The sequence below is a fragment of the Faecalibacterium sp. I3-3-33 genome, assembly GCF_023347295.1.
Taxonomy (GTDB): domain Bacteria; phylum Bacillota; class Clostridia; order Oscillospirales; family Ruminococcaceae; genus Faecalibacterium.
This window is the reverse complement of the sequence record NZ_CP094469.1, coordinates 57,672-114,482: the sequence shown is the minus strand read 5'-3', so window position 1 is coordinate 114,482 and position 56,811 is coordinate 57,672. Positions and strand designations below refer to the sequence as shown.

Annotated in this window: 56 protein-coding genes and 3 pseudogenes (2 of these 59 running past the window's edge); 27 read left to right on the top strand and 32 right to left on the bottom strand. The window is 51.8% G+C overall.

The window, feature by feature from the left end; translation table 11 throughout:
* Positions 1-30 carry the 3' end of a transposon-transfer assisting family protein gene (locus tag MTP39_RS00535; RefSeq protein WP_249241044.1) on the top strand. The gene continues 171 nt to the left of window position 1, outside the view, so only the last 30 of its 201 coding nucleotides appear in the window; its start codon lies beyond the left edge, outside the window; its stop codon occupies positions 28-30.
* Between the two features lie 117 nt (positions 31-147).
* Here MTP39_RS00535 and MTP39_RS00530 read toward each other — a convergent pair whose 3' ends face one another.
* The 6 genes from MTP39_RS00530 to MTP39_RS00505 form a co-directional block, all read right to left on the bottom strand.
* Entirely contained in the window at positions 148-363 is a 216-nt protein-coding gene (locus tag MTP39_RS00530) for a hypothetical protein (protein WP_005935981.1), read from the bottom strand.
* A 20-nt stretch (positions 364-383) separates the two neighbouring features.
* Positions 384-1,274, bottom strand: coding sequence for a BRO-N domain-containing protein (locus tag MTP39_RS00525; RefSeq protein WP_249241043.1), 891 nt, complete (start codon positions 1,272-1,274; stop codon positions 384-386).
* A 111-nt stretch (positions 1,275-1,385) separates the two neighbouring features.
* Positions 1,386-2,714, bottom strand: coding sequence for a relaxase/mobilization nuclease domain-containing protein (locus tag MTP39_RS00520; protein ID WP_249241042.1), 1,329 nt, complete (start codon positions 2,712-2,714; stop codon positions 1,386-1,388).
* Entirely contained in the window at positions 2,675-3,004 is a 330-nt protein-coding gene (locus MTP39_RS00515) for a plasmid mobilization protein (RefSeq protein ID WP_117526957.1), read from the bottom strand. Before MTP39_RS00515 ends, MTP39_RS00520 begins: the two co-directional genes overlap by 40 nt.
* A 191-nt stretch (positions 3,005-3,195) precedes the next feature.
* Positions 3,196-3,564 (bottom strand): helix-turn-helix transcriptional regulator, encoded by a 369-nt coding sequence (locus MTP39_RS00510; protein WP_097771861.1) that lies wholly within the window; start codon positions 3,562-3,564, stop codon positions 3,196-3,198.
* Between the two features lie 130 nt (positions 3,565-3,694).
* The gene (locus MTP39_RS00505) at positions 3,695-4,663 is read right to left on the bottom strand and encodes a helix-turn-helix transcriptional regulator (RefSeq protein ID WP_112122075.1); all 969 of its coding nucleotides are present in this window, start codon (positions 4,661-4,663) and stop codon (positions 3,695-3,697) included.
* Positions 4,664-4,851: 188 nt separating this feature from the next.
* Between MTP39_RS00505 and MTP39_RS00500 the strand changes: the two genes are divergently transcribed.
* From MTP39_RS00500 to MTP39_RS00450, 11 genes are all read left to right on the top strand, one after another.
* Positions 4,852-5,463: an MptD family putative ECF transporter S component gene (locus tag MTP39_RS00500; protein WP_117535496.1), complete on the top strand. Its 612-nt coding sequence runs from the start codon at positions 4,852-4,854 to the stop codon at positions 5,461-5,463.
* The gene (locus MTP39_RS00495) at positions 5,460-6,185 is read left to right on the top strand and encodes an energy-coupling factor transporter transmembrane component T (RefSeq protein ID WP_249241041.1); all 726 of its coding nucleotides are present in this window, start codon (positions 5,460-5,462) and stop codon (positions 6,183-6,185) included. The genes MTP39_RS00500 and MTP39_RS00495 overlap by 4 nt, the downstream gene beginning before the upstream one ends.
* Positions 6,182-7,699 carry an ABC transporter ATP-binding protein gene (locus tag MTP39_RS00490; protein WP_249241040.1) on the top strand — a complete coding sequence of 506 codons (1,518 nt, stop codon included), beginning with the start codon at positions 6,182-6,184 and terminating at the stop codon, positions 7,697-7,699. The genes MTP39_RS00495 and MTP39_RS00490 overlap by 4 nt, the downstream gene beginning before the upstream one ends.
* Positions 7,700-7,702: 3 nt before the next feature.
* Positions 7,703-9,466, top strand: coding sequence for an ABC transporter ATP-binding protein (locus MTP39_RS00485; protein ID WP_158403582.1), 1,764 nt, complete (start codon positions 7,703-7,705; stop codon positions 9,464-9,466).
* A complete protein-coding gene (locus MTP39_RS00480; protein ID WP_249241039.1) occupies positions 9,459-11,168 on the top strand; it encodes an ABC transporter ATP-binding protein in 1,710 nt (569 codons plus the stop codon). Before MTP39_RS00485 ends, MTP39_RS00480 begins: the two co-directional genes overlap by 8 nt.
* Positions 11,169-11,745: 577 nt before the next feature.
* Positions 11,746-12,177: a sigma-70 family RNA polymerase sigma factor gene (locus tag MTP39_RS00475; RefSeq protein WP_117477653.1), complete on the top strand. Its 432-nt coding sequence runs from the start codon at positions 11,746-11,748 to the stop codon at positions 12,175-12,177.
* Positions 12,178-12,183: 6 nt separating this feature from the next.
* On the top strand, positions 12,184-12,429 hold the full coding sequence (locus MTP39_RS00470) for a helix-turn-helix domain-containing protein (protein ID WP_227613588.1): 246 nt from the start codon (positions 12,184-12,186) through the stop codon (positions 12,427-12,429).
* A 355-nt stretch (positions 12,430-12,784) separates the two neighbouring features.
* Entirely contained in the window at positions 12,785-12,964 is a 180-nt protein-coding gene (locus tag MTP39_RS00465) for a hypothetical protein (protein ID WP_005927535.1), read from the top strand.
* A 98-nt stretch (positions 12,965-13,062) separates the two neighbouring features.
* The gene (locus tag MTP39_RS00460) at positions 13,063-14,772 is read left to right on the top strand and encodes a recombinase family protein (protein ID WP_249241038.1); all 1,710 of its coding nucleotides are present in this window, start codon (positions 13,063-13,065) and stop codon (positions 14,770-14,772) included.
* Positions 14,773-15,142: 370 nt separating this feature from the next.
* Positions 15,143-15,391, top strand: a complete 249-nt coding sequence (locus tag MTP39_RS00455; RefSeq protein ID WP_249241037.1) for a DUF6061 family protein — start codon at positions 15,143-15,145, stop codon at positions 15,389-15,391.
* Between the two features lie 622 nt (positions 15,392-16,013).
* Entirely contained in the window at positions 16,014-17,822 is a 1,809-nt protein-coding gene (locus MTP39_RS00450) for a DUF4365 domain-containing protein (RefSeq protein ID WP_227624559.1), read from the top strand.
* Between the two features lie 12 nt (positions 17,823-17,834).
* Here MTP39_RS00450 and MTP39_RS00445 read toward each other — a convergent pair whose 3' ends face one another.
* From MTP39_RS00445 to MTP39_RS00435, 3 genes are read right to left on the bottom strand one after another with little or no spacing between them, the layout of a single operon-like run.
* On the bottom strand, positions 17,835-18,281 hold the full coding sequence (locus MTP39_RS00445; protein WP_227624560.1) for a very short patch repair endonuclease: 447 nt from the start codon (positions 18,279-18,281) through the stop codon (positions 17,835-17,837).
* Complete coding sequence (locus tag MTP39_RS00440; RefSeq protein ID WP_249241036.1) at positions 18,268-19,014, bottom strand: hypothetical protein; 747 nt, start codon at positions 19,012-19,014, stop codon at positions 18,268-18,270. Before MTP39_RS00440 ends, MTP39_RS00445 begins: the two co-directional genes overlap by 14 nt.
* Positions 19,015-19,028: 14 nt before the next feature.
* Positions 19,029-20,378, bottom strand: a complete 1,350-nt coding sequence (locus tag MTP39_RS00435; RefSeq protein ID WP_249241035.1) for a Sau3AI family type II restriction endonuclease — start codon at positions 20,376-20,378, stop codon at positions 19,029-19,031.
* Between the two features lie 122 nt (positions 20,379-20,500).
* On the opposite strand from MTP39_RS00435, the gene dcm (MTP39_RS00430) reads away from it, so the two are divergent.
* From dcm (MTP39_RS00430) to MTP39_RS00420, 3 genes are all read left to right on the top strand, one after another.
* Positions 20,501-21,769, top strand: a complete 1,269-nt coding sequence (gene dcm / locus MTP39_RS00430; protein WP_330221063.1) for a DNA (cytosine-5-)-methyltransferase — start codon at positions 20,501-20,503, stop codon at positions 21,767-21,769.
* 70 nt (positions 21,770-21,839) lie between these two features.
* Entirely contained in the window at positions 21,840-23,078 is a 1,239-nt protein-coding gene (gene dcm, locus MTP39_RS00425; RefSeq protein ID WP_249241031.1) for a DNA (cytosine-5-)-methyltransferase, read from the top strand.
* Between the two features lie 391 nt (positions 23,079-23,469).
* Positions 23,470-24,132: a hypothetical protein gene (locus tag MTP39_RS00420; protein WP_227624565.1), complete on the top strand. Its 663-nt coding sequence runs from the start codon at positions 23,470-23,472 to the stop codon at positions 24,130-24,132.
* Here MTP39_RS00420 and MTP39_RS00415 read toward each other — a convergent pair whose 3' ends face one another.
* A complete protein-coding gene (locus tag MTP39_RS00415) occupies positions 24,133-24,948 on the bottom strand; it encodes a helix-turn-helix domain-containing protein (protein ID WP_249241030.1) in 816 nt (271 codons plus the stop codon).
* A 451-nt stretch (positions 24,949-25,399) separates the two neighbouring features.
* On the opposite strand from MTP39_RS00415, the gene MTP39_RS00410 reads away from it, so the two are divergent.
* The 6 genes from MTP39_RS00410 to MTP39_RS00385 all read left to right on the top strand — a co-directional run bounded on the left by MTP39_RS00410 (position 25,400) and on the right by MTP39_RS00385 (position 31,075).
* Positions 25,400-26,002: a CHC2 zinc finger domain-containing protein gene (locus tag MTP39_RS00410; protein ID WP_249241029.1), complete on the top strand. Its 603-nt coding sequence runs from the start codon at positions 25,400-25,402 to the stop codon at positions 26,000-26,002.
* A gap of 73 nt (positions 26,003-26,075) precedes the next feature.
* Positions 26,076-27,392, top strand: a complete 1,317-nt coding sequence (locus MTP39_RS00405) for a DNA primase family protein (RefSeq protein WP_249240342.1) — start codon at positions 26,076-26,078, stop codon at positions 27,390-27,392.
* Between the two features lie 190 nt (positions 27,393-27,582).
* Entirely contained in the window at positions 27,583-28,557 is a 975-nt protein-coding gene (gene mobV / locus MTP39_RS00400) for a MobV family relaxase (RefSeq protein WP_249241028.1), read from the top strand.
* A gap of 24 nt (positions 28,558-28,581) precedes the next feature.
* Positions 28,582-28,875: a helix-turn-helix domain-containing protein gene (locus MTP39_RS00395; RefSeq protein ID WP_249242070.1), complete on the top strand. Its 294-nt coding sequence runs from the start codon at positions 28,582-28,584 to the stop codon at positions 28,873-28,875.
* A 15-nt stretch (positions 28,876-28,890) separates the two neighbouring features.
* A complete protein-coding gene (locus MTP39_RS00390; protein ID WP_249241027.1) occupies positions 28,891-30,279 on the top strand; it encodes a site-specific integrase in 1,389 nt (462 codons plus the stop codon).
* A 547-nt stretch (positions 30,280-30,826) separates the two neighbouring features.
* Positions 30,827-31,075 carry a DUF6061 family protein gene (locus MTP39_RS00385; protein WP_249241025.1) on the top strand — a complete coding sequence of 83 codons (249 nt, stop codon included), beginning with the start codon at positions 30,827-30,829 and terminating at the stop codon, positions 31,073-31,075.
* A gap of 190 nt (positions 31,076-31,265) precedes the next feature.
* Here MTP39_RS00385 and MTP39_RS00380 read toward each other — a convergent pair whose 3' ends face one another.
* From MTP39_RS00380 to MTP39_RS00345, 8 genes are all read right to left on the bottom strand, one after another.
* On the bottom strand, positions 31,266-32,159 hold the full coding sequence (locus MTP39_RS00380; protein ID WP_117950069.1) for a YitT family protein: 894 nt from the start codon (positions 32,157-32,159) through the stop codon (positions 31,266-31,268).
* A gap of 1 nt (position 32,160) precedes the next feature.
* A complete protein-coding gene (locus MTP39_RS00375; protein WP_117476612.1) occupies positions 32,161-32,787 on the bottom strand; it encodes an HAD family hydrolase in 627 nt (208 codons plus the stop codon).
* A gap of 80 nt (positions 32,788-32,867) precedes the next feature.
* Positions 32,868-33,851 carry an SIS domain-containing protein gene (locus tag MTP39_RS00370; RefSeq protein ID WP_015565013.1) on the bottom strand — a complete coding sequence of 328 codons (984 nt, stop codon included), beginning with the start codon at positions 33,849-33,851 and terminating at the stop codon, positions 32,868-32,870.
* 87 nt (positions 33,852-33,938) lie between these two features.
* Positions 33,939-34,775 (bottom strand): PTS system mannose/fructose/sorbose family transporter subunit IID, encoded by an 837-nt coding sequence (locus tag MTP39_RS00365; protein WP_117950073.1) that lies wholly within the window; start codon positions 34,773-34,775, stop codon positions 33,939-33,941.
* A gap of 15 nt (positions 34,776-34,790) precedes the next feature.
* On the bottom strand, positions 34,791-35,600 hold the full coding sequence (locus MTP39_RS00360) for a PTS mannose/fructose/sorbose/N-acetylgalactosamine transporter subunit IIC (protein WP_117476613.1): 810 nt from the start codon (positions 35,598-35,600) through the stop codon (positions 34,791-34,793).
* Between the two features lie 31 nt (positions 35,601-35,631).
* On the bottom strand, positions 35,632-36,099 hold the full coding sequence (locus tag MTP39_RS00355; RefSeq protein WP_117476614.1) for a PTS sugar transporter subunit IIB: 468 nt from the start codon (positions 36,097-36,099) through the stop codon (positions 35,632-35,634).
* Positions 36,096-36,518 (bottom strand): PTS sugar transporter subunit IIA, encoded by a 423-nt coding sequence (locus tag MTP39_RS00350; RefSeq protein WP_181966900.1) that lies wholly within the window; start codon positions 36,516-36,518, stop codon positions 36,096-36,098. The genes MTP39_RS00355 and MTP39_RS00350 overlap by 4 nt, the downstream gene beginning before the upstream one ends.
* A 265-nt stretch (positions 36,519-36,783) precedes the next feature.
* The gene (locus MTP39_RS00345) at positions 36,784-37,512 is read right to left on the bottom strand and encodes a GntR family transcriptional regulator (RefSeq protein ID WP_097769858.1); all 729 of its coding nucleotides are present in this window, start codon (positions 37,510-37,512) and stop codon (positions 36,784-36,786) included.
* A 1,027-nt stretch (positions 37,513-38,539) separates the two neighbouring features.
* Between MTP39_RS00345 and MTP39_RS00340 the strand changes: the two genes are divergently transcribed.
* From MTP39_RS00340 to MTP39_RS00315, 6 genes are all read left to right on the top strand, one after another.
* Positions 38,540-38,986: a plasmid mobilization protein gene (locus MTP39_RS00340; protein ID WP_097780449.1), complete on the top strand. Its 447-nt coding sequence runs from the start codon at positions 38,540-38,542 to the stop codon at positions 38,984-38,986.
* Positions 38,949-40,511 (top strand): relaxase/mobilization nuclease domain-containing protein, encoded by a 1,563-nt coding sequence (locus MTP39_RS00335; RefSeq protein ID WP_249241023.1) that lies wholly within the window; start codon positions 38,949-38,951, stop codon positions 40,509-40,511. The genes MTP39_RS00340 and MTP39_RS00335 overlap by 38 nt, the downstream gene beginning before the upstream one ends.
* Positions 40,512-40,700: 189 nt before the next feature.
* The gene (locus tag MTP39_RS00330) at positions 40,701-41,156 is read left to right on the top strand and encodes a CHC2 zinc finger domain-containing protein (RefSeq protein WP_256468828.1); all 456 of its coding nucleotides are present in this window, start codon (positions 40,701-40,703) and stop codon (positions 41,154-41,156) included.
* Positions 41,119-42,465: a DNA primase family protein gene (locus MTP39_RS00325; protein WP_249241022.1), complete on the top strand. Its 1,347-nt coding sequence runs from the start codon at positions 41,119-41,121 to the stop codon at positions 42,463-42,465. The genes MTP39_RS00330 and MTP39_RS00325 overlap by 38 nt, the downstream gene beginning before the upstream one ends.
* Positions 42,466-42,837: 372 nt before the next feature.
* Positions 42,838-43,140: a helix-turn-helix domain-containing protein gene (locus tag MTP39_RS00320; RefSeq protein ID WP_249241021.1), complete on the top strand. Its 303-nt coding sequence runs from the start codon at positions 42,838-42,840 to the stop codon at positions 43,138-43,140.
* 14 nt (positions 43,141-43,154) lie between these two features.
* Positions 43,155-44,555, top strand: a complete 1,401-nt coding sequence (locus MTP39_RS00315; RefSeq protein WP_249241020.1) for a site-specific integrase — start codon at positions 43,155-43,157, stop codon at positions 44,553-44,555.
* Between the two features lie 101 nt (positions 44,556-44,656).
* Here MTP39_RS00315 and MTP39_RS00310 read toward each other — a convergent pair.
* The 14 genes and pseudogenes from MTP39_RS00310 to MTP39_RS14065 form a co-directional block, all read right to left on the bottom strand.
* A pseudogene (locus tag MTP39_RS00310) lies at positions 44,657-46,184 on the bottom strand (recombinase family protein); the annotation flags it as partial.
* A 130-nt stretch (positions 46,185-46,314) separates the two neighbouring features.
* Entirely contained in the window at positions 46,315-48,042 is a 1,728-nt protein-coding gene (locus MTP39_RS00305) for an ABC transporter ATP-binding protein (protein ID WP_249241019.1), read from the bottom strand.
* Positions 48,043-48,045: 3 nt separating this feature from the next.
* Entirely contained in the window at positions 48,046-49,815 is a 1,770-nt protein-coding gene (locus MTP39_RS00300) for an ABC transporter ATP-binding protein (protein WP_249241017.1), read from the bottom strand.
* Positions 49,816-49,883: 68 nt separating this feature from the next.
* Positions 49,884-50,639 carry a hypothetical protein gene (locus MTP39_RS00295; RefSeq protein ID WP_005935769.1) on the bottom strand — a complete coding sequence of 252 codons (756 nt, stop codon included), beginning with the start codon at positions 50,637-50,639 and terminating at the stop codon, positions 49,884-49,886.
* Between the two features lie 73 nt (positions 50,640-50,712).
* Complete coding sequence (locus MTP39_RS00290) at positions 50,713-51,690, bottom strand: helix-turn-helix transcriptional regulator (RefSeq protein WP_005935772.1); 978 nt, start codon at positions 51,688-51,690, stop codon at positions 50,713-50,715.
* A gap of 135 nt (positions 51,691-51,825) precedes the next feature.
* Positions 51,826-52,044, bottom strand: a pseudogene (locus MTP39_RS00285) (zinc transporter); the annotation flags it as partial.
* Positions 52,045-52,143: 99 nt separating this feature from the next.
* Positions 52,144-52,623 (bottom strand): hypothetical protein, encoded by a 480-nt coding sequence (locus MTP39_RS00280; protein WP_249241016.1) that lies wholly within the window; start codon positions 52,621-52,623, stop codon positions 52,144-52,146.
* Positions 52,624-52,815: 192 nt separating this feature from the next.
* Complete coding sequence (locus tag MTP39_RS00275) at positions 52,816-53,307, bottom strand: hypothetical protein (protein ID WP_156067042.1); 492 nt, start codon at positions 53,305-53,307, stop codon at positions 52,816-52,818.
* Positions 53,304-53,945: an N-acetyltransferase gene (locus MTP39_RS00270; RefSeq protein ID WP_249241015.1), complete on the bottom strand. Its 642-nt coding sequence runs from the start codon at positions 53,943-53,945 to the stop codon at positions 53,304-53,306. The genes MTP39_RS00275 and MTP39_RS00270 overlap by 4 nt, the downstream gene beginning before the upstream one ends.
* Entirely contained in the window at positions 53,942-54,736 is a 795-nt protein-coding gene (locus MTP39_RS00265) for an alpha/beta fold hydrolase (protein ID WP_249241014.1), read from the bottom strand. The genes MTP39_RS00270 and MTP39_RS00265 overlap by 4 nt, the downstream gene beginning before the upstream one ends.
* Before the next feature lie 20 nt (positions 54,737-54,756).
* Positions 54,757-55,359 (bottom strand): L-2-amino-thiazoline-4-carboxylic acid hydrolase, encoded by a 603-nt coding sequence (locus tag MTP39_RS00260; RefSeq protein ID WP_249241013.1) that lies wholly within the window; start codon positions 55,357-55,359, stop codon positions 54,757-54,759.
* Between the two features lie 6 nt (positions 55,360-55,365).
* Entirely contained in the window at positions 55,366-55,998 is a 633-nt protein-coding gene (locus MTP39_RS00255) for an L-2-amino-thiazoline-4-carboxylic acid hydrolase (RefSeq protein ID WP_249241011.1), read from the bottom strand.
* Positions 55,995-56,729 carry a DUF6796 family protein gene (locus tag MTP39_RS00250; protein ID WP_249241010.1) on the bottom strand — a complete coding sequence of 245 codons (735 nt, stop codon included), beginning with the start codon at positions 56,727-56,729 and terminating at the stop codon, positions 55,995-55,997. Before MTP39_RS00250 ends, MTP39_RS00255 begins: the two co-directional genes overlap by 4 nt.
* Positions 56,726-56,811, bottom strand: a pseudogene (locus MTP39_RS14065) (class I SAM-dependent methyltransferase) (its annotated part continues 28 nt past the right edge of the window); the annotation flags it as partial. The pseudogene MTP39_RS14065 and the gene MTP39_RS00250, both read right to left, overlap by 4 nt.

Genomic DNA, 56,811 nt, shown 5'->3' with positions numbered 1-56,811 from the left:
GGACAGAGGTTTGATTTTGTGGGTGAGTGATACCGCCATCTTGACAATGGCACATTATTTTCAGCAAAAGTAATGTGTCGTTGTCAACACAGAAACAGCCGGACACGGTAGCCTTGTGGCTGCTGTGTCCGGCTGTTTTTCTGTCAATCACTTTCTGATAAAGCGAATGATATTCCCGTGTACCGAAATGTATTTTTCTTTTTCCAATGTTTTTATATCGTTGTCAAAACTCGCCGTTACGCCTTGAATTACGCCGGGCTGCTCAGGCGGGAGGTATCGTTGCTTTAATTCTTCATAAGAAATTTCCCCTGCCGCTGAAATAAGGGCTAAAAGTCCCAGATTATAGGGTTCAGTCATTTTCATATTAAATCCTCCCAATCTTATTATTTTTCTTTCTTTTCGGCAGACTGCTCTGGCAGTTCGGCGGCATCTTCTACAATGTCTGTTACAAGCTGCTGGAAGTCAACCGCATTCTTTTCTGTAATAACGGGCTTGCCGGTTTCCGCTTCAAGAGCCTGCCGCGCAATGCCGGCCACTTTGCCGCCACGCTTGGCAACCTGCTTGTTTTCTTCAAAGGTCTGCGGCTTTGCAGTCTTGGAAATATCCGTAGTGGAGGCTTCGGCCAGCATCGTCAAAACAAGTTCCAAATCGGTCATGTTGTCCCGGAGATTTTCTTTTGTCAGACCTTTCAGCCGCTTGTACTGCCCCGTGGTCATGCCGGACCATGCGCGGGAGATTTCATCGGTCAGGATGGCGTACTCCTTGCCCTTTTGCACTCCGCGCTTCTTCCATTCGTCCGTTAGTTCGTTGCGGATGCGGATTGCCAAAAGCCGCTGGTGAATCCATTCTTCGGAGTAGCCTTTCTTCAAATAGGTATCAAGCGCACGGTCAATAGCTTGCTCCGGGTCGATGGTTTCTTCGATGCGTTCCTTGCCCACCATTGCCAGCCATGCCTTGAACGGTTCAGCCTTAGGGGACGGGATGGACTGGATGATACGCAGGAGCTGTTCAGTGTTGGCAACATCCGTTTTACGTTTTTTACCGTCTGGGGCCGTCATTTTCAAACCATTACAATTTGTAATGGTTTCATTTCCTTCGTCTTTAAGGCGCTTTTTTAGAACACGCCAATAGTTTTGTGGGTCTGCGCTGTCAGTCAGAACAGCAATCACATCAACGATTGCAAAATACCATTCTTCCTTTTCTGCATCCCATGCAGTACGGATTTTCTGATCTTCAAAAAGCTGGATAGAGCCGTTATCGTTCACTTCTGCCATAGAGGGTTCCTCGCTTTCGTTGTCTAAGTCTATTTTACATGATTTCGGGTGGAAACTCTACCCGGTCTAAGCGTTTGGGGTTCAAAAATCCGACTAATATTTTGTGCAGATTTACCGTTCCTGCATCTTCTCCTTTCCCGGCGTTGTCCGCAGGATGCTGTCCACGTTTTGCTTAATGATACCATACTCCTGCATCTGGCGTTTGGCTTCGGTGTACTGCTGTTGCAGCTGGTCTTTCTGCTCGGCCAGCTGCTTGTACTCGGCTTTCAGGATGTAGAGGTCGGGCAGCTTTTGAAAGCCCTGCTCTTTCAGGGCCTTGGCCGCCGCTTCATAGAGAATCAGGGTGCCTTCATGCTTGCGCCAGAATTGCTTTTTGTCAGCGGCCCGCTGGTATTCCTGAACCAATGGACGCAGTTCTTTACAGGTGGTGACATCCTTTATCAGCACGGCCATTTCTGCAAGTCGGCGCTCTACTGCTTTCAGCGCGGCGGCCGCTTCGGTGCTGGCGGCGGTGATCTCGGCCACCCGGCTTTCCAAATCCGGGTAGCTTTCGATTTCATGCTCGGTCAGGAAGTTCAGCGTCCGGGCAGCCTGTTTCAAGTTGTGGAGCTTTGCCCACTTCTCATACCCTGCGGACTGCTGGGCCTTGATGCTGTTTTCCAAATCAATCCGCAGAGAAATTTTGCGGTTTTCCTTGGGCTTTCGCTCCACGAACCGCCCTTTGATGCGTTCGATGATGGCTTCCTCGGTATAGGCTTCGCCCAGCGTTTTGCAGCGGGTGAACCGCTTCTGTCCGGGTGCGCGAAACGAAACGCACTTACCCCGCTTGATCTCATAGCCCTGCTCCTGCAAGAGCCGCAGAAAATCGTCAAAATCCTTGGCCTGTGGGATGGCTGCATCTATGGCGGTTTTCAGCTTTGCCTTCCAACTCGCGCCCTTGCGGTGTGCGTCCCACTCGGCATAGCTCTTGCCCCGGTTTTGGCCGGGCATTACCACGGACAGGCCGTATTCTTTGCACAGCCGGTCGCTGGTGCGCCGGATATAGGCATAGCTCTGTCGGTTGGAAACATACTTTCGCTGGTTCACCATGTCCACAGCACAGAAGATGATGTGGTTATGGACGTGTCCTTTGTCAATGTGCGTGGTCAGCACATACGGGTATTTGCCTTGCAGGACTTCATCTGCAAGCTGTCGGCCAATTTCGTGGGCCTGCTCCGGCGTGGTTTCTCCCGGCGCAAAAGACTGTATCAGGTGGTGGGCCAGATTGTTGCCTTTCTGCATGGCCTGTGACAACAGCAGTTCAAATTCGATGTCGGCGGTTTCGTAGGAGCAGGCAAAGGAGGATACCAGCATTTTTTCATCCGTCTTGGCCGGATTTTCGATGTAGTCCAGTGCCTTTTTCAGCGTTGACTTGATAGGATGTATCTTTGTAACTGCCATATCTGCGCCAATGCTCCCTTGATGTCCGCAACGTCTTGTGTGTACAGCGGCCCCATGCTGTTCAGCCGCCGCGCGATCTGATTGACGTTGACACCAATCTTTTGCAGTTCGGCGGTCTGCGCCCGGATGTCGGTGGTGTCGATGTGGACAACATAACCATCTATCAGCATCTTCCGGGCGTAGGCAGAAAAATTCCGTGTGTGCAGCAGAGCCATCTTCTGCCGGATAAGTTCCTGTTCCTCCGGCGTCACGGGAACACGCAGAACAATTTTTCGGGTTCGGTTCGCCATAGTTTCACCTCGTTTCTTGGGGGTCTGGGGTACTCCCCAGCAAGCATTTCTGCCGGGAGTGGCTACACTCCCTATGCTTGCTACGTTACCTTTCCCCACTACTATGACACCACAACATCCCCGTTTTGCCCGCAAAATACAAAAAAATAAGAGGACGCTTTTTGCATCCTCTCAATGACCATGTGTGGCAATCAGACACACGCGGGCTCTTTTTCCTGTTCATGGATTCGTAAGGCACCGTCAATGGCACCTTCTACGATGGGTAAGTATTCTTCCGGGCAAAGCTGCAGCTTGTGGCTGACCCGCTGACGTTCCGCACTTTCTTCCCGCATGAGTTCCGGGTTGAAGTACCGCTCCACGGGCAGACCACATATTTTTATCAGCTGAATCACCACAGGCAGGCTGGGCAGCGTGCCTTCGTTTTCGATGTTCGCAAGATACCGGCTGTCACAATGTATCATGTCGGCCAGCGCACTGCGGGAAAGCTGTTTTGCCTTTCGAGCTGCCTTGACATCCGCTCCGAACGTTTCAAAGCCGGGACAGTCCTCAATTTTCGCCATTCTGCATCACCCATATACATTTTATAGTTCATGGACGATTGGCGAAATGATGCAAAATCCATTTAGCTTACACTTTATAGTTCCACTTGAAAATCAGACGCGCGCGCCAGAGTTTATTCTGGCTCTCATTCTACTTTCGTTGCGCGGTTTTTCTATACTCTAATGGCAACAATCCAGTGCTTTTGCGGAACAATTCTGCAAATCGGCTTGAAGTGGAATACCCCACTGTTTGGGCAACTTGTCCGACTGTCAGCTCTGTGTATGCCAGCAGATACTCTGCTTGGCTCATGCGCCGCTGCTGAATATACTCTGTGATGGTGCAGTCGTAGTATTTCTTAAAACAGCTTTTCAGTTTCGTTGTCCCCATGCAGGCAATCTGCGTCAGCCTTTCAAGAGGAATGTCAAAAGCATAATGGTCACTAAGATATGAAGCGACCGTCTGGATACTTTCTATATCCTGCTGCGAGAGCTTATGAACTGGTTTATCAGGATGCTTCTTCTGATATTCCACTACCATTGAAACTGCTTCTGCGACTTTTCCCTCATAAAAAAGTTTTGCGGCAATCCCTTCTCCGCGATAGTCCTTAATCTCCGTAAGCAACCGTGACATCGCAGGAAAATCTGATGTTTGGTCGATTTTGCGGAAGGCGTCAATCGGATTGATCTGTGCCTCAGGGTACAGTTTCTTCAGATAATCTTCATAATATGCGGGTGCAATCTCGATTCCAACCGAACGGATTGGAATGTTCTTATGTATCAAAGCCTTGTATGGCGCATAGCCTCCGATAAACGTTTTGATGCAGCCGGCAGACAGTCTGCGGTATGGCGATAACTCTTCCCCGGAGATAGAATCATACTGCGTAATACTCAAACATTCTGGCAAAGAACATTCCAGCATGAAATCCTTGTGGAAAGAAAAATTGTGAATTTTAATATCGTATAGATCTTTCTGTCCATAAGTCCAGTAGGTACCTTCTCCGACTTCGGGAGAAAGTTTCCAGCAGATACCCAATGCCCCGTATTGCTGGTTATCTGAGTCACGGATAAAACCGTGTTCCGCAAGCAGGGGCGCATAAAGCTGATCGATGATTTCAGACATGAAAGTAGGCCGCCTCCTTTTTTGCAACGATTGGACGAACCTTTGAAAGGAACGGACGAACATCGCCGAAACCTATTGAATGCTGTTCGTCACAAGTGTACCGTATTAGATAACGGTTAGCAGCATCTAATCGAAGAATATCACAAACCGCTTGTCGCGTCAAGACAACGAAAGGTAGGAGGCTCAAAATGAGTAATCAAGTAAATTCTATGAACAAAGGTCTGACTGTGAAAGACCTTGTAACAACTGGCATTTTTACCGCACTGTTATTTGTTTTTGTATTGGTGGGCGGTGTCTTTTTTGCAACGAATCCCGTGCTTACTTTTTTCATGCCGGCAGGAGGTGGGCTGCTTGCTGGCCCCATTTATCTTTTGCTGATTGCAAAAGTACATAAGCGTTGGAGCCTTTCTATAATGGGCGTTATCATGGGTATTATTTGGTTCGTGACTGGTATGCACTGGGCTTTTGCATTGGGCTACCTGATCATGGCGATTGTCGCGGACTTTGTTGCTGGCGCAGGACAGTACAAAAGCAAAAAACTCAACAGCCTGTCTTATATCCTGTTCTCCCTCGGTGGCACTGGTTCATATATCGTGTTCTTTGTTGACCCCAACGGCTGGGCGCAGACCATGCTGGGAAACGGAACTGAACAGAGTTACATCGACACCATGCAGGCAACTGCAAATACCGGCATCCTGATTGCCATGTTTGCTGCTGTTATCATTACATCTGCGATCAGCGCTTTTGTAGGCTGCAAAATGCTGAAAAAGCAGTTTGAAAAAGCAGGTATTACAGCATGAGCGGTAAACGCCACAAGAAAGGGCTTTGGCTCGACCCACGGGCCAAGCTCTTTCTTATCCTTATGTGTGTTTTATCGTCCATGTTTGCTCCTTCACTTGCATATCAATTTGTCCTTGTTATGCTGATTGCGGTATTGGGGGCTTTCTTTGGAAAGTGGAAATATGTCATTAAGGCTGTATGCTTTTATGCGGTCATCTGTGCCCTGACAGTTTGGATCATGGCAGAAATGACAGGCACGCTGCGGACAATGTTTATTGCTTTTTTAGGATTGTTTCATAAGGTCTATGCGTGCGGAACCTTGGCCGGGATTGTTCTGACTACTACAAAAGTCAATGAGTTCCTGTCTGCTATGAACCGTCTCCACGCACCCAAAAAGTTAGTAATTCCTATGGCAGTTATGCTACGGTACATTCCAACTATTCAAGAGGACTGGCGCTATATCAAGGACGCTATGCGGATGAGAGATGTTTCACCTTCTCTGGCGAGCTTTTTAGCACATCCGGGCATGACAGTTGAGTGTATTTATGTGCCTTTGTTGATGGCAGCTTCAAAAGCAGCGGATGATCTTTCTGTTGCTTCTGTCACCCGTGGAATTGAAAATCCCAATCCACGCACCTGCCTTGTCCAGATAAAATGCGGAGCTGCCGACTGGGGCGTCATGGCCGTTGCCGTAGCTTATCTGATTTTTGAATTATGTGTGCGGGGAGGTGTGATCGGTTGATTGAGTTTGAAAATGTATCGTTTTCCTATACAGGACAGGAACATGGCGGGCTGCATGACATCAATTTGAAAATTTCGGACGGAGAATGTGTCCTGTTCTGTGGCCGCAGCGGGTGCGGAAAAACAACGATCACAAGGCTGGTGAATGGACTGATCCCTCAGTTTTATCAGGGAGATATTCATGGTCGTGTTCTGGTAGATGGTCAGGAAATCAGCAATATCCCCATGTATCAGATTGCCGCTAAGGTCGGCTCCGTTTTCCAAAATCCACGGACGCAGTTTTTCAATGTTGATACAGACAGCGAGATTGCCTTTGGCATTGAGAACGAGGCTCGTCCTCCACAGGAGCTGATAGAGCGAGTGGAACAGACAGCCGACGATCTGCGTATTCAAAAGCTGCGGAACAGGAATATTTTTGAACTGTCCGGCGGTGAAAAGCAGAAAATCGCCTTCGCTTCTGTTTATGCCATGAACCCACAGATTTATTTGCTGGATGAACCGTCCTCCAATTTGGATATGACTTCCATTCAGGAGTTAAGAGAGCATTTGCGGCTGATAAAAAAGCAGGGTAAAACGGTTTTGATAGCAGAACACCGGCTGTACTACCTAATGGAACTGGCCGACCGAATCGTTTATCTGGAAAAAGGAGAAATCAAAGGAATATACACCTCGGAAGAATTTCGGCAGCTATCGGAACATGAGCGTGAACACATGGGGCTGCGGGCTGTTGATCTACAGGCGGTATTCCCGCCAAAAGCCCACTTGCCTGCGCTTACCCCTGTATTGGAACTGCGGAATGTGACGCTCCGTTACAAGAAACAAACCATTTTGCATGACATTGTCCTATCTGCTGGAAAGGGCGAAGTGATTGGCGTGGTCGGCCACAATGGAGCCGGAAAGACTACATTTTCTCGCGCTCTCTGTGGGCTTCACAAAGACTGCGATGGACAATTTTTGTGGGAAAGCAAGCCGATTGAGCGTAAGGCAAGGCTAAAACGCTCCTACATGGTTATGCAGGATGTGAATTATGAACTTTTCGCTGACAGCGTGGAGGCAGAATGTTCCTTTGGCATCCGAAATCCAGACCAAACGCTGGTAAATGCAACTTTGGAAGAACTGGGGCTTTCCCCATATCGAGAACAACATCCAAACACGCTTTCCGGCGGTCAAAAGCAACGAGTAGCTGTAGCTGTCAGCATGATTTGTGGGAAAGACTTGCTTGTATTTGATGAACCGACCAGCGGTCTTGACTTTGACAGTATGACGCAGGTGGCGGGACTGATCCGGCGAGTATCCGATATGGGAAAAGTCATTTTCATTGTCACCCATGATTTTGAGTTTGTCTGCCGTACCTGTTCTCGTGTCTTGCATTTTGACGAAGGCGAAATACCCGATGATGTATTAGTTACAATGGATGCCCTTCCGAAATTGAGAGAGCTTTTCTCTGTCAAGGTGAATGTCCCCGCAGGGGACAGAGAGGGCGGCCTAGGTCGTTCAGATGGAAAGGCGAGGTAGTCTATGAAGCAGAAAAAAGAAAACAGTGTAGCATTGCTGCTGCATTGGGCAGGAGAACAAAAATTTTGGTTGTTTCTGGCAATCCTGCTGTCCATGTGCAGCGGGCTGTGTATTATTATCCCATATATTGGAATTTACAGGTTGATGGATGCTACATTTAACAGTGCCTGCACAAAAGAACTTGTAGTGCAGACTGTGGCAATGATTGCCGCTGCTGTCACCCTGCGTTTTGTCCTGTTCGGATGTTCCGGCGTGGCGGCCCATAAAGGCGCCTACGGCGCACTGTTCAAAGTGCGCTGTATGGTGGCGGAACACATGGCCAGAGCGCCTTTGGGCGCCCTGAATGAACGGCGCACAGGAGATATTAAAACGGTTCTGAATGAAGATATTGAAAAGCTGGAGCTATTTCTGGCGCATAATCTTCCCGACCTTGTGTGCTATCTGGTTGGACCGGTAGTCATCTTTATTTATTTGATGACCGTTAATGTTCCATTGGCGTTGATTTCCCTTGTCCCTCTGGTTCTGGCCGTGGTAGTAATGGGGATAATGTTCCGCAATACAGATGACCTGATGGAACGAGCCAACCAATCCATTACTGCACTGAACTCCGTTATGATTGAATACATCAGCGGAATGAAACTGATTAAAGCCTATAACATGGGGAGTAAGTCGTTCCGAAAATTGTCTGACGCAATCCAGGAGGAAAACTCCATGTGGAATGAGACTTCCCGGCGTATGGGGCCTCCGTATGCAGCGTTTGTCGTTATCATTGAATGTGGAATGTTGCTGATGGTTCCGATAGGCGGGATGTTTTTTCTGAAAGGTTCACTGGCAGCCAGTACGCTACTGCTGTTTGTGTATGTTGGTTCTATGTATTTAACAGAAATTCGGCCTTTGCAGGAATTGGGCACAAACTTTGCAAATGTACTGAACGCGATTACCAAAACCAAAGAGATACTGGATATTCCGATTTATGAGGGTGGAACAGACTTCCCCCAAAAACATGATATTGAACTTCGGAATGTCCGATTTTCTTATGACGGTAAAACCGATGTACTGCATGGTGTCAACCTCAAAATCCATGATGGCGAGCGCATGGCTCTTGTGGGCCGATCTGGTGCCGGTAAAAGCACTGTGATTGAACTTATTTCCCGGTTCTACGATGTGCAGGAAGGCGAAGTGCTGATTGGCGGCAAAAATGTCAAGGAACTTGACTACGATACCATTCTGAAAAATATAGCCATCGTGTTTCAAAAGACTTTCCTCACCCGTGACAGTGTGTTGGAAAATATCCGCATGGGTAGTAACGCTACTCTGGAAGAAGTGCGGGCTGCTGCAAAAGAGGCACAGATTGATGACTTTATCATGTCCCTGCCGGATGGATATGACACAAAAGTGGGCAGTTTCGGCTCCCGCTTTTCCGGCGGAGAAAAGCAGCGGATTGCGATTGCCCGCGCAATTCTGAAAAATGCACCCATCTTGATTTTGGACGAGGCCACAAGTGCCTCTGACCCGGAAAATCAGATGGAGATTGATAAAGCCATTCAAAATCTATGCAAAGGCAAAACAGTTATTGTAGTAGCACACCGTTTGAGTGCTTTGAAAATGTGCAACCGGGTGGCTGTGGTGGAAAACCATACAATTACCAGCGTTGGCACCCATGAGGAAGTTCGGAAGAACAACGCCTACTATCGAAAAGCGTGGGATGACTACGAAACAGCCCGGAATATCACTTATCAGTTGGAGGGCGGTGAGCAGCATGAATGAGCATGATGTATTGAAAAAGAACCGCAATTTCTATATTGGTGTCGGCGGAACCGTTCTGGAAGGACTTCTCTCCGGCAGCCTGTTTATGCTGCTTTACTCTGTTATGCAGTTTTTGTGGTCGAGTCAATTTGACATGAACCGAGTTCTGGCTCTGACTGGTATCATTGCAGTGATTTTTCTTCTCCGTATCCTGATTTACAGCTATGGTTATACCAAAGCGCAGATTGGCGGTGCAGAGGTCAGCAAGAATATTCGGCTTTTTATGGGTGACCATTTGAAGCGCATCCCACTGTCCCGCTTTACGCAGGGACAGACCGGCGATTATATCAACACTATCACAAGCGATGTAAACAACTATGAAAAAATTCTGACCCATAAGGTCGGAGATTTGGCAAAGAATTTTGCCTTGTCGTTCATGTTGATCGTTTTTGTTATGACGATTTATGTCCCGGCTGGAATTATTCTGTTGATTGCTGACCTTCTTTTAATCCCCGGCTTGTGGCTTTCTTTCCGCATGGTGCAGAAATACGGAAAAGAAAAGAACGATATTTGTGCGGAGAATGTCAGCAGCATTGTTGAATATGTTTCTGGCATTCAGACTTTCCGTGCTTATGGTGTAGGCGGTATGAAGAACAAAACCGTTATTAACGCCATGCGGGAGTTTAGCCGTATTAGTTTTGTATACGAGGCAAAAGTGCTGCCGATCGGTACAGGATTTGGCATTTTGAGCTGGCTATCCTGTCCGCTGGTTATCTGGCTGGCTTATACACCTTGGGCTACGGGGACGCTGAACACGGTAGACTACCTTTTGATTTGTATGCTGCCCTTGTTCTGTGCAAAGCTGTCCAACTCGATTTTTGTAGACCTCACCAGTTATAAAAACCTGATGATTTCGAAGAACAAAATCTTGGGTGTAATGAATGAGCCGGAGGAAACAGGCAGTATGGAGCCGCTTCACACAACCACCCATGAAATCATCTTTGACAATGTAGATTTTTCGTATGTACCCGGTGAGCCGGTACTAAAACACGCTACCTTTACGGTGCCGGATCAAAAACTCACAGCCATTGTCGGAGACTCTGGTTCTGGCAAATCCACCATTTTGAACCTGATTGCAAAATATTACGAAGCAACGGGCGGGACGATTTCTATTGGAGGTAAGCCCATTAACCATGTAGCCGCCGAGCGGGTTCTGGAACAAGTTTCTATGGTAGACCAAGACGTATTTCTCTTTGATGATACCATCCGGGATAATATCCGACACGCCCGTCCTAATGCTACGGACGCAGAAATCGAGGCTGCCTGCCGGGAAGCCAACTGTGACAGCTTCATCCGTAAGATGGAAAAGGGATACGATACGCTGACTGGCGAGAATGGAAATCTTCTCTCTGGCGGTGAGCGTCAGCGAATTTCAATAGCCCGCGCTATCCTGAAAAACAGCCCTATCCTGCTTTTGGATGAAGCAACCGCATCTCTTGACATTGAAAATGAGCTTGCCGTAAAGCAGGCCATCGCCAATCTGCTAAAAGAGAAAAAGACAGTGGTAATGATTGCTCATACCCTTTCCATTGTCAAAAATGCAGACCAAATCCTTGTAATGGGTGATGGACAGATTGCTGAATCGGGAACCCACGAAGAATTGCTTGCGAAGGGCGGAAAATATGCAGCTATGTGGAACGCAGAGCAAAAAATATCGGCTTGATAGAAAATAAGGCGGCAGGGGTGATACCTGCTGAACCGAATGCGATATTAGCGCAGAAATCTATGAATGGCTGAAAGACGCCTTTAAGAAAGAACAATCATATAGCACATGAGCCTGCCCCGACTAAGGGGAAATAAAAAGCCGTTGGTTTGAGCAGGTGATTTTGTGTACCTATTTTGAACCGGCGGTGTTTGAGAAAATCAAGGCCGCCGGTTCTTTTTGCTTATCAAAGCGTTTCATCGTCCGTATGGCGGCCACTAGGAGGATGCCGCCATGCGCCTGATATTCTATCGAACGCCTAGCTTTGAATTGTCAAAAAAAACCTTGCTCCCGCACAGGGTCAGCAGGGCTTTTACTATGTACTATACGATGTAGCCACTGCGCGTTTCGTGCTGCCATTATGCCCGGTTGGCCGTTTTCGGTCTGCTGGGCTTTTCTATTGCCGCCTGAAAAGCTGCCTGTTTCAAAAATATTTTTGGAAATTTTCAAAAAAGCGGGCAGAATCGGGTGTTTCAGGTGTCATATTAGCGGAAAGGGAAAAATCCACCCGACATCCCCACGGAAAGGGGGTGAGAAGATGGAAGCTATCCCTCGCAACGATGGCGAACAGTACCGATTCGATGCGTTCTGCAAAGCGGTGCTGCGAAATGAGGCCCGGAACTATCACCGAAATAAGAAACGTCTGCTTGACCGTGAAAAGTCATTCAGCGTTCTTTCGTTGGAAGAACTGGGGCAGCTCACGAGTGTAGACCATTATCCAAGTGAAGAATTTGTATTTTCATCCTACGGCTGTGATCTGCACATCGACAATGAACTTGTTGCCAATGCGTTTGCCGCTCTGCCAAAGCAAGAACAAAGCATTCTGATTCTGTTTTGCGTTCTGGAACTGGGCGATGGCGAGATTGGCGACCTCATGGGAATGTCCCGGAGTGCTGTACAGCGCCACCGGACAAAAACGCTGAATGTGCTGCGAAAAGAACTAAAGGCGCACTTGCCGGAGGGAGGTTAGGCGTAAATGAACTCCTATAAACACACGCGCAGAGAGTTTTTACCGCTCTCGGTGATTCGCTCTGCCTGCGCTGGGGACACCGATGCAGTTGAACAGGTTTTGCGACATTACAGAGGCTATATCAACAAGCTCTGTACAGGCATTCTCTACGACAAGCACGGCCAGCCCCATGTGTGCATAGACGAGTACATGAAACGCCATCTGGAAATCAAACTTATTTCCTCTATTGTGACCAGAGCCGAAACGGTCTGACCCTTTCCACGTTTCGGGACAGCACCTTGAAAAATATGCCCGCAGGACAATGGTGGTGCATCATAGGGCAAACGGATACGTTGCTGTCTGTATCGAGCCGGACGGCGGGTGCGCCACGATGCTTTTCTCTGAAAAGTGGAGCGATCACCACCACGCCGCAATGCAAGTGCGGCTGCTTGCGGGCCATGACATACAGACGGGCTGATACTCCCTTACCGTCAAAGTCCGAGCGTTCAGAGCGTCGCAGGCAATGAGTAGGGCTGCATGAGGAATGCAGGGGTGAGATTCCCGTGGGCTGCTGCCAGCAGCCATCCGTTGGCTCATTTTTTGATTTTTAAGAAAGGGGATTTTTACGATGCAAGCGAAAAAGACAAACCCTGAAAAAACAAAAAATCCAGAGATGCTTACTCTGGATTCGACTTATCGTATTGGCAATCGCTCCTTTATCGTTGAGCCAGTGTTCAAAGAAGAAAGCTCCCAGACCTTAGGAGAAGTTCTTCTCCGGCTGATGAAATCCGAAAGCGAAAAATTATAATGACCTTTCGGGAGGCAGCGGACAGAGAAAGCGGATTGTGTTATAATATAGGTGTACAAGTGAATTTGCTATTCGACTGTCCCAAGAAAGGAGCGAGTATGAAACAGTCGAGTAACAAGAAATCCCGTGAAGCAACCGCTTTTCTCTATGAGCGTCTTTCCCGTGATGATAATTTGGAGGGCGAGAGTTACAGCATCGTCAACCAAAAGAAACTGCTCACCAAAGTTGCAAAGGAAAAAGGCTATACCAATCTGGTTCACTTTCTGGATGATGGCATTTCCGGCGTGACCATGAACCGTCCCGGTTTCGTTGAAATGATGCAGCAGCTTGAACAAGGGAAAGCCGCCGCTGTGTTCGTCAAAGACCTTTCCCGTCTGGGCCGAAACTATATTGAGGTCGGACGGCTGACAGAAGAATTTTTCCCGGACCATGACATCCGACTTGTTGCCGTTTCGGACAACATCGACACGGCCGAGGGAGAAAACGAACTGGCACCCATCCGAAACCTGTTCAATGAGTGGTATGCCCGCGACATCAGCAAGAAACGCCGTATCAGTAATAAAATCAAAGGCAACTCCGGCGAACCGATGGGACTTCCTCCCTATGGGTATATCAAGGACCCGAACAATCCCAAGCATTGGGTCATTGATGAAGAAGCTGCACAAGTTGTCCGGCGCATTTTTGATATGACGTTGGAGGGCTTTGGCACAGAACAGATTGCCACCCAGTTTGAAAAGGAAGGCATCCTGACGCCGCAGGCCTACTGGATTCAGAAAGGCATCGGCCGTCCCGGAAGGAGCAAGATACGCCCCGCCACCAAGTGGAATGGCTCCACGATTACCCATCTTCTGTACCAGCAGGAGTATTGTGGTGATGTTCTGAACTTCAAGACCTACTCCAAGTCCTACAAGAACAAGAAGCGGATTCATAACGACCCGGAAAATTGGGTGGTGTTCCAAGATATTCACGAACCCATTATTGAACGTGCCGTGTTTGAGCAGGTACAGCAGAAACGTGGAAAGATGCGCAAACGCCGTACCAGCAACGGAGAACACAATATGTTCTCTGGCTTGCTTGTCTGCGCAGACTGCGGCTGCAATCTGCACTTCCACTTCAATCAGGGCAACCCGGAAATCAAGTATTTCAACTGCTCCAACTACAAGGGCAACCGTGGCACCTGCCAATCCACCCACTACATCCGGGTAGACTTTCTGGAAGAAGTGGTGCTGGGCGAAATTCGGCGGCTGACCAAGTTTGCCAGCCTCTATGAGGACGACTTTTTGAAAGCTGTTATCGGGCACTCCCAGCAGGCAGACGAAGCCGACCGCAAGCTGAAAGAGAAAGAGTTGAAAGCACTCCTTGCCCGTGATGAAGAACTGGACGGCCTCTTTGGGCGCATCTATGAGGACAATGTTTCCGGCAAAATCTCTGACGAACGCTTTTCCAGAATGTCCCGGAGATATGAGGACGAGCAAAAGGAGCTGACCGAGAAAATCAAACAGCTCCGCTCCGAAATCGAAAAGAAGAGCAGCCGCACCATGACAACGGATATGTTTATCAGTCTGGTTCGCAAGTACACCAGAGCAAAAAAGCTGACACCCCGGATGCTGAATGAACTGGTGGAAAAAATCGAAGTGTTCGATGCAGAAAAGGTCAACGGCGTGTGGGAGCAGCGGCTCCGCATTCACTACAACTGCGTGGGCACCATCGAGATTCCAAGCGCACTTCCTTTGCCGACACCCGATGTGTCGGTGAATACAAGAAAAGGCGTAGTTGTGAACTACGCCCCCTGTGATGTCGCTATTTAGCAAATAAAAAAGACGAATGCTCTTTGACAGCTAAATGCTGTAAGAACATTCGTCATGGTGCGATGGAAGGGACTCGAACCCCCGGCCTACTGATTCGTAGCGCACGCCGGGCGATTCCCTCAATTTTTGGAAGTTACGCTTTAACGTCATTTATCAGCGATACATCGCAAGTTTCGAGCTTCGAGTTTCTGCACTCTTTGTCCGATTTTGCAACGATTTGCACCCTTTGCACGTTTTGAAACCGTGCAAAAACCGTGCAGAAACCGTGCACTTACTCTCAGACAAATGAAAAATCGACTTATCCGACAACGGCTTGACGGCATTGGTTTGAGTGGCCAATCATCAAAATCAAGACTTGGAGGATATGACTATGACAAAATTGCTTACCTGCCGCTACAACATGGACACCAACCGGGTGGAAGCCCGGTTCGAGGATGGCACCACTCTTGCCATTGACTGCATCGCCGTGGAGGACGAGTACGGCCATACCCCGGCACAGCGGGCAGAGCTGGACTGGCTGCTCTACAACAAGCCCTTGGAGTATGCCCAGATGGTGCTGAGAGGGGAGATGGAGCACTATCTTTCCCTTGGGTGCGAACACGGCAGGCTGGAAGATTGACCGTCAACTTCCATAAAGAACATGATGCCCACCAGCCTATGGTTCTTGCCATAAGCTGGTGGGCATCGCTATATCATCAGAACAGGGAAGCGTACAAAACCGGCACTTGCAGCCCTGCTGCGCCCTCATTAATCACGAAAACGAGATTTTTGAAGGGCTGATTTTACACGAAATCAAGAACTTTTACAATTCGAGCCAGCAACAATAACGCATACGGATCAATGCAAACAGCCTATTTCCTCAAAATTTCAGAATTACTTTTATACGAACCATTGCAGATTATGCACAAATGGCCTATAATATAAATAGGCGAGTGGACGTCATTCCGCTGGTGAAGCTGACACCTAAAATCCGATTTGATACAGGACGTAAGAGCCTGAGGTTGGCGGACAACGATAAAATCAGTCGCTATGGGACATCGGACAGCACTACGGTGTTGTAGGTGTCCCTTTTATTTTGTAAAAAAGCAAAGTTTCTACGCCAACCATTTTTGCAGATGTGCGATTTTCTCTACAGCAAAAATATTTTTAGTAGTCACATTGATCTTTCTGCTTTTCAGGTGTACAATCAAAACGAAGCGGTTCGCTGCACCATTCATAACTATTCCAATCGGAGGTCTAATATGAATTCTGAAATGCTGGGCATTAGTTTTCTTCAAATTGCACTAGGCAAAACTGACCATCTGGTCGCTCATATCAACACCAACGATAAAGAGCCTTCTTGGGATGGTGACGTTGAAGTATACAGTAAAGCTGGTCATGTTCACGCTAAATCTGATCTTCTTCTCAAAGTCCCCGTTCAGGTCAAAGGGCATTGTAAGCCAAACTTAAAAAAGAAAAGCATCAAATACTCTATTCAATATGCAGATTTAAGAAACTATTTGTACGTTGGAGGAACCATCTTTTTTGTTGTTTATGTCAACGATTCCGGTGACAGAGCCGCTATATACTATGTAAAATTGCTTCCGTATGACTTAAAAAAATATCTAAAGACATATGACGGAACTCCTTACAAGGAAAAAAGTATAGAATTAAAGGAATTTCCTAAAAAGAAAAACGATATTACTGATGTTTTTCTTGATTTTGTTCATCATATGAATCTACAACGTGCTGCAATCAATAGCGCTCCTATTTCTTTTGATTCCTTACGCTCAGAAAGTCCATCTCAACTTTCCAACATACAACTCACTATTGGGTATTCCGCCATAAATCAAAATTACGAATTTCCTTTTGACTATTTCTTTACGCACGACACATATATTTATATCAAACAGCCCCATGATATAGAATTACCTGTCGCTCACCTAAAAAATGTTGACACTGTAGAATACACGATGAATGCACCGATTAGTGTTAAATCAAACGTATTTTTTGACCACTACACTGTTTCTCGGACCAAGACATCAGCGACCATAAAATTCGGTGCAGATATTCGTCAAGTTTTGCAAGCAGGCACACAAGCAAAACCGGATTTTCATTTTTCCTTATCAGGCTCTCTTTCTGAGCGCATTAGAGACGCTCGCTTTATTCTTGCTGTTCTGGATGCACAGCAATATGAAATAAACGGTGGAGTACTGAACTTTAAAAGTGCATCCTTCAATAACTCTGGCTTTGTTGACCGCTCCGTTATAAAAAGTCAGCTTGACTTTATGCTTAGCATGCAAAAGACCCTAAATCTTCTTCATGTGAAAAAAGATTTAAACCCGAATCTCATTGATACTTCCAGTCAAAATAATCTTAATATTTTGAAAACAGCTCTTTTAGATAAAAAAGCTGTTAAATTAGTTCCATACGATTCTATTTTTAGACCATGCCGCATTGCAAATCTCAATCTTCTTTTGTGCACCATTCCCATCGAAGGCACAAACGATTTCTACGACATTTATGACTTCAACCAAGCTCCTATATCTTTCAAAAGTAAAGATTCTTCTAATAATGATATTCCTTTTTCTTATTTCGTTTTACTGGATCGGGATATAATAAATTGGTGCGATAATATAAACTACGACAGCATGATAGACTCTATTAAAGCCATTCCTTTATCTGTAGAATACTCACAAGCTGTAAATACGCTCATTCTTGAAATGCTTCACGCTTATGATTCCAGTGATTCCTCCAAAGAAGATATTCTTTTGGCTGCTATAAAAATCACCGATTGGATTCGTCAAACTGATATGCATTCTTCTCCGTCAGCTGCAAAAATCAACTACTATCAAGCTATCAAACGTTCTCGTCCATTGACTAGTGATGAACAAACGGAAGTATTATCTATTGTTGAAACAGAAAGACAAGACGAATCCATTTATGTTGGTGCATACCTTCTATTGGATAATATTGTTGCCGCTAAAGTTCACTTCAGCAAGCTCTCCAAAGAATCACAAGAAGCTTTCAAAAAATATCCAATTTATCGCTTCATGCAGGATTCGCAATAAGGTTTGCTTCTTTCAGCAATCCATGGATGTTTCAACTTGCTGCTCTGTTACTTCTCGAATTGTTTCAATACATCCATCTGTATCCTTCAGCACTTCCTTTTCCCAGAAGTGAACAGGATACCAGTCTCTCGCTCTTAAATCCTTATCGTTCCGAACGTCCCGTGCGATATTCTCCTCGATTTTGGCTATCCAGTATTCCCGGTTGCGCTTTAGTTTTTGCTTGCGTATTTCCCAGTTCTGACCATGCCAAAACTCACCATCCACGAAGATGGCGATGCGGTACTTCAGGATAGCAATATCAGGCGAGCCGGGAAGTCGCTTGTCATTCAATCTATATCGAAAGCCAAGGTGCCATAGGCGTTTTGCTAAAAGCACTTCGGCTTTTCCTTTTTTCAAGTGAACACGAGACATTCGCTCGGATGTTTCCGGGGTCGTATCATACGATTTAGGATGTTTCATCTTCTTTTTGATTTATGTCCAACCCAATCAGCCACATCGGAACTTTCAAAAGCTTGCCATTCTTCTCTAAAAATTCGGACGTTTTCTCGTAATTTACAATTCCATCGCTTAATTTTTCTGCAAGATTTCCTGTGGCTGTAATATAGATGTAGTAATCAATGGAAATTCCTTGCTCCGTTGCATTTATCAATCTTTGGATATCATGTTCTAAAAGTGCCCAATTTCCAAATTGAATTTCCCCTACGACAGTTAATCTTTTCTTTTCAGTCCTATAAGTCGTTCCATACGGAACAGTTATTTTTGATAGTTCTTCCTTCCATTCTTTTGCAGGCATATTCAAATCTTTATAAGCATTTTTTAATCGTTCTTCTCCGTTATAGCATCCGCGCTCTCCAACAAAATAATTTCTAATTTGCGCAATATTATATTTTTCATCATAAAACGAAAAATCAAACCCTTCGATACCTTTATGAGAAAATCCGTTATAAACCACATGGGTTTCTTTACGAACTCCAGGAATACAAAGATTGTTTCTAAGAGCTTTGTTTAACTCGTTTGCATTTATTCCGCTCTGCTTATTTTTTCTTGATTTAGCAGTCAATTCGCAGTCGCACCGCAACCATTCGCGTATTTTTTCTTCCAGAGCTTCCTGTTTTCCATCTTCCAAAAAACGCAGCATTAAATTTCCGTTATTATAGTACTGCTCCGATTTTATTTCCAACTTATACTTCATATATAAATCCTTTTTTAGTTCTCAATTTGACTTCTCACATAGCTATTATTCAGCCAGAAACACTGCTTCGTCATAGAACCGCCAGTAGGCAGGGGAGCGGTGTCTGTACTGTCGATTCCATGCGGACGTACATGAGCCACACGGCTCTCGGATGCTTTTGGCAGGTTATTGCAGTTCCGACCTCTAGAATCCTTCCAGACATGGACACCTTCTCGCAACGTATCCACCGTACGCTGCCACACGCGATGTACTTCTTCCAAATCATCAGCTGGGATGTTCCAGAACTTTATCCGCTGGAAGTAGCACTCGCCATCCTCTGTTTTCTGAAAAATGATGAACAGGAACTTCGTTGGCGCGAGGAGATTATAGAGCGTCGATTCCTCCCACGTTTCGTTCATCATTGCACAGAAGTTCATCACAGGGAAGGACATACTTTCCTTTATCGTGCCGTTCGGCTCTATAGCGATTGTCTTGGGAACGATGGATGCCTTTTGGAACTCATCCGTACTTGCCAGCCTGCCTTTCAAGCCAAGCATAGCAGCCAGCAACAGCTCATTGATATTCTTTGCCGTTGATGTTATCCCAAACTGCGCTTTCAACTCTGTACAGCTCTTTCCGATGTAGGGACGCAGCATCTCCTCAAAGCGTTCCTCAAAGGTGCCAGAGCGCAGTAGCGCCGGGTCTTTGATTATCTTCTCGCAAGGCTCATCGCCAAAGATATACCGCCGCAGAATCTGTGTCATATAGCTGGACTTCAGCGAATATGCCCGCTTCATTGCAGGGATAGGGCTGAACGGCTGCGACCGGGTATCCTGCGAGTTGCGTCCTTTCGGACACGCTGCCAAGTACATGGTATCACCCTCGCTGATCAGGTGAGCCTGACCAGCTTTGATCTTGTCCATAAGGATCTTCCAGTCGTTGCGGATGACCTCCAAATCCTCGTCTGGGAACTGGAAAAGCACCGATTTGTCGATGGTGAAATCGACTTTGGGTACACCGTCCTTGTGTTCATAGGACATCAGGAGCATACAGGCGCACTTCGTCCAGAAAGCACTGGTCTCAAAGGTCTTGCCATACTCCTCTTCGTAGTTCAGCATATCGCAGACCAGACGCTCTTTGGCCTGAATGCCGCGAGGTGTCCGGCGATAGGGAGTAACCTTCAGCTCCACGCCTGCTTCTTCAAAGTCCGGGGCGGGTTTGCTGTTGGGTTTGTATCCGAACCAGCTTTCTTCTATCACTGTGCCGACTGCACCTTTACCCGTGGCGATACGCCCGGTCTTGTCGATCTCGCCCAACGTTTTACCTATCGCCTCCTGTCCACGAATGAGAACTTCCTGCTTAGTCTTGTACGTCCGCTGCTCCATGATTTACCCTCCAATTTTAGGGGTTGATCTTTTTTCGGCTTTCCGCTATAATGATTTCAGGTGGAAAAGATCAAAACCCACAAAATTGGAGGTTGATCTTTTCATGAAAAAAGTGTATACTTATGTTTAAGTATATCACAGAACGAGGTGTTATGAAAGTGTCAGCAAATAGCGATATCCGTGTTGTCGAGCTATTTGCCGGCGTTGGCGGTTTCCGCGTTGGATTAGAACGTTGTTCCGAAAGATTCAAAACGATTTGGGCAAACCAATGGGAACCCGGCCAAGCTGGTCAATGGGCTTATAAGTGCTACAGCAAGAACTTTGGCGAAGATTCCCACTGCGTGAACGCAGACATCGCCACTGTCATCGACCAAGTGCCGCCGCACGACCTTCTGGTGGGCGGTTTTCCCTGTCAGGACTATTCCGTTGCCAGCACAGGTGCAAAGGGCATCGAGGGCAAGAAAGGCGTGCTCTGGTGGTCTATCTATAAGATCATCCAGAAGAACCATCCGAACTATGTCCTGCTGGAGAATGTGGATCGTCTGCTGAAGTCTCCGGCATCCCAGCGTGGCCGCGATTTCGGTATCATCCTGAAGTGCTTGCAGGAAGAAGGTTATGGTGTCGAATGGCGCGTCATCAACGCCGCCGATTATGGCTGGGTGCAGCGCAGACGGCGCACCTTTATCTTCGCCTTCAAGAATACCACCAACCAATACAAGCACCTGACCTCCTATCTTGCTGAAGGGGAGAACAAAGACCGCTCTTGGCTAACAAGCGAGGGCTTCTTTGCCAATGCTTTTCCGGTCTATTCCGAATTGGCAGACCCTAAGAAGATCACCAATGTGGATTTTACCGAGTATACCGATACTGTCGATGTGACCAAGCGGTTCAAAGCCGCTTTCTACAACTGTGGTGTGTTATACAACGGTAGTATCCTTTCGCTGGAAGCTGTTCCGCAGAGCAAGGAGCCGATGACGCTCAACGAGATCGTGGTCAACGGCGATGTGGACAAGAGCTACTTCATCGAGGACGAGGATCTGGAAAAATGGAAGTATATGAAGGGTTCCAAGACCATTGAGCGCACTTCTAAGACCGGCTTTTCCTACACCTTCTCCGAAGGGCCTATCGCATTCCCTGACCCTCTCGACCGTCCCGGACGCACGATGCTCACCAGTGAAGGCACCAAGAACCGTAGCTCCCATGCAATCACCGACCCTAAGACTGGAGAACTGCGTATCCTGTTGCCGGAAGAATGCGAACGCATGAACGGATTCCCGACCGGCTGGACAGATACCGAGATGCCCGAGCGTCAGCGTTACTTCATCATGGGCAATGCACTCGTTGTTCCTCTCATCACGGAAATGGGCAAGCAGTTACTGAATATCCTATAACTCAAAACCAAGGCTGCATCGTCAGCCTTGGTTTTTATGCTTTCTATCTGTATTTTGCGAGGTACCTGTCATGGAGCAGATCCGTGTCGTTGAGCTTTTTGCCGGAGTCGGTGGTTTCCGTCTTGGACTGGAACAGGCATCTGCCAACTTTCAAACCGTCTGGGCAAACCAGTGGGAGCCATCCATGCAAGCTCAATTTGCTTTTGATTGCTATGAACGGCATTTTGGGCATCGTCCAGAACACGTTTGCCAGAACATCGTGACCGCCAAAGAGGGCATCCCGCCCCACGACCTTTTGATAGGCGGCTTTCCCTGTCAGGACTACTCCATCGCCAAGAAAGACGCTCGCGGGATAGAAGGGAAGAAAGGTGTCCTCTGGTGGGAGATAAATACCATCCTGCAAACTCATCGGCCCCGCTATGTCCTTCTGGAAAATGTTGACCGCCTTATCAAATCACCAGCATGGCAAAAAGGCCGCGACTTCTCTATCATCCTGCGGTGTTTCTACGAGGCCGGATACGCCGTCGAATGGAGGGTCATAAACGCCGCCGACTACGGCGAAGCACAGCGCAGACGGCGGACTTTCCTTTTTGCATTCCGAAATGACACAGCTCTGTTCCGAGAAGCTGCCGAAGGCATCTGTGTAAGTGGACTAAAAGCCGCCCACCGACTGCTCCTGCAAGATGGCTTCTTTGCGCCGAGCTTTCCCTTGTATGGATTTGAACGGAAATATAGCGAGGGCTGGCTTGATGAATTCCAATATCTCGACCTGAAGGATCTGTCCGCCAAACAGTCTTGCCATTTCTATGATTCCGGGCTGATGGTCAATGGACGGTATTATTCGGTCGAAAGTATCCCAGTTCAGTTCCCATATCGTCCGCTCTGCTCCATTCTTGAGGATTGTAAGCCTGACAAGAGGTACTTTCTCTCTGCTGTCGATATGGAACGCTGGCAATATCTCAAGGGTGCGAAGCACGAATTACGCCATCGAAAAAATGGAGTGCCCTATTTCTTTTCCGAGGGAGCAATGGCGTTCCCTGATAGGCTGGATCTGCCATCGCGCACCATGCTGACCAGCGAGGGTACTGTATCGCGCAGCTCTCATGTAGTTGTTGACCCACAAACGCAACGGCTGCGCACCCTAACGCCCATCGAATGCGAACGGCTCAACGGATTTCCAGATAACTGGACAGCCGGGATGCCGGAACGAATGCGCTATTTCACGATGGGAAACGCGCTTGTCGTTCCTCTGGTCAAGGCAATGGGCAGGCGAATCACCGCCTTGGCAGAGATTGACCAGAGCAGTTGATGGGCGTTTCCTCTGGGTTTCCAAAGGGGCCGCAGCATCCCTTTGGCACACGACTTTGCTTGCAAAGTCTAGTGTGTTACACCTTGGTTCCGGCTGATGCGGAAAAGGGGCTGCGAGAGACTCCGGCAAGCACCTGTTCTGTGGCAGAAGGATGAGCGGATGGGCACGGTCTTTGACGATCTCTGCCTGCCCAGCTCAAGCTTGCAGAGGAACCAACGGTGTACATTCCCCCGTCCTGCCGCAGCAGCGTTCCCCGCCCTGTATTAGTAGCACTCTTTGTCGTTTCTTCGAATAATATTTCCTGCAAAGGCTATGCATCCCATGGTTTTTGTAGTATTATTTTTTCATAGCCCATCCACCCCATCAAAACGACAAGGAGGCGACTCGTGTTATGATCTATCGGAACGACCCCTATCTTGATGCCCAATTCCAAAAGGCTGTCCGAGCTGCCCATGACCAAGACTGGGATGCATTTGAACGCTTCTCATTCTACGATGCCAAGATGATGGAAGATCTGCTATACGTCTGCGAGGATTTTATGCCTCTGGAAGCCAAGTGCAGATTTGCCTTGGAGCACTACGACAACCATGGCGACCACTCTGCCATCATCCGAAAGTATGTCCGCCGTGCAAGGATCATCCGTCCCGAAAACTGGCGCAACGCTCTACCGGAAAGCGTAAGAGATCTCGATACCTTCACTGTCTACCGCGGCTCTATCAGCAGCATCGAGCGGACACCGTTCTCGTTATCATGGTCGCTCTCGTATGATATTGCTGAGTGGTTCGCACACCGCAACGAACTGTTTTATCCTCACGCTTCCATCCATGTCTATCAGGGCACGATCAAAGCCGACAAGGTGATTGCATATCTGAATGAACGGGAGGAATTTGAGATCGTACAATATCGCAACGTCAAAGACGTTCAGGAGATCACTCCGCTGCGTGGGTACAGCCCTCAGTACGAAAAATATCTTGCTGGACGGTCGCTGAGCCTCAGTGAACGGGAAAAGAGCAAGCCATACTTTGACGAATGGTATCGGGCACAGAATCCGTGATCACCGTCTGTGTTTACCGCGCATTCCCGCTTTTGTGCGGTGCTTCAACATAGAGGATTTGTTGAACACCCGCAGCAGGGTCATCTGTTCTTCTTTCGTCAGCTTGGAATAGTCGATGCCGATCTGTCCCATCAGGACATTTATCTTCTTTTCCAACGGTGAACCTTCAAACTTCTGTGCATTTTCAAGCTGCTTCCTCGCTTGCTCGATGGCTGCGCCGTCCGACGTGGTCTTATCGGTCCCATGCGCCGCTTTGATCTGCTTCAGGATCGCCGCCAGCTCATCATAGAGGATCCGCCCGAAATATTCATCCTCGTCGATCTGCGCCGCTTTCAGCGTCCGCATGGTCAGGTCCTCTGTATCGGCATGGTATCGCTTTTCCAGCTCCTGCCGGGTGGCTTCTACCATGGCATTCATATCCCGGATGCGGTCACTGACCAGACCATCCACACAGATCTCAAGGTCGGTCATCCACCGGGCAAAATCGGGATGTTCCAGAAGCTCGCACAGCAGCCGATGATTGAATTTTCCATTCCTTAATACGTCCACTGCGCCATCGCTCAGATGCAAGTCCGAAAGGACTGCATCTGGGCGTTTTTTGTTTTCCGTCCCACCCAGCAGGTAGTCGGTGGTCACGCCATAAAACTCAGCCAGTGTTGTCACGGCGTAAATGCTGAGGTCGGTCACGTCGTCGCTCTCGTATTTCGACAGCGCCGATTTGGACAGGCCCGTCTGCTCTGCCAGAGCTTCTAGCTTCAGATTCCGCTCCACACGCAGGTCTTTGAGCCGTTCTCCCAGTGTCAGCTTGATGTTCATGGTCGCACCTCCGATGTTTTTTGCACAGTATACCACTTCCGGCGGTCCCTGTCCATAAGCGTGGAATTTTGCAGTTTCTGCACCTGTTTTCCGACATTATGGATATACGGCACAGCGGCCATTGCGGTGCTATCCTATAGACAGAAAGAAAACATATTAACTCCCCGGCAGCGAACATATTAAGGGCTTCCCGCGAAAGCCCTCTGAAATATCTTTCATAACAGGACCTTGACAACAGAATGACCGTCCGAACTGCCCAGACCGCCAAGACCTCCCATCGGGGGAGCGAGCGCCCTGCATGGGGCCGACACAGAGTCCAAAAAGATTTCCTGTCGGGAGGCAGCAAGGGAGAACGGCTTCACCGAAGTTCCCATTTGGGGGATACCGGTGATCTTGAACGTGGCAGGGATCAAAATGATCCGTGCCAAAACCTTTGAGCAAAGGAGAAATTTTGAGTTTATATCAAAAGATCAAGTCCGCCATCACCGTCCAACAGGTCGGCGAGATGTACGGCATGGAGCCCGACCGCCATGGCATGGTGTGCTGTCCGTTCCATTCTGACAGCGACCCCAGCATGAAGCTGAACGACACCTATTATTACTGCTTTGGCTGCGGAGCCAACGGAGATGCCATCGACCTCACCGCCAAGCTGTTCGACCTGAACCCCCGGCAAGCCGCCGAGAAGCTGATACACGACTTCGGGCTTGACCCGGACAAGCCGCCCGCCAATACCATCGCCCTTACGCCGCCCAAGCGTGGCCTGACGGACGAGCAGTGGGCAGACATCGCCTACTGTCTGCGGGTGCTGACCGACTATCTCGACCTGCTGCACGACTGGCAGGAGCGCTACAAGCCCGCCACCCCGGAAGAACCGCTGGACGAGCGGTTCGTGGAAGCCCTCCACATGACCGAGACCATCGAGCACCTGACGGACTGCGTTGCATTTGGGACGCCCCAGCAGAAGGCCGTTGCCGCTGCACGACTGCTGTCCGGGTCGTACCTGCTGATGCTGGAGGAGCGCACCGACCGCCTTGCTCTGGCAAAGTGCGCCTGATAATTTATTCACCTGAAGTGGTGGGTCTCACGGTGAGACCCACCACTTCACTTTTCTAAAGGAGAACCACCCTATGAAGAAAAACATTTCCCGCAACCCCTTATGGCCGGACTGGTACAACGGCAAGAAGATCGATGAAGTCCAGTTTGGCCGTGCCTTTCTGGAACAGTGGCCGCTGAAATGCGTCAACGGTACGCTGTACACGCTGGACGGCCCGGTAGAGGACGAAAGCGAGATCAAGCAGCGCATCTTGGAGAACATCGAGGAATATGTCACCTCCGGCCTGTCCAAAAAGGTCACCAACATTCTGGAGACCATCAAGCTGCTGGCCTTTTCCGACCCGTTCCCCATCGAGCAGGACTGCATCCATCTCCAGAACGGCGTGTACCATCTGCCGGACGGCACCTTTCAGGAGAGCCGCCTGTTCTGCCAGAACCGCCTGCCGGTGAAGTACGACCCCAAAGCCCCCACCCCTGACCGCTGGCTGACCTTCCTGCACGAGCTGCTGGACGATGCCGACATCCCCACCTTGCAGGAGTATCTGGGCTACTGCCTCATTCCCAGCACCAAGGGGCAAAAAATGATGCTCATTGTCGGCAAGGGCGGCGAGGGCAAGTCTCGCATCGGGCTGGTGCTCAAACGGCTCATGGGAGATGCTGCCAGCAATGGCAGCGTCCAGAAGGTGGAGAACAACCGCTTTGCCCGTGCCGATCTGGAACGCCGCCTGCTGATGATCGACGATGATATGGACATGAACGCCCTGCCCAAGACGAATTATATCAAGACCATCGTGACCGCCGAGGCCAAGCTGGACTTGGAGCGCAAGGGTGTCCAGAGCTACCAGCGGGACATCTACGCCCGGTTTCTCTGCTTCGGCAACGGTGCGCTGACTTCGCTGTATGACCATTCGGACGGCTTCTTTCGCCGCCAACTTATCCTGACCACCAAGGACAAGCCTGCCGACCGCACAGACGACCCCTTCCTTGTGGAGAAGATGTGCGCCGAGTTGGAGGGCATCCTGCTCTGGTGTCTGGAAGGGCTGCACCGGCTGGTGCAGAACAACTTCCGCTTCACGGTCAGCGAACGAGCCGCCGCCAACGTGGACACCATCAAGCGCAGCAGCAACAATGTCATTGACTTCATGGAATCCGAGGGCTACTTCCGCTTTAAGGCAGACTACTCCATCAGTTCCAAGGAGTTCTACGACATTTATAAGCAGTGGTGCGAGGACAACGCCTGCCACAGCGTATCGGCAATCCGTTTCAGCGCAGAACTGCGCCAGAATGACCGCCGCTATAACCTTGAAGCCACCAACAACATCTACCTGCCCGGTGGCCGCAGGGTGCGGGGTTTTGTAGGCATCGAACCGCTTGTCCACCCCTGTCTGTAAAAAGTGCATTTTTTACGGAAGAAGTTCGTACAACCTGTACGGTCTGTACTTGTACGCACCCGTACGGAAAATAAAAGCAAATTAAAACGCGTTATCGTTTATATTTCGAATTTCCGTACACCGTACAGACCGTACGGGTTATTTGAAGTCCGTACAGATTTTTTGTACACCCCAAGAAGGAGCGTGATCTATGAAAGCCCAATATGGAATCCTGCGGTTCAAAAAGTACAAGGGGCCTGCCATCAGCCCCATCGAAGCCCACAACGAGCGCACCAAGGAGCAGTACGCCAGCAACCCGGATATTGATGTGAGCCGGAGCCGCTACAACCTCCATCTGGTGCAGCCGCAGGGCAGGTACCGGGAAGAAGCCGACCGCATGATCACGGCGGCTCACTGCCGTGTCCGCAAGGACAGCGTGCGGGTGGTAGAGGCTCTTGTCACCGCCAGCCCGGAGTTTTTCAAGGATAAGACCAACCGGGAGATCAGGGCGTACTTTGCGTACGCCCTGAAATTTTTGGAGGGCAGACAGCGCCCGGATACCTTTCTCTCTGCTGTTGTCCACATGGACGAGAAAACGCCCCACCTGCACCTCTGTTTTGTGCCCCTGACTGCTGACGGACGGCTGAGCGCGAAAGAGATCATTGGCAACCGCAAGAATCTTGTGAGGTGGCAGGATGAGTTCTGGCAGCACATGGTCAAGCAGTACCCGGAGCTGGAACGGGGGGAAAGTGCCAGCCAGACCGGGCGGGAGCACATCCCGCCCCGCATCTTCAAGGAGATGACCCAACTGACCAAGCAGAAGGAGCAACTGGATGCCCTGCTGGTGGGCATCACCCCTTTCAACGGCAAGAGCCGTGCGGCAGAGATCAGCAAGGTACTGGACAGCTATATCCCCAACGTGGCACGGATGAAGGACCAGCTGCGGAAGTACAACGTGGCCTTCACCAAGACTGCCGCCGAAAACGAAAAGCTGAAAGAGAAAAATAAGACGCTCTCTGCCTCGCTGGACAAAGCGAAGGAAGGGAGCGTCTTGAAGCGTCTGGAGGATGCTAAGCTGCGGCAGGACTATGAAGCCGCCCTGAAAACGCTGGACAGCATCCCGCCGGAGGTCATTCGATTTTATGAGGACCGCACGCAGGAGCCTGCGATGCGCCATGATAAGTAAGGAGAACTGCCTATGTGTGATAAAATGTACGAGAATGTGAAATCTTTAGATTATACGAAAAAGTTCTTGCGGTCGGACTCTGATCCGGCTACAATGGAGGTGGTCACTCGAACCAATGCCGTCAAGTCTCCGACCAACAGCCCTGAGACCACTAAGCTGGTGTACACGGTGAAGGAAGTCGCGCAGATGCTGGCCATCAGCCAGCGTGCCGCCTACAACCTGTGCAACAGCACCACCGAGTTCCGTGTCCTGCGGGCAGGCGGAAGCATCCGCATCCCGAAAGACAGCTTCGATGCGTGGCTCCACCGGGCAGCTTGATAAGGAGGCAAATCTATGGCATATATCACGAAACGCGGCAGCTCTTACAGTGTCCGCTACACCTATCAGGACGAGCACGGCAAGAGCTGCGACAAATGGGAGAGCTTTCCCACGAAAGAGGAGGCGGTAAAACGCCAGAAGCAGATCGAGCATGAGCTGGCGACCGGCAACTTCCTGATCCCGTCCACCGTGACAGTGGCAGAGTTTCTGATGGACTGGCTGCCCAAGCAGTGCAGCAAGCACAAGTGGGCACCCAAGACCTACCAGTCCAATCTGGCGCTCATCCAGAATCTCATCATCCCTTATATCGGGGAGATGCAGATGCAGAAGCTGCGGCCCTACCACATCGAAGCCCTGTACGACACCCTGAGCAAGACCCCCTGCGGGCAGTATGTGGGCGGGAAACGGCGAGACCTCTCGCCCAAGCAGCAGAAGCGCACCCTTTCCGGCACCACCCTTCACGAAGTCCACCAACTGTTGCACAATTCGTTCCTGTTGGCGGTGGAGTGGGGCATCCTCATCAAAAGCCCCGTCCCGGTGGAAGCCCCCAAAAAGACTACCCAAGAGCGCAACATCTGGGAGGTGGACGAGATGCGGGCAGCACTGGACAGCATGGAGGACCCCATCCTGCATCTGGCGGTGCACCTGACGCTGGTGGGTGCGCTGCGGGAAGGGGAGGTGGCAGGTCTGACCCCAGAGGACATCGACTTTGACGCCGCCAACGGCATGGGTACCTTCACCGTCAACCGTTCCATGCAGCGGGTGCAGAAGGACACGCTGGCACAGGTGGACAAGGGCTGCATCCTCCGCATCTTCCCGGACAAGCTGGAGGGCAGCAAGACCTTCCTTATCCTGAAGGACACCAAGACCGAAGCTTCCTGCCGCACCATCTTTATGACCGCCGCTCTGCGGGAGGAACTGAAGCAGTGGCTGGAACGCTTGAAACGGGAAGAAGCCCTCGACCCGGAGCGGTACCGCAACAGCGGGATGCTGCTGCGACTGCCCAACGGTCTGGCGGTGGAGCCGGTGCTCATCCGCAAAAAGTTCCTGAAATGGCAGGACGCACACCCGGAGTTCCCGCGCATCGTCTTTCACGGTCTGCGGTATTCCAGTGCCACCTACCAGTTGATGATCTCCGGCGGCGACATCAAGGCGGTGCAGGGGACCACAGGTCACGCCAGTGCGGATATGCTGGTGAACACCTACGCTCATATTCAGCAGTCCTCCCGTGTGGAGCTGGGCAAGAAGTTTGAAAGCGGCTTCTATGCCAAGCCCGACACCCCCAGCCCGCAGGCTGTACCCGCCGCAGGCGAACCCACCATCTCCATGACGGCTCTTTTGGAATTGCTCAAGGATGCCGACCCGGAAATGAAGGCAAAGCTCCGCCTAGCCCTGCTCACCTGATGCAAAAAAGGGCACTGATTGCAATGCAATACAGCGCCCTACATAATCGGACATGGATAACACCCACCGTGCAAAAACCGTGCAGAAACCGTGCACTCGTGGCTAACAAAACAAAAAAGCCATGAAATCTTTCGATTTCACGGCATTTTCTGGTGCGATGGAAGGGACTCGAACCCCCGGCCTACTGATTCGTAGGAACCGAATGGCGCATTTTATCCATTTCATCATTTAACGCTAAAACGTCATTTTAATCGAATTAACGTTACTTTGCCGTTGTTATTCTGTTGCATCCTTTGCATTGCTTGCACGTCTTTGCACCTGTTATCCATCCTTGCGATGTGCAGAAAATGTGCAAAAGTGTGCAGCGCCAAAATCAGCCCGGCAAAACAGGCTGTTTCGCACAGCCCCAAAAGCTGGATTTCAACGGTATTTATTGTGCAAAATCTTCCAGTTTTATCCAAACAACAATCTTACATGAGACACCGGTTCTATGGCAGGGTTTAGGACATCCGAACAGACACCGTTTGATATAGAAATGAGGTTCACCATGAATAAATTGCTTACCTGCCGCTATAACATGGACACCAACCAAGTGGAAGCCCGGTTCGAAGATGGCACCACTCTTGCCATCGACTGCATCGCCGTGGAGGACGAGTACGGCAACACCCCGGCACAGCGGGCAGAACTGGACTGGCTGCTGTATAATAAGCCCTTGGAGTATGCACAGATGGTGCTGGGAGGGGAGATGGGGCACTACCTGTCGCTGGGATGTGACCATGGCAGGCTGGAGGACTGAGCCGCAGAAAACGCGCGGCAAAATCGCTAATCGCGCGGCGCGCGTTTCTCAGCGCAAATTCAGCGCAAACCATACCAAGTCAGCGTAAATTCAGCGTAAATCCCAGAAAGTCAGCGTAAATCACCATTTACCATATAAATGATGCCCGCCCATCTGTGGAAAAGCCAGAGTGGGCGGGCATTCTGCATTTTCAGACCGACTGGAACCCTTTGCCGATGATCTCGCTGGAGTTAACGATGGTCAAAAAAGCCTCCGGATCCTCCCTGCGCAGGAAATCCCGCAGCAGCCCTGCCTGCCGCCGGGTCAGCGCCACCATGATCATGGTGCGGGGCTCGCCGGTGTACACGCCGGTGGCGTCCTGCTGGGTCGCTGTGCGCCCCAGTGTTTCCGTAACGAAACGCCGGATGGGCTCCGGCCTTGAGGTGATGACCGTACACACCTTGCGGAGGTTCAGGCTCTCGATGGCGGTATCCACGATGGTGCTGCGCCCGATGAGCCCCAGCACGCAGTACATCCCGGTCTGCGGGCCGTAAATGCAAGCCGCAAACAGCACCGTGCCGATATCGCTGAGCAGAAGAGCCCTGCCGATCTCCACCTTGATGTACTTGTGTAAGATCATCGCCACGATCTCGGTTCCGCCGGTGGATGCCCCGATGTTGAACACAATGCCGCTGGCAAGGGCCGGCAGCGCCACCGCAAAGCACAGCTCCAGCAAGGTGTCATCCGTTAAAGGCTGGGACATGGGAAACAGCTTTTCGCACATACTGGAGTAAAAGCTGAGCATGAAGGAGGAGTACAGCGTCCATCCCATGGCCTTTATCCCCAGAAAGACGCAGCCCAGCACATCCAGCACCGCATTGGTGATCCACATAAAGGTGCTGACGCTCAACGCCGGAAAGCAGGTAGCCAGCACAACGGAAAGACCTGTGGTGCCGCCAAATACAAAGTGGTTGGGGGCGCAGTAAAAGTTCAGTGCCGCCGCACAAATGATCAGGCTCAGATTCAGCAGCAGAAAAAACCGTGCGCCGCTCCACAGCTGTGCCGGGGTCAGGTTTTTGCACAGACCGTTCTTGATCGCTTCCATCTCAGTCCAGGTGCTCCGCCACATCCATCAGCTGGGTGATGATGCAGTCTGCGGCGGACTGGTCCAGCGGCTCGCCGTGGCGGGGTTTCAGCGCCAGCACCTTCAGTCCTGCTGCCTTTGCGGAGGCAATGCCTGTGGGAGAATCCTCCACCGCAATGGCCTTGTCTGCCGTCAGCCCCAGTGCCTTCAGCGCCTTGAGATAGATGTCCGGCGCAGGCTTATGGGCGGCGCAGTCCTCGCCGCTGAAGGCGAAATCCACCATCGCCTTCAGCCCGCCCTCCGTAAGCATCTTCATGATATCCGGCGCTGCGCTGGAGGACGCCACCGCCACCTTCAGCCCACGGCTGCGGAGCGCATTCATCAGTGGCTCTGCCTGCGGGTCGGTGAGCTTGTCATAGGGGGTGGGGCGAGCCTTGCGGTACTCCCGGTAAGCCATCAGCATCTCCTGACGGCGCACAGGGTCGTTGGGAACAAGCGCTTCCCAGATGGCTTTTTCGTTGGAGCCGATGAAGTTGCCCTCCGGGATAGGGATGCCGTTTTCCAGCAGAAAGTTTTTACGGCGGTTCTCGTAGTAGTATTCCGTATCCGCCAGCACCCCATCCATATCAAAAATCACTGCTTCAATCATTCTTCATTTCCCTCTTCATCAAAAAGGGGGAGGGGCAAGCCCCTCCCCCAAGCATGGGTCTATTGATCCCGGATGACCGCTTAGTACTCCAGCTTCCACATATAGCGGCGCAGGGTCAGCGGATGCTGACGGACGTAGGACAGCTCCTCAGCATAGACACGGAAGACAGCGGTGTGCATCAGCGGGTTGAAGTAGGTGATGACGCTGCTGTCCACAGCATTGCCCAGACCGTAATCCTTTGCATCCACCACGGTGGTCAGAGCATCGAAGCGGTGCAGGAAGGTCAGTGCGCGGGCATCCACGGGACGGGTCTTGCCATCGTTCATCAGCAGGATGAAGGGCACGTCCTTGTCCACGATCTCGAAGGGGCCGTGGAAGAACTCGCCGCTGTGGAAGGAGCCGGAGTTGACCCACTGCATCTCCATCATCAGGCAGATGGAGGTGGAGTAAGCGACCTCCATGGAAGCGCCGCTGGACATGACGTAAACGACGGGAGCGTCCTTGTACTTCTCAGCGAACTCCTTGGCAGACTTGCGGGCAGAGTTGGCAGCGTTCTCGGCAGCCTCGAACACGTTGGTCAGGCCCTCGATCATCTTGTCGTACTTGTCGAAGCCTTCCACCTGCTGCAAGATCTCCACAGCCAGTGCCAGAACGTAGCCCATCTTTTCCAGCTTGGCGGCGTAGTTTGCCTCAAAGCCGTGGACGATGGTGTAGTCAGCTTCCTTGGTCAGGGCAGAACCGGCAGCGTGGGTAACGCTGACAACGGTTGCACCGGCGGCCTTTGCCACGCTGTTGGCCTTGACGGTCTCAGGGGTGCTGCCGCCCAGAGAAGCGGTGATGACCACGGTGGTGTCGCCCAGCCAATCGGGGGTATCGTAGTTGAACTCGTTGGCGGTGTAGTGTGCCACACGAAGCTTCTTGCTGCAGTTTGCCAGGAAGTACTTTGCGGGGTACAGCTCTGCCTTGGAAGCGCCGCAGCCAACAAAGGCCACGTTCTCCACGTTGTGCTTTGCCACGATGTCTGCCACGATGGACTTGACGTTTGCCAGATCAATGTTATACATAATGCAATCCTCCAAATTATTTTTCTTTTTGTTCTGATGAATCACAAATTACAGGCGTACGGATATCTATGTAAGCCGGAAACCCGGTTACACCAACAGACCAAGGGCGTTGATGGCAACACCGCCCACGATGCAGATGCCCAGCAGCCAGCCGGTCTTGACCTTTTTGCGGATCAGGGTGTACATCAGCATCACGATGCCAAGGTTCAGAAGGTTCGGCAGAATGCTGTTCAGCACATCCTGCAGCACCAGACCGGTGCTTGCGAAGGTGATGGGGGTGGTCAGACCCACCATGCTTGCCACCATGGCACCAATGACCATCAGGCCTACGATGCCACAGACGTACATCAGCTTGTCCATCATGCCGCCGTTGAGCTTGGTCAGGTACTTGCTGCCCATGGTGTAGCCCAGCTTACCGGCAAACCATGTAATCAGCACCGAGGGGACGATGGAGATGATCATAGCCAGAATGGGGCCCAGAACGCTGCCCTGCTGTGCCAGAGAGATGCCCAGACCAAAAGCGATCAGGCGGACAGTGCCCTGGAAGAAGGAGTCGCCCACACCGGACAGGGGGCCCATCAGCGAGGTCTTGACGGCGTTGATGGTCTCCGGGTTGAAGTTCTCACGGTCGGCGGCGTACTGCTCTTCCATGGAGGCAGCCAGACCCAGCGTAAAGGCACTGGTCTGCGGGGTGCAGTTGTAGAACGCCATCTCGCGCTCGTAGGCTTCCTTTTTGTGCGCCAGCTGCTCGGGGTCGTTCTCGTTGGGGTACAGCTCGTCCAGCGTGGGAGCGATGCCGTACAAAAAGCCCATGTTCATCTGACGTTCGTAGTTCCAGGAGGCCTGAATGTTCAGGGAGCGCCACATGAACTGGAAGTATTTCTTGAAGTCGCTGCGCTTTGCAGTCTTGGTTGCGTTGCTCATTTCAGCTTCCTCCTATCAAAGATCATCGTCATCTTCCAGCGGGTCGTAGTCCGGGTTGGCAGCAGCTGCACCGGCAGCGGCTGCGGCAGGTGCGCCCTTGCCATACTTCAGACCGGTCAGGATCACAGCCAGAATTGCGGCGAAGATCGCCACAGCGGTGACATCCAGACCCAGATAGCCTACAAAGAAGAAGCCCAGCAGGAAGTAAACGGTCAGATCACGGTTGAGCATGGTGGACAGCAGCAGGGCAATACCGTAAGCGGTAAGGAACTTACTGCCGAGGTTCAGGCCATCGGTCAGCCATGCGGGGATGAAAGCCACGATCTTCTGCACCAGATCCGTGCCGAAGTAGACGGACAGGAAGATGGGGATGAAGTACATCAGGCTGTACAGCAGTGTGCCCCAGACGATGTGCATGCTCCATGCCTTGCGGAACTTGCCTTCTGCAATGGCGTGGTCGGCAACGTGGGTCAGGTTGGACAGGATGGTGCGCATCAGCACGCCCAGCATCTGGCCCAGAACAGCGATGGGGATGGCCAGCGCCAGTGCAGTCTCGGCAGAAGCATCGGTCAGGATGGCAAAAGCTGCGCAGATGATGGCAGCCATGTTCATGTCCGGGGGTGCTGCTGCGCCGATGTTCACGATGCCAAGGCTCATCAGCTCGATGGATGCGCCAAGGGTCAGACCGGTCTGCAGATCACCCAGCAGCGCACCGACGATGGTGCAGGTGATGAGCGGACGCTCGAAGTTCATGCGGCCCAGAATGCGCGAGTCCAGAATACAGAACACGCCAACCAGACCCAGAAGCAGTGCGGTAACAAACATGGGTCAATTCCTCCTTCTTATCTCCTTACGATCAGATGTGATCGATGGGTACTACCTTAAAGGTGGGGGTCTGCTGGCTGTAGATCTTAATGCCCATATCCAGCAGCTTCTGGGTGTCGGCCTGCTCCTCCGGGGTCAGGAATACCGACTGGTCAAAGGCCACGGAGCCGGGCTTGTTTGCCACAGCGCCGTAGTTGATCTCTTTGATCTTGGGATATGCCTGGCAGAACTTGAGCAGGGCAGCGGTGTTGCCGAAGATCATCATGATCTTCTCGTCCAGCTGCTCCACCTTGGGCATCTTGGCGATGGCTTTGTCCACCGTGAAGATGTTCACCCGGACACCGGCGGGCTTGCTCAGCAGCAGGGCGGACTTTTTCATCTCGTCGTTGGCGGCGTCATCGTCCACCACGATGATGCGCTGTGCGCCCACATGGCCGGTCCACGAGAATACCACCTGACCGTGCAGCAGGCGGTAGTCCAGACGTACTAATTTGATCATAGGTCATCCTCCTCATCTTGGGCTGCGTTTTTCAGCAGCAGGTTGCAATCAATGATCTGAGCCTTGGCATCTGCAATGCACTCGGCCAGTTCGTCCTGTGTCAGGGCTTCGTCGTTGGAAGCAAGGGTCAGCACCAGAGAAGCGTTCATGCCGCAGATCAGGTGCACCGCCGGATACTCCGGCAACAGGGTCAGCATCTCGTTGTTCACGCTGCCGCCCATCACATCGGTCACGATGTACACAGCATCCTCTGCCGCAAAGCCATCCAGCAGCCGGCGTGCCGCCACCGTGATCGGCTCGGTCTCATCCCGCAGGGTAGCAAGGGCATAAAGGTTCGGCAGCTCGCCAAGGATCATCTGCACGGTGTCCTTCATTCCGGCAGACAGCCCTCCGTGCGAAGCAAGAATGATTCGGTTCATACGCACCCACGACCTTTCTTGTGTTTCCTTCATCTCTTCGGCGTCTGTATCGTCCTATTCGTTATAGACGTCATAATCGTCATGTACATATTACCACATTTCACACAGGCGTCAAGAGGTTTTGTCAAAATAATCTCAGCTTTGGTAACGTGCACAAAGCTGCGCCGTCATATTTTTGCAGTTTCACCAACAACCTTCCGTAGAACGACAAAAAGAGCGCCTCTTCCGCAGGGAAGAGACGCTCTTTTGGGACAGAATTCTGCCCTTAAAACTCAAACATATACCGGCTTCCAATGTAATACTGCCGCCCGATGCACAGCGGGTGGTCATATTGGTCATGGAAGTAGGCGTTCAGATACAGCAGCGGCTCGCCCAGCGAAAGGTTGAGCAGCTGTGCCTGTTCTGCCGAAGCCCGTACCGCCTCGATACGCTGGCAGGAGGTCGTCGCAGGGCGCAGCCCGGAGATGCGCTCAATGGTGTCAAACATGGAAACATCATTGAGGTTCTCGCTCATCAGGTTCTTATAAGGCTCGTAGGGCAGGAACAGGTTCTCCAGAAAAACCGGCTGACCATCGGCGGTGCGCAGACGCTGGATATAGATGAGCAAGGCTTCCGGGCCTACATGGAAGAAGGCTTCCTCATCCTTACGCACCGGCACGATCTGACGGTTCAGCAGCCGGGCACCCGGCACCATACCGTTTTCTTTGCAGGTCTCCGTAAAACTGGCAGCATTTCTGCCGCTGGTAAACTTGCGATGGATGCGGGGCTTACTGACAAAGGTGCCGCGCCCCTGCATTTTGACCAGATACCCTTCGGCGCACAGCTCTTCCACCGCACGGCGCACCGTGATGCGGCTGACAGAGTATTCTGCACTCAGTTCCGGCTCCGGGGGGATCTTCTCATTGGTTTTGTATTTGCCGCTCTCGATCGCGGCACGAATGTCATCCTTTACCTGCTGGTAAAGCGGGACGACAGCACTATCATTGATTGCCATGAAATACCTCACTCTCAAATTGAGTATATCGTTATAAACATTATATTCATCTCATGGCTATGATAGTGCATATTCCGCGAATTGTCAAGTAAAACCTGCGAGCTGTTTTTAGTGCGAGGTGACAAATGCACCCCGTTCTGCGCAGGGCACCCCATTTTCCAGTGCCCTGCCGGGAAGAATCCAAAGGCAACACCGCGCAATGCCATAAAAGAAGTATTCAATCAGCTTCATAAGTCCTACTATCACTGCTTTACTGCAATAAAATTTGCAAAACCATCTTGACGCGCTCCGCAATCCATGATACCCTTTATCGCAAATCCCACCAAATTTGTAGAAAAATACAGAGTGGCGAGGATTTATTCTCCGTGAAGATTTTTACCGCCCCGCAACACACCCGATTCATTTTGCCGCCGATTCACCCGACAAAATCATCGCTGCGCTGCGTGGGCGGTATTTTTCTTTTTTACAAATAAAATCTTATGTAGTTGTTCAATCTTCCAAAATTTGTTTTTAGTTGTTGACTGCACAACCGCAAAGTGTTATTCTTGTGCTTGAAAGAAGCAGGTTGTAGTGTCCGCACTGCGTCCGGCTTTCTTCATACTGTACCTTGAATCCTTCATAAGCCGTCTGAACGAGATACTGTGCCATGACCTCACACTTTCTGTGGGCGAGCCGGACAACGCCGCTGCAAAACAGGGGCAGGAACTGCGTTCGGTGTGAACGGTGACCATGAGCAGGGGCTTTGCCTTTTCACACGTTTTGCTCTGCAAAATTTTCAACGTGCATTGCGGTTCGACTTCTGAAATTTTCAGTGTTGCACGGAAAGGGCGAAAGCAAGTATCGACCTGTGGCCACAAATTTTCAATGCTTGAAAATGTTCTGTCACATGGTCTGTCACTTGTTGGGGAGTGCCTTCCCCAAACCCTGCTCCAGCGTTGCGCTGGTTTCAGCGCAAAAGCGGCGTGTCGCATTACATAGCCCTCTCCATCCCGGAGCGGGCATTTATCATTTTCACAGGAGGTCGAATATGACTGAAATGAAAAGTCCGAACGCACACGCACGAGAGAACCGCAATGACACGCCGCGAAAACGAAAGACACACATCATCAAAGTCCGAGTGACCGCAGAAGAAAAACTGCGGATCGCATACGCCTGCAAAGAACTCCACCTCACCCAATCCGAACTCGTCCGCCGCGTTCTGTACGGCGTGAACGTCAAGCACACCGTTGTGGTGGCGCAGGGCGGCGAGGATGCACTGGCGGCGCTTGCCGCCTTGTCTGCTCAGTGCAGCAAGGTGGGAAGCAACCTCAACCAGCTTGCACGGCACTTCAACTCCGGCGGCAAAGACACCGAGCAGCTCCGGGCGCAGATTCTGGAGGAACTGTCCGCACTCACGAACTTTCGGCTGAAAGCCGAAGAAACGGTTGGTGAACTGTATGGCAACCATCAAGCATTTGACCTCGAAAAACTCTAACTATGCCGCCGCCGAAAGCTATCTCACCTTTCAGCACAACGAGTACACCGGTCTGCCCATTCTGGACGAGAAAGGCAGACCCAAGCTGCGGGATTCGTACCTGCTCGACACCCTTGAGTGCGGCGAATCTTCGTTCGCTATGGCCTGCCTGATTGCCAATCGCAAGTACGGCAAGAACGGCAGGCGGGAGGACGTGAAGACCCACCATTATATCATCAGTTTCGACCCGAAGGACGCAGTAGAGAACGGCCTGACCATGGAACGGGCGCAAGCCCTTGGCTTGCAGTTCTGCAAGGACAACTTCCCCGGTCATCCCGCCATCGTCTGCACCCACCCGGACGGTCACAACAGTGCCGGGAATATCCACGTCCACATCGTCATCGGCAGCTTGCGTGTCCGCACCGTGGAACGGCAGCCCTTCATGGACAAGCCGTGCGACTGGGAAGCGGGCAAGAAGCACCGCTGCACCTCTGCCATGCTCCGGCACCTTCGTGTCGCGGTCATGGAGATGTGCGAGCAAGCCGACCTGAACCAGATCAATTTGCTGGAAGCCCAAGGCGACCATGTTTCCGAGCGGGAGTATTGGGCGCAGCGGCGCGGACAACGCCGTCTCGACCATGCCAACGCCAAACTTGCCGCCGAAGGGCAGCAGCCCACCCAGACCGTCTACCAGACCGAACTGGACAAACTGCGAAAGCAGATCTACGCTGTGCTGAACAAGACCACCACCTTCGAGGAATTTTCTGCATTGCTCATGCAGGAACACGGCATCGCCGTGAAGGAGAGCCGAGGCCGGTTGAGCTACTGCCCACCCGGCCGGACAAAGTTCATCACCGCCAAGAAACTGAGCAAGAAGCTGGAAAAAGAGCTGGTGCTGACCGCCCTCTCCCAGAACATCCAGCTTGCAACCGCCATCCAGCCCGCCAGCGAGAAGAAGCCGGATAAGATCAGGAAACTGGTTGACATTCAGGCGAACGTTGCTGCGGGCAAGGGCATCGGCTATGAGCGTTGGGCGAAAAAGTTCAACCTCAAACGCTGGTCGCAGACCTTGTGTCTCCTGCAGGAGAAAAAGCTGCTCAGTGAAGATGCCCTGAACCAACGCATTGCCGAACTGAAAACCCAGCACGACGATGCACTGGCGGTGGTCAAAGACATGGATGCCCGCATGGTCTCCCTCAAGGAGCTGCGCGGGCATCTTGTGGTCTATCGGCAGTACAAGCCTCTTGCACAGAAGCTCCAGACTGTGCGGAACCCCGCCAAGTTCAAGGAGCAGCATCGTGCAGAGCTTGCCGTGTACGAGGCCGCTTGTGCCTATTTCAAGGCCATCGGGCTCAGGACGCTGCCGGACCTCAAAAAGCTGGATGCTGAATACGCATCCCTGTCCTCGGAGAAAAACGGGTTCTACCCCCGCTACAAGAAGGCGCAGATCGAACTGCGTGAACTCCGCACCGCACAACAGAACGTGGAAGCCTTCTTCCGCAAGGAAGAGCTCAGCCACGCCGTACCGCAGCAGGAGGTCAAATGAACAACACTCTGACGGATCGATGTGTGAATAAACCCAACCTCACCCACGCCCCTCACCGGGCTTCGTCCTTTCGCCTGTATCCCACCCATTGGGACGGAGGGTAGCACCTCTGTCTTTTCGGACGTAAAAAACGCCATCTCGACCCGGCAGGCGGCGGAGCTGTACGGCTTCGCCGTAAACCGGAACGGCATGATGTGCTGTCCCTTCCACGGGGATAAACACCCCAGCATGAAGGTGGACAGCCGTTTCCACTGTTTCGCCTGTCAGGCAGATGGCGATGTGATCGATTTTGTCGGCAGACTTTTTCAACTTTCTCCCTACAAGGCTGTGGAAAAGTTGAAGGAGGACTTTGGCATGGCACTTGCCGACGGCAAGGTGCGGCTTGCTCCCCGCAGTCCGCCCACCGTCCGACAGCAGCTGCTGGACTATTACCGCTGTCTGCAGCGTTGGCGAGTCCGATATGCACCACAGTCACCCACAGAAGAACTTCACCCCTGCTTCCTTGAAGCAATAAAGAACCTTGACATCGTTGAATATTATCTGGACTGTTCGGTGCTCCCGGACCCGCAGACCGAAAACGAGCTACGGAAGTATTGGGAGGGATTGCATGAGCGACTGGAAAAAGAGGAACGAAGATTGGCATGATGAGGACGAACTGGAAGAAGAGGAAGAATGCGAATGCCCTTGGGTAGACAGCAAGGGCAAAGTGCGTGAAACCGCTTACTGCCAGTACCTTTTAGAGAAACACCCCATGATGTGCCTGAAACAGAAGCTGTTCGACCAGAACGGCGAGGTAGACGAGGACGCACTGCTCTATGAAGTCCACAGTGACCTCCGTGACTTTGTGCTCGACAACCTTGCCAAGAAGGAGAAGCAGGTTCTGGACGCACTCCGTATCGAAACCTATACCCCTGAATGGAAACCCCAGCTTGACCGCATCCATCTCCAGAACGGAACCTACTTTCTGGACGAGCGGGGATTTGTGCCGGAAAAGGAACTCTGCCTGAACCGACTCCCCGTGGAATACCAGCCCGATGCCCCCGCACCGACCAAGTGGCTGGAATTTCTGGACGGTCTGCTCATCCCGGAGGATATTCTGACCTTGCAGGAATACCTTGGCTATCTTCTGATCCCGTCTACCAAGGCGCAGAAGATGCTGGTCATGACCGGCAAGGGCGGCGAGGGAAAATCCCGCATCGGCTTGCTGCTGAAGAAGCTGTTCGGGGAAGCCTCTCACTCCGAATCCATCCTCCGCATCGAAACGAACCGCTTTGCCAGTGCAAATCTGGAGTACAAGCTGGTCATGGTCGATGACGATCTGAACATGGTGGCGCTGCCCGAAACACGGAACATCAAGTCCATCGTTACCGCTGAAGACCGTTTGTGCATCGAGCGGAAAAACAAGCAGGCTGTCCAAGGCCTGCTGTACGTTCGTTTCATCTGCTTCGGCAATGGCAACCTTGTGGCCGCTCACGATGACAGCGACGGCTTCTGGCGCAGACAGATCCTCATCACGGTGAAAGACCGTGACCCTGCCCGGGTGGATAACCCGTTCCTTATCGAAGAGCTGTCCGAGGAGCGTCCCGGCATCCTGCTGTGGATGTTGGAGGGTCTGCATCGTCTGCTGGCGAACCGCTATCAGTTCACCATCAGCGAGCGCTCCATCCAGAACCTTGAAGCAGCCATGGCGGACAGCGACAACCTGACCCAGTTCATGCAGGCAACGGCGTATGTCCGCTTCCGCCCTAACAGTGAAGAGCGTTCCACATATCTCTATCGTGCCTACACCAAGTGGTGCGAGGATAATCTGGAATCGCCTGTTCCGCAAAAGAAGTTCAGCCAGTTCCTACTGAAAAATGCAGGGAAGTATGGCCTGACCTTTTCCAAGCACATCGAGGGAAAGTACCGCGGCTTCCGGGGCGTATGCGTCCACCCCGCCTTTGCTGCGGCATAAAAACACACGAAAAGTGAAAATCTCCCGCCCCATGCGCCCCAAATCTGCAGTTTTCACCTGTTATCGTTGTTTTCTCCGTGCGCATATCCGCCCTTCCGGGCGGATGCAGGGCGGCAAAACGCCCTTCGGGGCGGGAGAGAAGCCCGGATGCGCCCCAAGAGGGCGCGTCTATCTCAGCCATGCGCCCTGTAAAATCAACATAGAAAGGTACTTTTGTGTAGTTTGGGGCGCATGGGGCGCATAAATTCAAGTTCTCGCACTTTTTTGGGCTGCTGCTTCGGGTCAGGAGCGGCAGCCCCTTACATATTTACCAGCCCACAAGGGTGCAGCTCAACCGGAGCTGCGCCGGGTCTGGAGAAGTGCAAAGGAAACATGCCTATGACGAATGTCCGCAAAAATTCCGCCAAACTGACCCGTGAGGACTTGAAAATCGCGCCCGAATCTCCTACAATGGAATTGTCCAAGAACCCTGCCACAGAACCTTCTAAACAGGCTTCAGTGACCCGTCACGAGCCGCTTGTTTACCGGGTGGACGAGATTGCCCAACTTTTGGCAATTTCCAACCGTGCTGCGTATAACCTGTGCAACACCACGAAGGACTTCAAGGTGATTCGCCTTGGTACCAGCATCCGGGTAAGCAAGCAGAGCTTCGATGATTGGTTCGCTGCGGTCTGAGGGAGGGAATATCTATGGCATCTATTATGAAACGTGGCAACACGTATTCTGTCCGATACAACTACAAAGACCACAATGGCAAGCCCTGCAAGGGCTGGGAGACCTTCAAGACCAAGGCCGAAGCGCAGGAGCGCAAGATCACGGTCGAAAAGGAACTGCTGGATGGTACATTCCTCGTGCCCGATGCAATGACGGTGGAGGAGATGCTGTACAAGTGGATTCCCATTCAGTCCAGCAAGCACAAGTGGTCGCCAAAGACCTACACCCAATCTGTGGCGATGGTGCAGAACCTCATCGTGCCGTATATCGGAAAGCGGAAGGTGCAAGACCTCCGCACCTATGACATCGAGCAGTTCTACGCCACGCTGAGCCAGACCCCATGCGGTCAGTACGTTCACGGCGAGAAGCAGGAGCTTACGGAAAACCAGAAGAAGCGGCTGCTGTCCAGCACGTCCATTCACGAAGTCCACACGCTCCTGAAAACTGCCTTTTCGTATGCCGTTGACTGGGATCTAATCCACAAATCGCCTACTCCCCGTGAAGCCCCCAAAATTAACACCGAAGAACGCACCATCTGGGATGAGCGCACCATGTTGGCGGCGCTGCAGACCATCGAAAACCCCGCCCTGCATCTGGCGGTGCACATGAGCATGATCCTCTCCTTGCGAGAGGGTGAGATCCTCGGCTTGCAGCCGGGAGACCTCGACTTTGATGCAGCAGACGGACGGGGAACCATCTCAGTGAACAAAGCCCTGCAGCGTGCCGACAAGGTCGCCTTGTCCAAGATTGATCCTACCCAGATCTACCACACCTTCCCGGACAGACGGGAGGGGAGCAAGTCCTCGCTGATCCTCAAGCGGACTAAGACCAAAAAGTCCAACCGCATCCTGTACATGACCAAGCCCTTGAAAGAGGAGCTTCTGGCATGGCTGGAAAAGATGAAGCAGGACGAGCAGAGCGCCCCGGAAAAGTACAGCAACTGCGGTCAGCTGTTCCGCTTACCAGACGGCTTACCCATTGCCCCGGACGTTCTGACCAAGTGGTATCGTATGTGGCGGGCAGAGCACCCGGAGTTTGAGAAGATCGTGTTCCACGGTCTGCGCCACTCCAGTGCCACCTACCAGCTGCTGCAATCTGGCGGTGACTTCAAGTCGGTGCAGGGCAACACTGGCCATGCAACCGCCACCGTCCTGATGGACACCTACGCTCACACGCAGGACAAACCCCGGTTGGAGTTGACCGAGAAGATCGAAGCCGACTTCTACACGCAGGATGTGGCCGGTGCAAAGCCGCAGGAACCCCCGGAAAACAAAACGCCGGTGGCAACAAAAATCACGGGTAAAATGATCCTTGAAGCCATCCGGCAGATGGACGCAGAGGAGCGCCGCGAGCTGACGCGGGTGCTCTTCGCGTAAAATTCTCTTTTTTGTGCAGCGAAATACACGCTGTGCAAGCGATGCAAAGAGTTCATGGCTTTTTTGTAAAGTGTGCAGGAGATGTGCAAAAGTGTGCAGACTCTGCCAGAAAAACAAAAAAGCCATGAAATCTTTCGATTTCACGGCATTTTCTGGTGCAGTAAAGCAATCCAAATCCGAACCATTTTCCTTTGATGCGGCTTGGGCCGCTTCCTCAAACGTGATGGTCTGTGTCCCTTCTTTATAGTTGAAGGCAATTAAAACCTTATCATCGTACAGATAAATCGAATTGATGAACGTATCCACCAACGCCTGCCGCTGGTCTTTCAGGCTCATGTCCAATTTACGGAACCTCATCAGCCAGAAACGGATAAATTCCTCTTTGATCTTGGGCTTTGCCAGCTTTTCTTCCGCAATGCGGGCTTCAAGCTCTCGCTTGGTTTCTTCGAGCTGCTCCAGCCGCTCCTTGGTGGAACTAGTGAGGATTCCGGCCTGAATCGCGTTGAGCATATTCTGGATACCCGATTCCGCATCCCGGAGCTGCTTCTCATAGAGGGGAAGATTGGTGTTCTCCCGGTCTTGCAGCTCCATGACCTTGGCAATGATGGATTCCATGGCGGCATCGTCCCGGACAAGCTGCATGGTCTGGTTGACCACCAGATCTTCGAGCCACTGCTTACGGACGGTCTTTTTCTTGCAGCCCTTGTGCTTTTTGGCAGTAGCACATTTATAATAGCGGTGGACTTCGCCCGTCCGGCTCGTGCCGCTTTCGCCAAACATCAACGCCCCACAATAGCCGCAGAACAGCTTGGTGGTGAGCAGGTAGTCATCCTCTGCCTTTCTACGGGCAGGGGCTTTCTTGTTTTTGGCGATCTTTTCCTGCACATCCTCAAAAAGTTCCAGCGGAATGATGGGCGGGATGGCATCCGGTACGACCACATCCCGGAATTTCAGTTCTCCGATGTACCGCCGATTCTTGAGCATATGTTCAACGCTGTTATAAGTAAACGCACCGCCCACCGGGTTCTTGATGCCGTTTTCGTTCAGCCAGTCCCGGATCTCCTTCATGGTGGAGCCTTCATTGTACTTCTTGAACGATTCCAGCACAAAAGGCGAGGTGAGAGGGTCAATGTGGAACTTCCGCTCCGAATCCAGCGTATAGCCAAAGGTTCCACGACCACCGTTGCAGCGGCCTTTCAGGATGTTCTCAGTCTGTCCACGCACGACCTTCTCGGCAAGGTCGGCGGAGTAGTATTCCGCATAACCTTCCAGCACCGATTCCAGAATGATACCTTCCGGCCCCTCGGAGATGATCTCGGTGGCAGACATGAGCTTGACACCATTCTTCTTCAGCTGGGTCTTGTACCGGGCACTGTCGTAGCGGTTCCGGGCAAAACGGTCAAGCTTCCAGACCAGCACAATGTCAAACAGCTTTTTGTCGCTGTCTTTTATCATCTGCTGAAACTCCGGGCGGTTATCGGTCTTGGCGGAGATGGCACGGTCAATGTAATGCTTCACCACCGTGAAGCCGTTCTTTTCCGCATAGGCGGTGCATTCCCGGATCTGACCTTCAATGGATTCTTCGCGCTGACTATCAGTAGAATAGCGGGCATAGATCACGGCGGTCATGGCAGGCACCTCCCATTTATACATCATTGAACGGTGGAGCGTTCTTTTAAAACAGTGTTTCGTATAATGTATATACCACAGTTTTTAACTGAATGCAAGACTTTTTCCAAAATAAAAGCCGCCCTCATTCTCAGATCGTCCAATTCTGGCTTGCCGATTGCAGATCCACCATGTGGGTGTACAGTCCCTTCCGAGCGTACAGCTCATCCGGTCTGCCTTGCTCCGCTACGATGCCATCCTTCATCACAACAACCTTGTCTGCACCGGCTACGGTGCGCATCCGGTGGGCAATGATGAGGACAGTTTTGTTTTTTATGAGCCGGGATAGAGCCTCCTGAATGGCAGTTTCATTTTCCACATCCAAGCTGGCGGTGGCCTCATCCAGCAGGATGATGGGCGCATCCTTCAGGAAGGCGCGGGCGATGGAAATGCGCTGACGCTCGCCGCCGGAAAGAGCACAGCCGTTCTCACCGATGTTGCTGTTCCACTTGTCCGGCAGCTTTTCGACAAATTCATCACAGTTTGCCAGTTTTGCCGCCGCCAGAACCTCTTCGTCCGTTGCACCTTTGCGGCCCAGACGGATGTTTTCGAGAATCGTGTTGTCAAACAGCGTCACATCCTGAAAAACGATGGAATACAGGCTCATGAGCTTTTCCGGGTCAATTTTGGAAATATCCATGCCGCCCACGGTAATACAGCCCTTCTGATTGTCCCAGAATCGAGCGGCCAGACGGGAAACGGTAGTTTTACCGCCGCCAGAGGGTCCGATCAGTGCAGTGACCTCGCCTTGCTTTGCCGTAAAGGAAACGTCTTTCAGCACTGTCTCACCGGAGTTGTAGGCAAAACCCACATGATCAAACACGATGTCGCAGCCCTGATTGGTCATCGTTTCGCTGCCGGTCTGGACTGGGTATTCCAGAATCTCATTCATCCGCCCCACATTGGTACGCATGGCGATAACCGCTGCCAGATTCTGCAAAGCCCCCTGCATGGGGTCGTACATCCGGGATGCCGCCATCAGGAACAGAAACAGGGTCAGTACGTCGATGCTGCCCTGCACCAGCAGCACTGAGCCGGTGAGCGCCACCGACGCAATGCCCAGCTTGAGCACCATACCGGCGGAGGACACGAACAGCGCTGTTGTCAGTTCTGCCACGATGGACTGCTTTTCCACTGCCCGAATTTTGTCGGAAAGGCCGGACAGATACCGCTGCTCCGCATTGCTGGCTTTCAGGTCGCGGAGGGTCTCGATATACTCCTGAATGCCGTCCGCACAGGCCATTTTCGCCGCCATGGTCCTGGCCTGCACCTTGTCCTGCACCCGATAGCTGCCCACCACGATAGCAGCGGATACCGGAATGACCCACAGAGCCGCCAGTGCCATCCGCCAGTCGAACGCAAACAGGCTCAGCGCAATGATCACAGTGGAGATCAAGGAACCGAACAGGCCGGGAATAAAGTGAGAGCAGGTCTTTTCCAAAACCTCACAGTCCGACATGATGGTACTGGTCAGATCGGCCAGATCTCGTTTGCCAAAGAAAGACAGTGGCAGCTTACGCAGACGTTCTGCGAGAGCCAGACGGCGGATTCCGCTTTCTTTATAGGTCGTAAAATAGGTTCCGTTGTACTGGAACCATGTTGTCAGGAGAATCAGCCCGAAGCAGACGATACAGCCCAGCAGATAAAAAACGGCTTTGCCGGAAGTTGTGCCATTCAGCAGGTCTTTTACCAAAAAATACAGCAGACAGGTGGGCAGCATGAACGCCATGTTCTGGAACGCACAGGCCAGAACGCCCTTTACAAGCCCCTTTGCGCCCTCCGGGGAACTGGCTGTGGCGTGTTGAATTTTTTCGATCATTCCTTACCCCTCCTTTGCGACCTTCCACTGCACCGACGCCTGATAATCCTGCCACATCCGGGCAAACAGGCTGTTCTGCGCACGCAGTTCGTCCTTTGTGCCGGATTCCACAATCTGCCCATCCTGCACCACATAGATGCAGTCGGCGTTGGCGACGGTGGACAGGCGGTGTGCAATCATCAGCACCGTTTTGCCCTTGGCAAGCTGAGCAAAAGCAGCCTGTACTTTTGCTTCATTGTCCGGGTCGGCAAAGGCGGTGGCCTCGTCCAGGATCAGGATGGGCGCATTTTTCAGCATGGCGCGGGCAATGGCGATGCGCTGCTGCTCGCCGCCGGAAAGATACACGCCCTTGGTGCCAATGACGGTATGGATGCCCGCCGGGAACTTCTCCACGATATCCATGCACTGTGCAGCTTTCAGTGCCGCCAGCACCTCGGCTTCGGTGGCCTGCGCTCTGCCCAGCCGGACGTTGTCCAGAATGCTGCCCTTGAGCAGGCGGCTGTTCTGGAACACAAAGGAGATGGTGTCCATCAACTCTTCCTTGGGGATGTCCCGCACATCCGCTCCGCCCACCCGGACGCTGCCGCTCTGCACATCAAAGAACCGGCAGACAAGGTTTGCCAGCGTGGATTTGCCGCCGCCGGAGGGGCCTACAAAAGCCACGGTCTGCCCCGGCTGAATCTCCAGCGAAACGCCCTTGATGACCTCGGTTTTTCCGTCGTAGCTGAAATGCACATCCTGCAACGTGACAGAGGAATCCTTCGGGTACTGCGGAACAGCCTGCACCTGCATGGGCGCCGCCTCCAGCACCGAGTCGATGCGTGCCAGCGCATCCGCCACCACCATCTTGTTCTCACTCATGTACATCATGCGGGTCAGGGTCAGGGAGATCACCGGCGTGATGATAATATAGAACAGCAGGTTCAGCAGAAATTCCGTGGTCACACCGTGAGCCGTGAACAGCAGCCCGCCCGCAATCAGAAAGGCGAACATCCCGTTGACGGCGGCGGTATAGAACATCATGGGCAGGCGCAGGTCTTTGGTGTAGGAGATGACCCATTTTTCATATTCGTCAATGGTGGCCTTGAACTTTTTGAAAGAAAATACCGACTGCCCGAAGGTCTTGACCACCGGGATGCCCCGGACGTATTCCACTGCCTCGTTGGACATAGCCTCCAAGGCGTTGCCGTACTGCCGCATTTTTTCGGCCATCCGCTTGCCGGTCATGGTGGCCATGATGAGAAAGGCCAGCACCACCGGCGCAAGGCTCAGCAGACCCAGCCGCCAGTCGAACGCCAGCAGCAAAACCAGCAGCCCCACCGGGGTGGCGATGGCGTTGTACTGGTCGGGCAGCTGGTGGGCCAGATAGGTCTCGGCGGCTCCGGTGCTCTCGTGGATGATTTTACGCAGCTTGCCGCTGCCGAAAGTCTCGGTAAAGCCCAGCGGCAGCACCGCCAGATGCTCCGACGCCGCCAGCCGCAGATTGGTCGCCACCCGGAACGCCGACAGGTGGGAGCACATCAGCGCCGCAATGTAAATGAGGTAAGACAGCACCGCGAATAACACTGCCATCCAGCCGTAACGAGGGATGTTCACCGCCTGCGCATAGTTTGGCGCTGCGTTCAGCACATCCCGCAGGATCATCCAGATATAGAGGAACGGGATCAGCGCCATCAGTGCGCTGACAGCGGAGAGCACCAGTGAAGCATAGGTGAATACCCGATGTCCGCCTGCATAGCCCATCAGCCGGGAAAAGTCCGATCGTTTTTTCAATCAAATCACATCCTTACCGTAATATTGCCATGCGTACCGCCTGACATGATCGGGTGCGCATGTGCCGTTTATTCTGCCTCAGACAAATTTTCCGTGACGAAAAGTTCAATGACATTTTCCATAGTTGCCTGATCATAGTCCTCTGCGATGGCGGCAGCATTCCAATAAGCATAATTTCCTTCATACCAGCTCTGCAGGTCGTCGAGATCCTCTGCATAGCGGAATTCCAGATGATACGTCGTTTCCATCGTATCGGGCGCAAAGGCAAAGTAGGTAAACTCCCCGGAATCCGCATCCTCGCTCTGGTAGAAGAGGAAGCTGTTTTCATTGTCCACATCCAGTTTCTGGTAGGTGTGTGCAAACACTTCCTGTCCTTGCGCATCCAGACCGGTGATGGTGTCGCCATTCATCACGAATTTTTCCACGCCGCCCAGAAAATAGCAGTTGAACGCCGTGCTGTCCGGATCTGCTGCATATTTTTCAACAGCCTCCTCGCCATACGGCTCTGCCATGCACATTCCCAGCAGCATATCCGTAGCCGATTCCGCATTGTCCTCGCCTACCAGCGGAGTCGCAGCGTCGATCCACAAATTCCGGTATTCACTCTTTGCCATCTCCGGGAACAGTTCCACATAAGTCCCGCTGATACCAGACAGATAATCCTCCGCATCCATTACCTGACTTGCGGAAGCCGAAGAAGCCACCGAGGAGGAAACGCTGGATGCCGAAGACGCTGTGCTTGCGCTCTGCTGGCCGCAGCCGACAGCAGACAGCAGGCAGACCGCAGACAAGGCCACTGCAACAAATTTCTTTTTCATCATCATATGAAAGTACCTCCGGTTTTAAAGTAAGTTTGTTCTAACCGCTCTGTACTTTAGCATATTTTTCGGCCGTGGACTACTCCATTCTGATTTCCCTGCTCCGTTTTGCGAGTCCATTTGCGTGGGTGCGGTACTGCGACGGGGTCGTTCCATATCGTTTCCGGAAAGCCTCCGAAAACTTGCTGGCGTTGTCATATCCTGCATTCTGTGCGATCTGCGTAATGGGCTTTGCGCTCCGGACAAGCTCTACGGCAGCCTGTTCCAGACGGTATTCCTTGATATAGTGGTATACTGGCACACCGTAGACCTGTTTGAACATTTTTTGCAGGTGCGAAACCGAGATCCCGTGTTCTTCTGCCAGCTGCGCAAGGGAGACATACCCCTCCCGGTTTGTCAGAAGGTGATCCCGGAGATGGTGTGCTAGTTCGGTCTGTTCGGTAGAACAGTACAAGTCCGTTCCTTCCTCCTGCGGAATGCGGCTCAGCAGCATCAACAGCTCCACCACCTTGAGCCGCAGGAACCGGAGATCCATGTAGGGCGCATTTTCGTACAATTCCCGGAAAACGTGCTCACAGCGGGGTCCTGCCGTACCGAACATGAACCATCGGTTTCCCAGAAGATTCTGCTTCAGTACCGCAAAATCCACCGAAAAGCCCGGTGCGTTCTTCTCAAGCCAGTTCTGAGCGGCTGCTGGATCAACTTCCAGACACAGCCCTTCGTAACAGCCCAGCGGGAACCGTGACTCTGAACGTGTTCCATGCCGTCCGTCGTAGCAGCTGACGGCCATATCCCCCGGCTTTAGCAGAACGCTATCACGCATGGAAAAGCTGGTTTCAAAACGGCCATTGATGCAGAAATTGATCTCTATCATACCGATCTGCGTGCGGATTTCCGTATAGGTCTCCATCTCCAGCCGCAGCAGCATGATCCCCACGCCATCAAACAGCCGGTAATAGTGAATTTCTCCACTTCCGGCCGCATTTTCAAAGCCGCCTGTTTGTCCGGGATTATAGGGAGTGACCCCCGTTTTGTCATGAAAAATGATATCAATCATACTGTTTATTCAATCCGATCTCCACAATCCGTCTTTTGCAGGGCTTGGAATGGCAGCTGTGGTCAACTGGCAGATCTCTGTCTTTCATATTTTTCCTTTCTTCGCCCCTTGCATCGCAATTTTCTCAACCATGCGCTATTCCAGTGCCACATCCAGTACCATCATCACGCTGAAGCCTACCGCAAAAAACACCGTGCCGACGTTAGAGTGCTGCCCCTGCGACATTTCCGGGATCAGCTCCTCCACCACCACATACAGCATGGCTCCGGCGGCAAAGCTGAGCAGATAGGACAAAGCGGGCACCACAATGCCTGCCGCCAGGATCGTCAGTACTGCCCCGATCGCACCGAGAATGCACCATCGAATCAGCATTTTCGTTTTCTCCGTCTTCATCTTTTTTGCCTCCGATTGCAGTTCATGATTCTGCTTTTCATTTGGGCAATTTCCAACTTCTTAGAAAATCAAATGGACAATACCGCCGACAATTGCCGCTCCCGCAACCCAGATCAGCGCCAGTATGCTTCGCTTTTTCAGCACCTGCCTCCATGTCTGCACGAACGGCGCATCTTCAAGCCCTGGCAGCACCCAAAACTGGCTGTGCACGACCCATAGCTTGTCGATTACAACGCCGTCATAGATATTCATAACCTCAAGAAACAGCAGCGCCTGCCAATAGGCCTCACCAAAGGAGGAAGCCCCATTCCACAAACCGATGATCAGCACAAGAGCAGCAAGCATCACGACAAAGAACGGTATCATAAAGCATTTTCGTTTCCGGTTCATCGTATTGCGGTCGATCAGTCCCAGTTCGATGGCGCGATCCTGCACCTCCTTGGGATAAAAGTACAGTCCATTGACAGCACCGCCGATCACAGCGATTTTTACCATTGCGGTAAACAGCAGACAATAAAGCAGCAGTTGCAGTACGATCATTGTTTTTCTCCTCTCAGTCTGCGTGCGAATCGAGCATCTGGCATCATCGCGGTGTAGCGGATTCCTTGTTTTCCCTTATGCTGAAGCTGCTGGATATGGGCTTCTGTTGTTTTTCTTTTTTCATGCAGGACTTTTTTATTACACGCATAGAAAATCTCTGCCTCCCAAAACTATTGCTTCTGTCACACGTCCTCAAAGCAGTGCGCAAAGCCACGCTGCCACAGCGGAGGCGGGAATGTAGATCACAAAGTGCCGGATATGTGTTCGCTTGTTATAGCCGAACATATGCGGACCGACCACGCCCTTCAGCTCCGGATAGAAATGCGGAAAGAAATTGGAGTGACACAGCAGCACCCAGTCAAAGAAAATGATATCGTAGATCTCCATGGCGTAGAGCACGGCGAGAAACCGCACAAAGAAGTCCAGGAAGCCGAAGCCGTTTCTGACGCCGTCCCATACGCTTAGTGCCGCCGCAGCGAGAAAAAGCAGGATGGCAATGATCTCAATCACCCAGCCGATACTATGTGCGCCGGGAAATCGTTCCTTTGTATCGGGGATTGCGTCCAGATTTTCCTTTGGTGCGGATGAGAAAAAACGCTTGTCCTGAATGAAACCCACCCCGCCGTATAAAACAAGAAAGTATGCCAGAAATACCATGAGCGTTACAAGAACCGTGATTTTCATTTTGATGTTGATGCCTCCGTACTGACAGACTGCTGCTTTTCCGCGTCCGGTTTTTTGATCAGGTCATACAGCTTTCCAAATTCGCCGATGTCCCGCACTCCGGCAAGTTCCATGCCCAGATGGACATATTTGTCGCACTTGCTTTTTGCATCCGTTTCCAGGATCACCGGCACGCCCAGCCGGTCGCCCTCGGCAAAGGCAAGGTCCAGCACCTTTCGCATATAGCCCTGCCCCTGATACTGCTCCCGCACACAGACAAGTCCAACGAAGATGTAGGGTTTCTTTTCCTTGTCCATGCGGTCCTGCAGGGAGGCCCCGCCCCGCTTGATGGCAATACCAAATTGCAGAAGGCGTTTCAGGGTGGAGTTGTGCAGCATTCCGCAGGCGATCTGCCACATCGTCTTGAGTCCCATCTTCTCCTTTGGCAGCTTGTAGGCGATATATCCCTCGCCCCGCTCGCTGGTGGTGTGCAGAAAGCCGCCCCGCAGCACCCCGCGCACATAAGCGCAGATATAGTTTGCCGTGGCTTCTTTCCCGGAAAAGGCAGCGGCCATTCCCGTTTCCTCTCCGTAGTCATAATAGCCGAAGGCATGGCCGATATCACGGATGGATTTCTCGTCTAATGTTGTAACTTTCATTGTATTTCACTTTCCTGATTCTGCTGCGCATCTGCCACTGTCTCGCCGTCTGCCAGAAAGTGCTCCATCTCCGACACAAGCAGTGCCGGATGATTGATGATCTCGCCATGGCCGAAACCGGGGAAACAGCGGACGATCAGGCTCGGATATGCCGTCCGCAGCCGCTGGATGGCCTTTTTCATGTGCCCTTCTTTTTCTCCGTACCAACAGGCGACCTTTGCATCGGGCTGTACCAAAAAGTCCGTTCGATAGAGATAAAGTCCTGCCTCCCAAGTGGCCCGGACGGATTCCAAGCTGATATGATCCGGGATACGGCGGAGCATAGTCTGCATTCCCTGCTCCGTCTGCCCCATAAAGCGCAGCGCCCATGCAGGCATGTACTTTTCGTGTGCCGTTCGATATTGCTTTTGCGGCATGACCTTCAAAATCAGTCGATTCAGCACTCCGAAATCCAGATACTCCGGCCCGCTGAGGATCATCCGATCGATCTGAACGGTTGGGGAAGCCTTCAGAAAAACAGCCGGTCCGCAGCCCAGCGACTCTGCAAAAAGCAGATCCAACTGTCCGTCAAGCTCTTTTTCAATATAAGCGGCCAACTTGTCCGCCTGATCCCGGGCAGTCGTGTAGGTCGTTTCACCGGTTCCATCAAAGCCGTCGAAGCTGACGGCATACACGCAGAATTTCCTTTCCAGCAGCGGGATCAAGTCCTCAAACTGCTGCCAGCACATAAGATTTCCGTGCAGCAGCATCATGGTCTTTCCCTCTATATTGCCGAATCGTTTGATTTCCATACCAATCTGCCTCCCCGCTATTATCTGACCTTCATGCAAAAATCGCAGCGGTCATTTCCACGCCCCAGCGTCATGCTTCTCTCCCAGATCAGCTTCGGATGCAGTCCGGTATAGCTGATGTCATCACTGTCGCAAAAGCAGCGGCACAGCTCCGGGCAGCCGTATTCTGTGCAGGTGTCGTGATAGGGACACTTCATCATATCCACACGCCAGACGCCGTTACCGGTCTGCAGTTCTTTTGGGGCAAAGCCCGCCGCCGGGCCGAAAACGCTCCGGGTGGATTTGACAAAAACGCTGGGAACAAGGCGGTAAAGCCCCGGTATGTGCAGCAGGGCGGCAAGCTGTTTGTGGCTCGTTCTCGCCAGCCGCTCCACATAGCCGTGAACGGTTTGCAGTGCTTCTTCTTTCGGCATGACCCGCTGCAGGGTTTCGTAGGCCGCAATGCCCGGTAAGATCTGCCGCTTGAGGTGGTACTGCTTTTCCTTGCTTGCACCCGCGTTTTCAGCCAGCAGCGCACTCAGGCGTGCATCAAAAGCGGCGTTCAGTTCCTTTGCCTGCGCGGGAAAGCGTTGCGCCGCAGTCTCCCGAAAGTCACGGGAAAGATAGGTTTCCTTCCTCTTCATCGTCCGTTACCCTTTCTTTTTGTACCCGCAGTCGCAGTAGGGCCCGCCGGAGGCAAGGGTGTACTGCCGCACAAAATTTGTCACACCACCCGCTTCGCTCATGGTGTAGTCCAGATGGCACAGGGCAGGGGTCAGATCGTACAGACCCAGCTCCTTCATCAGCACACAGATGCCGCACTTGGTAAAGCGTCCCTCGTAGCCGCTGCCGTCCGGGTATTCGTAAAACTCCATGTTCCACGAGTAAGGGTTGCGGTCGGCGGCTTTCAGAGTGGCGGTTGCCTTCATAGCGGCAATGTCCTTTGGGGTGAACTTGCTTTTTCCGCTCTTGCGGCAGAACCACTGCATGGGCTTTGTCATCATGGACTTTGCGTAGTAATCCGTCAGCCTGTCCACCTCCGGACGTTGCGGCACGGAGAGGATGAACGCGCCGAGCATTGCGCAGTTGACGATGTTCATCTTGAAGCGGTCCGCTTTTTCAAACTCCGGCAGCCTGCGGATGATCTGCCGGTATTGCGGCTTTGCCTTTTTCGTGATGGCTCTTGCGGTGGCTGCATCATAGCCCAGCACAGCGGTCAGCTGCTTTTGAAAAGAGCCGGCAAACAGCGCCCACATTCCCATGGGCATACCCATGTATTTCATTGCACGGTCTCCTTACATTCTCCACATTTTGCCTTCTCCCGAAGCAAAACCAGCCCCAATACCAAAACCAGCAGGTGTCCGGCGGATTCCGTGCCGTGATCGATCTGATCCAGCGGCCACGGCAGAAGCGTGAAGAGATTTCCCACAATCCCCGTAAAAACGATGGGGTTGCAGAAGGATGCCAATATCCGCTGTGCTGTGTTTTTCAGCGGGAGCATCCTTTTCCAGATCATAACGAGCATCACGACGGAAAGAAGTACATCACACAGGATATATGCTGCCAGCAGCGGCGCGGCGTTGCAGTAAAACACCTTGTTGGCAATTTCAGCTGCCGCCTGCATATCGCCGTATTTCTCAAAGGTAAACTTGAAGATCAGCGCCACATTCATGAACATAGCATGAACATAGCCCCAGCAGACCGTGCCGGTGAGATAGGCGATTTGAAACAGCTTGACCCATTTCTGCTGCTTCGGTTGGGTGAGGCGTTGCTTCAAAAGCTTCCACATCTGGTGAAAACCGATGTAATAGAGTGCCGTTCCGAGAACACCGCAGATGATGCTGACCACCATGCGCCATGTTGCCATATCAAGATAGGCGACCTTGACCATCAGCCCAATGGATTCTGTGCTTTGGCTTTTCCCGGTCGCCGAAAACAAAAAGTCGCCGATCACATATAAAAGGCACCCAATCATACCTGCGATGAGTGCTCGTTTTTCTTTGCTCATTTTCATAGCTTGCCCCCAAATCCGATCTTCACGATCTGCATTTTCATCCCGTTGTCCCCGACCCTTGCGAAGAAGCGGAAAAAGCTGC

What these genes read in the sequence shown, in the direction of transcription:
- MTP39_RS00530 (WP_005935981.1), bottom strand. Translation starts at nt 363, where the DNA reads ATGAAAATGACTGAACCCTATAATCTGGGACTTTTAGCCCTTATTTCA.
- MTP39_RS00525 (WP_249241043.1), bottom strand. Translation starts at nt 1,274, where the DNA reads ATGGCAGAAGTGAACGATAACGGCTCTATCCAGCTTTTTGAAGATCAG.
- MTP39_RS00520 (WP_249241042.1), bottom strand. Translation starts at nt 2,714, where the DNA reads ATGGCAGTTACAAAGATACATCCTATCAAGTCAACGCTGAAAAAGGCA.
- MTP39_RS00515 (WP_117526957.1), bottom strand. Translation starts at nt 3,004, where the DNA reads ATGGCGAACCGAACCCGAAAAATTGTTCTGCGTGTTCCCGTGACGCCG.
- MTP39_RS00510 (WP_097771861.1), bottom strand. Translation starts at nt 3,564, where the DNA reads ATGGCGAAAATTGAGGACTGTCCCGGCTTTGAAACGTTCGGAGCGGAT.
- MTP39_RS00505 (WP_112122075.1), bottom strand. Translation starts at nt 4,663, where the DNA reads ATGTCTGAAATCATCGATCAGCTTTATGCGCCCCTGCTTGCGGAACAC.
- MTP39_RS00500 (WP_117535496.1), top strand. Translation starts at nt 4,852, where the DNA reads ATGAGTAATCAAGTAAATTCTATGAACAAAGGTCTGACTGTGAAAGAC.
- MTP39_RS00495 (WP_249241041.1), top strand. Translation starts at nt 5,460, where the DNA reads ATGAGCGGTAAACGCCACAAGAAAGGGCTTTGGCTCGACCCACGGGCC.
- MTP39_RS00485 (WP_158403582.1), top strand. Translation starts at nt 7,703, where the DNA reads ATGAAGCAGAAAAAAGAAAACAGTGTAGCATTGCTGCTGCATTGGGCA.
- MTP39_RS00480 (WP_249241039.1), top strand. Translation starts at nt 9,459, where the DNA reads ATGAATGAGCATGATGTATTGAAAAAGAACCGCAATTTCTATATTGGT.
- MTP39_RS00475 (WP_117477653.1), top strand. Translation starts at nt 11,746, where the DNA reads ATGGAAGCTATCCCTCGCAACGATGGCGAACAGTACCGATTCGATGCG.
- MTP39_RS00470 (WP_227613588.1), top strand. Translation starts at nt 12,184, where the DNA reads ATGAACTCCTATAAACACACGCGCAGAGAGTTTTTACCGCTCTCGGTG.
- MTP39_RS00465 (WP_005927535.1), top strand. Translation starts at nt 12,785, where the DNA reads ATGCAAGCGAAAAAGACAAACCCTGAAAAAACAAAAAATCCAGAGATG.
- MTP39_RS00460 (WP_249241038.1), top strand. Translation starts at nt 13,063, where the DNA reads ATGAAACAGTCGAGTAACAAGAAATCCCGTGAAGCAACCGCTTTTCTC.
- MTP39_RS00455 (WP_249241037.1), top strand. Translation starts at nt 15,143, where the DNA reads ATGACAAAATTGCTTACCTGCCGCTACAACATGGACACCAACCGGGTG.
- MTP39_RS00450 (WP_227624559.1), top strand. Translation starts at nt 16,014, where the DNA reads ATGAATTCTGAAATGCTGGGCATTAGTTTTCTTCAAATTGCACTAGGC.
- MTP39_RS00445 (WP_227624560.1), bottom strand. Translation starts at nt 18,281, where the DNA reads ATGAAACATCCTAAATCGTATGATACGACCCCGGAAACATCCGAGCGA.
- MTP39_RS00440 (WP_249241036.1), bottom strand. Translation starts at nt 19,014, where the DNA reads ATGAAGTATAAGTTGGAAATAAAATCGGAGCAGTACTATAATAACGGA.
- MTP39_RS00435 (WP_249241035.1), bottom strand. Translation starts at nt 20,378, where the DNA reads ATGGAGCAGCGGACGTACAAGACTAAGCAGGAAGTTCTCATTCGTGGA.
- dcm (WP_330221063.1), top strand. Translation starts at nt 20,501, where the DNA reads ATGTTTAAGTATATCACAGAACGAGGTGTTATGAAAGTGTCAGCAAAT.
- dcm (WP_249241031.1), top strand. Translation starts at nt 21,840, where the DNA reads ATGGAGCAGATCCGTGTCGTTGAGCTTTTTGCCGGAGTCGGTGGTTTC.
- MTP39_RS00420 (WP_227624565.1), top strand. Translation starts at nt 23,470, where the DNA reads ATGATCTATCGGAACGACCCCTATCTTGATGCCCAATTCCAAAAGGCT.
- MTP39_RS00415 (WP_249241030.1), bottom strand. Translation starts at nt 24,948, where the DNA reads ATGAACATCAAGCTGACACTGGGAGAACGGCTCAAAGACCTGCGTGTG.
- MTP39_RS00405 (WP_249240342.1), top strand. Translation starts at nt 26,076, where the DNA reads ATGAAGAAAAACATTTCCCGCAACCCCTTATGGCCGGACTGGTACAAC.
- mobV (WP_249241028.1), top strand. Translation starts at nt 27,583, where the DNA reads ATGAAAGCCCAATATGGAATCCTGCGGTTCAAAAAGTACAAGGGGCCT.
- MTP39_RS00395 (WP_249242070.1), top strand. Translation starts at nt 28,582, where the DNA reads ATGTACGAGAATGTGAAATCTTTAGATTATACGAAAAAGTTCTTGCGG.
- MTP39_RS00390 (WP_249241027.1), top strand. Translation starts at nt 28,891, where the DNA reads ATGGCATATATCACGAAACGCGGCAGCTCTTACAGTGTCCGCTACACC.
- MTP39_RS00385 (WP_249241025.1), top strand. Translation starts at nt 30,827, where the DNA reads ATGAATAAATTGCTTACCTGCCGCTATAACATGGACACCAACCAAGTG.
- MTP39_RS00380 (WP_117950069.1), bottom strand. Translation starts at nt 32,159, where the DNA reads ATGGAAGCGATCAAGAACGGTCTGTGCAAAAACCTGACCCCGGCACAG.
- MTP39_RS00375 (WP_117476612.1), bottom strand. Translation starts at nt 32,787, where the DNA reads ATGATTGAAGCAGTGATTTTTGATATGGATGGGGTGCTGGCGGATACG.
- MTP39_RS00370 (WP_015565013.1), bottom strand. Translation starts at nt 33,851, where the DNA reads ATGTATAACATTGATCTGGCAAACGTCAAGTCCATCGTGGCAGACATC.
- MTP39_RS00365 (WP_117950073.1), bottom strand. Translation starts at nt 34,775, where the DNA reads ATGAGCAACGCAACCAAGACTGCAAAGCGCAGCGACTTCAAGAAATAC.
- MTP39_RS00360 (WP_117476613.1), bottom strand. Translation starts at nt 35,600, where the DNA reads ATGTTTGTTACCGCACTGCTTCTGGGTCTGGTTGGCGTGTTCTGTATT.
- MTP39_RS00355 (WP_117476614.1), bottom strand. Translation starts at nt 36,099, where the DNA reads ATGATCAAATTAGTACGTCTGGACTACCGCCTGCTGCACGGTCAGGTG.
- MTP39_RS00350 (WP_181966900.1), bottom strand. Translation starts at nt 36,518, where the DNA reads ATGAACCGAATCATTCTTGCTTCGCACGGAGGGCTGTCTGCCGGAATG.
- MTP39_RS00345 (WP_097769858.1), bottom strand. Translation starts at nt 37,512, where the DNA reads ATGGCAATCAATGATAGTGCTGTCGTCCCGCTTTACCAGCAGGTAAAG.
- MTP39_RS00340 (WP_097780449.1), top strand. Translation starts at nt 38,540, where the DNA reads ATGACTGAAATGAAAAGTCCGAACGCACACGCACGAGAGAACCGCAAT.
- MTP39_RS00335 (WP_249241023.1), top strand. Translation starts at nt 38,949, where the DNA reads ATGGCAACCATCAAGCATTTGACCTCGAAAAACTCTAACTATGCCGCC.
- MTP39_RS00330 (WP_256468828.1), top strand. Translation starts at nt 40,701, where the DNA reads ATGATGTGCTGTCCCTTCCACGGGGATAAACACCCCAGCATGAAGGTG.
- MTP39_RS00325 (WP_249241022.1), top strand. Translation starts at nt 41,119, where the DNA reads ATGAGCGACTGGAAAAAGAGGAACGAAGATTGGCATGATGAGGACGAA.
- MTP39_RS00320 (WP_249241021.1), top strand. Translation starts at nt 42,838, where the DNA reads ATGCCTATGACGAATGTCCGCAAAAATTCCGCCAAACTGACCCGTGAG.
- MTP39_RS00315 (WP_249241020.1), top strand. Translation starts at nt 43,155, where the DNA reads ATGGCATCTATTATGAAACGTGGCAACACGTATTCTGTCCGATACAAC.
- MTP39_RS00305 (WP_249241019.1), bottom strand. Translation starts at nt 48,042, where the DNA reads ATGATCGAAAAAATTCAACACGCCACAGCCAGTTCCCCGGAGGGCGCA.
- MTP39_RS00295 (WP_005935769.1), bottom strand. Translation starts at nt 50,639, where the DNA reads ATGATGATGAAAAAGAAATTTGTTGCAGTGGCCTTGTCTGCGGTCTGC.
- MTP39_RS00290 (WP_005935772.1), bottom strand. Translation starts at nt 51,690, where the DNA reads ATGATTGATATCATTTTTCATGACAAAACGGGGGTCACTCCCTATAAT.
- MTP39_RS00280 (WP_249241016.1), bottom strand. Translation starts at nt 52,623, where the DNA reads ATGATCGTACTGCAACTGCTGCTTTATTGTCTGCTGTTTACCGCAATG.
- MTP39_RS00275 (WP_156067042.1), bottom strand. Translation starts at nt 53,307, where the DNA reads ATGAAAATCACGGTTCTTGTAACGCTCATGGTATTTCTGGCATACTTT.
- MTP39_RS00270 (WP_249241015.1), bottom strand. Translation starts at nt 53,945, where the DNA reads ATGAAAGTTACAACATTAGACGAGAAATCCATCCGTGATATCGGCCAT.
- MTP39_RS00265 (WP_249241014.1), bottom strand. Translation starts at nt 54,736, where the DNA reads ATGGAAATCAAACGATTCGGCAATATAGAGGGAAAGACCATGATGCTG.
- MTP39_RS00260 (WP_249241013.1), bottom strand. Translation starts at nt 55,359, where the DNA reads ATGAAGAGGAAGGAAACCTATCTTTCCCGTGACTTTCGGGAGACTGCG.
- MTP39_RS00255 (WP_249241011.1), bottom strand. Translation starts at nt 55,998, where the DNA reads ATGAAATACATGGGTATGCCCATGGGAATGTGGGCGCTGTTTGCCGGC.
- MTP39_RS00250 (WP_249241010.1), bottom strand. Translation starts at nt 56,729, where the DNA reads ATGAAAATGAGCAAAGAAAAACGAGCACTCATCGCAGGTATGATTGGG.